This is a genomic window from Desulfonatronum parangueonense, assembly GCF_054656975.1.
This window is the reverse complement of record NZ_BAAHXH010000003.1, coordinates 4,577,710-4,635,380: the sequence shown is the minus strand read 5'-3', so window position 1 is coordinate 4,635,380 and position 57,671 is coordinate 4,577,710. Positions and strand designations below refer to the sequence as shown.

General features: G+C 56.4%; 54 protein-coding genes and 1 pseudogene (2 of these 55 only partly in view). 37 read left to right on the top strand and 18 right to left on the bottom strand.

Features of this window, described 5'->3' with window-relative positions; all coding sequences use genetic code 11:
- From ACYQ15_RS20820 to ACYQ15_RS20780, 9 genes are all read right to left on the bottom strand, one after another.
- Nucleotides 1-306, bottom strand: partial view of an NADH-quinone oxidoreductase subunit D gene (locus tag ACYQ15_RS20820; RefSeq protein ID WP_459939389.1) — the beginning only. The gene continues 867 nt to the left of window position 1, outside the view; the window shows 306 of its 1,173 coding nt (coding positions 1-306); it begins with the start codon at nt 304-306; the stop codon falls past the left edge of the window.
- Nucleotides 307-395: 89 nt separating this feature from the next.
- Nucleotides 396-980: an NADH-quinone oxidoreductase subunit C gene (locus ACYQ15_RS20815; protein ID WP_459939388.1), complete on the bottom strand. Its 585-nt coding sequence runs from the start codon at nt 978-980 to the stop codon at nt 396-398.
- Nucleotides 981-1,538, bottom strand: coding sequence for an NADH-quinone oxidoreductase subunit B (locus ACYQ15_RS20810; RefSeq protein WP_459939387.1), 558 nt, complete (start codon nt 1,536-1,538; stop codon nt 981-983). It abuts the gene before it with no gap.
- Nucleotides 1,514-1,894, bottom strand: a complete 381-nt coding sequence (locus ACYQ15_RS20805) for an NADH-quinone oxidoreductase subunit A (protein WP_459939386.1) — start codon at nt 1,892-1,894, stop codon at nt 1,514-1,516. Before ACYQ15_RS20805 ends, ACYQ15_RS20810 begins: the two co-directional genes overlap by 25 nt.
- A gap of 123 nt (nt 1,895-2,017) precedes the next feature.
- Nucleotides 2,018-2,377 carry a hypothetical protein gene (locus ACYQ15_RS20800; RefSeq protein WP_459939385.1) on the bottom strand — a complete coding sequence of 120 codons (360 nt, stop codon included), beginning with the start codon at nt 2,375-2,377 and terminating at the stop codon, nt 2,018-2,020.
- A 377-nt stretch (nt 2,378-2,754) separates the two neighbouring features.
- Nucleotides 2,755-3,603 (bottom strand): phosphatase PAP2 family protein, encoded by an 849-nt coding sequence (locus tag ACYQ15_RS20795; protein WP_459939384.1) that lies wholly within the window; start codon nt 3,601-3,603, stop codon nt 2,755-2,757.
- Nucleotides 3,604-3,744: 141 nt separating this feature from the next.
- On the bottom strand, nt 3,745-4,920 hold the full coding sequence (locus tag ACYQ15_RS20790) for an LptF/LptG family permease (protein ID WP_459939383.1): 1,176 nt from the start codon (nt 4,918-4,920) through the stop codon (nt 3,745-3,747).
- 9 nt (nt 4,921-4,929) lie between these two features.
- On the bottom strand, nt 4,930-6,126 hold the full coding sequence (locus ACYQ15_RS20785) for an LptF/LptG family permease (RefSeq protein ID WP_459939382.1): 1,197 nt from the start codon (nt 6,124-6,126) through the stop codon (nt 4,930-4,932).
- Complete coding sequence (locus tag ACYQ15_RS20780; RefSeq protein WP_459939381.1) at nt 6,123-6,317, bottom strand: hypothetical protein; 195 nt, start codon at nt 6,315-6,317, stop codon at nt 6,123-6,125. The genes ACYQ15_RS20785 and ACYQ15_RS20780 overlap by 4 nt, the downstream gene beginning before the upstream one ends.
- Nucleotides 6,318-6,586: 269 nt before the next feature.
- Between ACYQ15_RS20780 and ACYQ15_RS20775 the strand changes: the two genes are divergently transcribed.
- The 4 genes from ACYQ15_RS20775 to ACYQ15_RS20760 all read left to right on the top strand — a co-directional run bounded on the left by ACYQ15_RS20775 (nt 6,587) and on the right by ACYQ15_RS20760 (nt 9,726).
- The gene (locus ACYQ15_RS20775; RefSeq protein WP_459939380.1) at nt 6,587-7,339 is read left to right on the top strand and encodes an ABC transporter substrate-binding protein; all 753 of its coding nucleotides are present in this window, start codon (nt 6,587-6,589) and stop codon (nt 7,337-7,339) included.
- 175 nt (nt 7,340-7,514) lie between these two features.
- Nucleotides 7,515-8,225 carry an amino acid ABC transporter permease gene (locus tag ACYQ15_RS20770; RefSeq protein WP_459939379.1) on the top strand — a complete coding sequence of 237 codons (711 nt, stop codon included), beginning with the start codon at nt 7,515-7,517 and terminating at the stop codon, nt 8,223-8,225.
- Nucleotides 8,225-9,034, top strand: coding sequence for an amino acid ABC transporter ATP-binding protein (locus ACYQ15_RS20765; protein ID WP_459939378.1), 810 nt, complete (start codon nt 8,225-8,227; stop codon nt 9,032-9,034). Before ACYQ15_RS20770 ends, ACYQ15_RS20765 begins: the two co-directional genes overlap by 1 nt.
- Nucleotides 9,034-9,726 (top strand): amino acid ABC transporter permease, encoded by a 693-nt coding sequence (locus tag ACYQ15_RS20760; protein WP_459939377.1) that lies wholly within the window; start codon nt 9,034-9,036, stop codon nt 9,724-9,726. The genes ACYQ15_RS20765 and ACYQ15_RS20760 overlap by 1 nt, the downstream gene beginning before the upstream one ends.
- A 127-nt stretch (nt 9,727-9,853) precedes the next feature.
- On the opposite strand, the gene ACYQ15_RS20755 is transcribed toward ACYQ15_RS20760, so the two are convergent.
- Nucleotides 9,854-10,102, bottom strand: a complete 249-nt coding sequence (locus ACYQ15_RS20755) for a hypothetical protein (protein ID WP_459939376.1) — start codon at nt 10,100-10,102, stop codon at nt 9,854-9,856.
- Between the two features lie 302 nt (nt 10,103-10,404).
- Here ACYQ15_RS20755 and ACYQ15_RS20750 point away from each other — a divergent pair, with 302 nt between their 5' ends.
- Nucleotides 10,405-10,980, top strand: coding sequence for a hypothetical protein (locus ACYQ15_RS20750; protein ID WP_459939375.1), 576 nt, complete (start codon nt 10,405-10,407; stop codon nt 10,978-10,980).
- A gap of 248 nt (nt 10,981-11,228) precedes the next feature.
- Here ACYQ15_RS20750 and ACYQ15_RS20745 read toward each other — a convergent pair whose 3' ends face one another.
- Entirely contained in the window at nt 11,229-11,474 is a 246-nt protein-coding gene (locus ACYQ15_RS20745; RefSeq protein ID WP_459939374.1) for a hypothetical protein, read from the bottom strand.
- Between the two features lie 113 nt (nt 11,475-11,587).
- Between ACYQ15_RS20745 and ACYQ15_RS20740 the strand changes: the two genes are divergently transcribed.
- The 25 genes and pseudogenes from ACYQ15_RS20740 (at nt 11,588) to ACYQ15_RS20620 (ending at nt 39,483) form a co-directional block, all read left to right on the top strand.
- Nucleotides 11,588-12,853 (top strand): hypothetical protein, encoded by a 1,266-nt coding sequence (locus ACYQ15_RS20740; RefSeq protein ID WP_459939373.1) that lies wholly within the window; start codon nt 11,588-11,590, stop codon nt 12,851-12,853.
- A gap of 430 nt (nt 12,854-13,283) precedes the next feature.
- Nucleotides 13,284-13,784, top strand: a complete 501-nt coding sequence (locus ACYQ15_RS20735; RefSeq protein ID WP_459939372.1) for an O-acetyl-ADP-ribose deacetylase — start codon at nt 13,284-13,286, stop codon at nt 13,782-13,784.
- Between the two features lie 41 nt (nt 13,785-13,825).
- A complete protein-coding gene (locus ACYQ15_RS20730; RefSeq protein WP_459939371.1) occupies nt 13,826-14,044 on the top strand; it encodes a Trm112 family protein in 219 nt (72 codons plus the stop codon).
- Between the two features lie 59 nt (nt 14,045-14,103).
- A complete protein-coding gene (locus ACYQ15_RS20725; RefSeq protein WP_459939370.1) occupies nt 14,104-14,787 on the top strand; it encodes a metallophosphoesterase family protein in 684 nt (227 codons plus the stop codon).
- Nucleotides 14,788-14,792: 5 nt separating this feature from the next.
- Nucleotides 14,793-15,566, top strand: a complete 774-nt coding sequence (locus tag ACYQ15_RS20720) for an exodeoxyribonuclease III (RefSeq protein WP_459939369.1) — start codon at nt 14,793-14,795, stop codon at nt 15,564-15,566.
- Nucleotides 15,563-19,813: a response regulator gene (locus ACYQ15_RS20715; protein ID WP_459939368.1), complete on the top strand. Its 4,251-nt coding sequence runs from the start codon at nt 15,563-15,565 to the stop codon at nt 19,811-19,813. Before ACYQ15_RS20720 ends, ACYQ15_RS20715 begins: the two co-directional genes overlap by 4 nt.
- Nucleotides 19,814-19,934: 121 nt before the next feature.
- Nucleotides 19,935-20,192: a PxxKW family cysteine-rich protein gene (locus ACYQ15_RS20710; protein ID WP_459939367.1), complete on the top strand. Its 258-nt coding sequence runs from the start codon at nt 19,935-19,937 to the stop codon at nt 20,190-20,192.
- Between the two features lie 13 nt (nt 20,193-20,205).
- Nucleotides 20,206-21,441 (top strand): M20 family metallo-hydrolase, encoded by a 1,236-nt coding sequence (locus ACYQ15_RS20705; protein ID WP_459939366.1) that lies wholly within the window; start codon nt 20,206-20,208, stop codon nt 21,439-21,441.
- A gap of 178 nt (nt 21,442-21,619) precedes the next feature.
- The gene (mnmG, locus tag ACYQ15_RS20700) at nt 21,620-23,578 is read left to right on the top strand and encodes a tRNA uridine-5-carboxymethylaminomethyl(34) synthesis enzyme MnmG (protein ID WP_459939365.1); all 1,959 of its coding nucleotides are present in this window, start codon (nt 21,620-21,622) and stop codon (nt 23,576-23,578) included.
- 11 nt (nt 23,579-23,589) lie between these two features.
- Complete coding sequence (locus ACYQ15_RS20695; protein ID WP_459939364.1) at nt 23,590-24,354, top strand: MlaE family ABC transporter permease; 765 nt, start codon at nt 23,590-23,592, stop codon at nt 24,352-24,354.
- A gap of 29 nt (nt 24,355-24,383) precedes the next feature.
- Nucleotides 24,384-24,905 (top strand): P-loop NTPase family protein, encoded by a 522-nt coding sequence (locus ACYQ15_RS20690; protein ID WP_459939363.1) that lies wholly within the window; start codon nt 24,384-24,386, stop codon nt 24,903-24,905.
- Nucleotides 24,902-25,885 carry an MlaD family protein gene (locus tag ACYQ15_RS20685; RefSeq protein WP_459939362.1) on the top strand — a complete coding sequence of 328 codons (984 nt, stop codon included), beginning with the start codon at nt 24,902-24,904 and terminating at the stop codon, nt 25,883-25,885. Before ACYQ15_RS20690 ends, ACYQ15_RS20685 begins: the two co-directional genes overlap by 4 nt.
- A gap of 80 nt (nt 25,886-25,965) precedes the next feature.
- A complete protein-coding gene (locus ACYQ15_RS20680; protein WP_459939361.1) occupies nt 25,966-26,694 on the top strand; it encodes a hypothetical protein in 729 nt (242 codons plus the stop codon).
- A gap of 8 nt (nt 26,695-26,702) precedes the next feature.
- Nucleotides 26,703-27,740 carry a PilZ domain-containing protein gene (locus ACYQ15_RS20675; protein ID WP_459939360.1) on the top strand — a complete coding sequence of 346 codons (1,038 nt, stop codon included), beginning with the start codon at nt 26,703-26,705 and terminating at the stop codon, nt 27,738-27,740.
- 103 nt (nt 27,741-27,843) lie between these two features.
- On the top strand, nt 27,844-28,653 hold the full coding sequence (locus ACYQ15_RS20670; protein ID WP_459939359.1) for a hemolysin family protein: 810 nt from the start codon (nt 27,844-27,846) through the stop codon (nt 28,651-28,653).
- Entirely contained in the window at nt 28,650-30,161 is a 1,512-nt protein-coding gene (gene lnt / locus ACYQ15_RS20665; protein ID WP_459939358.1) for an apolipoprotein N-acyltransferase, read from the top strand. The genes ACYQ15_RS20670 and lnt overlap by 4 nt, the downstream gene beginning before the upstream one ends.
- A 527-nt stretch (nt 30,162-30,688) precedes the next feature.
- A protein-coding gene (gene prfB / locus ACYQ15_RS20660) for a peptide chain release factor 2 (RefSeq protein ID WP_459939630.1) occupies nt 30,689-31,805 on the top strand; the annotation gives its coding sequence in 2 pieces (ribosomal slippage) (nt 30,689-30,763 and nt 30,765-31,805; 1,116 coding nt in all).
- A 10-nt stretch (nt 31,806-31,815) separates the two neighbouring features.
- Nucleotides 31,816-32,658, top strand: coding sequence for a GGDEF domain-containing protein (locus tag ACYQ15_RS20655; RefSeq protein ID WP_459939357.1), 843 nt, complete (start codon nt 31,816-31,818; stop codon nt 32,656-32,658).
- 26 nt (nt 32,659-32,684) lie between these two features.
- Nucleotides 32,685-33,509: an AAA family ATPase gene (locus ACYQ15_RS20650; RefSeq protein ID WP_459939356.1), complete on the top strand. Its 825-nt coding sequence runs from the start codon at nt 32,685-32,687 to the stop codon at nt 33,507-33,509.
- Nucleotides 33,510-33,647: 138 nt separating this feature from the next.
- A pseudogene (locus tag ACYQ15_RS20645) lies at nt 33,648-33,962 on the top strand (HU family DNA-binding protein); the annotation flags it as partial.
- 215 nt (nt 33,963-34,177) lie between these two features.
- On the top strand, nt 34,178-35,056 hold the full coding sequence (gene dapF / locus ACYQ15_RS20640; RefSeq protein WP_459939354.1) for a diaminopimelate epimerase: 879 nt from the start codon (nt 34,178-34,180) through the stop codon (nt 35,054-35,056).
- Between the two features lie 64 nt (nt 35,057-35,120).
- On the top strand, nt 35,121-36,011 hold the full coding sequence (gene dapA, locus ACYQ15_RS20635; protein ID WP_459939353.1) for a 4-hydroxy-tetrahydrodipicolinate synthase: 891 nt from the start codon (nt 35,121-35,123) through the stop codon (nt 36,009-36,011).
- 118 nt (nt 36,012-36,129) lie between these two features.
- On the top strand, nt 36,130-37,035 hold the full coding sequence (locus ACYQ15_RS20630; RefSeq protein WP_459939352.1) for a DMT family transporter: 906 nt from the start codon (nt 36,130-36,132) through the stop codon (nt 37,033-37,035).
- Nucleotides 37,036-37,096: 61 nt separating this feature from the next.
- Nucleotides 37,097-38,410: an MFS transporter gene (locus tag ACYQ15_RS20625; RefSeq protein WP_459939351.1), complete on the top strand. Its 1,314-nt coding sequence runs from the start codon at nt 37,097-37,099 to the stop codon at nt 38,408-38,410.
- Between the two features lie 74 nt (nt 38,411-38,484).
- On the top strand, nt 38,485-39,483 hold the full coding sequence (locus ACYQ15_RS20620) for a glycosyltransferase (protein ID WP_459939350.1): 999 nt from the start codon (nt 38,485-38,487) through the stop codon (nt 39,481-39,483).
- A gap of 373 nt (nt 39,484-39,856) precedes the next feature.
- On the opposite strand, the gene ACYQ15_RS20615 is transcribed toward ACYQ15_RS20620, so the two are convergent.
- The 4 genes from ACYQ15_RS20615 to ACYQ15_RS20600 form a co-directional block, all read right to left on the bottom strand.
- Nucleotides 39,857-41,329, bottom strand: a complete 1,473-nt coding sequence (locus tag ACYQ15_RS20615) for a DnaA ATPase domain-containing protein (RefSeq protein ID WP_459939349.1) — start codon at nt 41,327-41,329, stop codon at nt 39,857-39,859.
- A 480-nt stretch (nt 41,330-41,809) separates the two neighbouring features.
- Nucleotides 41,810-42,235, bottom strand: coding sequence for an amphi-Trp domain-containing protein (locus ACYQ15_RS20610; protein WP_459939348.1), 426 nt, complete (start codon nt 42,233-42,235; stop codon nt 41,810-41,812).
- 20 nt (nt 42,236-42,255) lie between these two features.
- Nucleotides 42,256-43,449: a GAK system CofD-like protein gene (locus ACYQ15_RS20605; RefSeq protein ID WP_459939347.1), complete on the bottom strand. Its 1,194-nt coding sequence runs from the start codon at nt 43,447-43,449 to the stop codon at nt 42,256-42,258.
- Nucleotides 43,450-44,391: 942 nt separating this feature from the next.
- Nucleotides 44,392-44,559 (bottom strand): hypothetical protein, encoded by a 168-nt coding sequence (locus ACYQ15_RS20600; RefSeq protein WP_459939346.1) that lies wholly within the window; start codon nt 44,557-44,559, stop codon nt 44,392-44,394.
- A 662-nt stretch (nt 44,560-45,221) separates the two neighbouring features.
- Between ACYQ15_RS20600 and ACYQ15_RS20595 the strand changes: the two genes are divergently transcribed.
- From ACYQ15_RS20595 to ACYQ15_RS20585, 3 genes are all read left to right on the top strand, one after another.
- Nucleotides 45,222-46,439, top strand: a complete 1,218-nt coding sequence (locus tag ACYQ15_RS20595; RefSeq protein ID WP_459939345.1) for a quaternary amine ABC transporter ATP-binding protein — start codon at nt 45,222-45,224, stop codon at nt 46,437-46,439.
- A complete protein-coding gene (locus ACYQ15_RS20590) occupies nt 46,432-47,262 on the top strand; it encodes an ABC transporter permease (protein ID WP_459939344.1) in 831 nt (276 codons plus the stop codon). Before ACYQ15_RS20595 ends, ACYQ15_RS20590 begins: the two co-directional genes overlap by 8 nt.
- Before the next feature lie 75 nt (nt 47,263-47,337).
- The gene (locus tag ACYQ15_RS20585; protein ID WP_459939343.1) at nt 47,338-48,195 is read left to right on the top strand and encodes a glycine betaine ABC transporter substrate-binding protein; all 858 of its coding nucleotides are present in this window, start codon (nt 47,338-47,340) and stop codon (nt 48,193-48,195) included.
- Nucleotides 48,196-48,304: 109 nt separating this feature from the next.
- On the opposite strand, the gene ACYQ15_RS20580 is transcribed toward ACYQ15_RS20585, so the two are convergent.
- The 3 genes from ACYQ15_RS20580 to ACYQ15_RS20570 form a co-directional block, all read right to left on the bottom strand.
- Nucleotides 48,305-49,888 (bottom strand): response regulator, encoded by a 1,584-nt coding sequence (locus tag ACYQ15_RS20580; RefSeq protein WP_459939342.1) that lies wholly within the window; start codon nt 49,886-49,888, stop codon nt 48,305-48,307.
- Nucleotides 49,888-50,343 (bottom strand): response regulator, encoded by a 456-nt coding sequence (locus ACYQ15_RS20575; protein WP_459939341.1) that lies wholly within the window; start codon nt 50,341-50,343, stop codon nt 49,888-49,890. The genes ACYQ15_RS20580 and ACYQ15_RS20575 overlap by 1 nt, the downstream gene beginning before the upstream one ends.
- A 328-nt stretch (nt 50,344-50,671) precedes the next feature.
- Nucleotides 50,672-52,852 (bottom strand): PAS domain-containing protein, encoded by a 2,181-nt coding sequence (locus tag ACYQ15_RS20570; RefSeq protein WP_459939340.1) that lies wholly within the window; start codon nt 52,850-52,852, stop codon nt 50,672-50,674.
- A gap of 236 nt (nt 52,853-53,088) precedes the next feature.
- Here ACYQ15_RS20570 and ACYQ15_RS20565 point away from each other — a divergent pair, with 236 nt between their 5' ends.
- The 4 genes from ACYQ15_RS20565 to ACYQ15_RS20550 form a co-directional block, all read left to right on the top strand.
- Complete coding sequence (locus tag ACYQ15_RS20565) at nt 53,089-53,967, top strand: DMT family transporter (RefSeq protein WP_459939339.1); 879 nt, start codon at nt 53,089-53,091, stop codon at nt 53,965-53,967.
- 185 nt (nt 53,968-54,152) lie between these two features.
- On the top strand, nt 54,153-54,803 hold the full coding sequence (nth, locus tag ACYQ15_RS20560) for an endonuclease III (RefSeq protein ID WP_459939338.1): 651 nt from the start codon (nt 54,153-54,155) through the stop codon (nt 54,801-54,803).
- A gap of 787 nt (nt 54,804-55,590) precedes the next feature.
- A complete protein-coding gene (tgt, locus tag ACYQ15_RS20555) occupies nt 55,591-56,712 on the top strand; it encodes a tRNA guanosine(34) transglycosylase Tgt (RefSeq protein WP_459939337.1) in 1,122 nt (373 codons plus the stop codon).
- Nucleotides 56,696-57,671, top strand: the 5' portion of a protein-coding gene (locus ACYQ15_RS20550; RefSeq protein ID WP_459939336.1) for a TraB/GumN family protein. It continues 752 nt past the right edge of the window; only the first 976 of its 1,728 coding nucleotides appear in the window; its start codon is at nt 56,696-56,698; its stop codon lies beyond the right edge, outside the window. Before tgt ends, ACYQ15_RS20550 begins: the two co-directional genes overlap by 17 nt.

Genomic DNA, 57,671 nt, shown 5'->3' with positions numbered 1-57,671 from the left:
GGCCCAGGCCCAGTTCCAGGCCAAGGCGTGCAGATAGTCCACCCGTCCCATGTTGGGCATGTACTGATAATAGGTATGCTCCTCGCCCATTTTCTCGTGCATCCTGTGCAGATAGCCCAGAACGGGTTCCGTGCGCAGAATGTATTCGCCGTCGAGTTCGAAAATGACGCGCAGGACACCGTGGGTGGCTGGATGCTGCGGCCCCATGTTCAGGATCATGGAGTCTTCTGAACCACCCTTTTCAAAGTGGTTCGTGTAAAAGTCTCCTCCAAGATGGTACCGGCCCGCGGGAGTGGTACTGGTCATGGCGTGCCTTCTGTTGCTGTACGGTTAATTTCGCGCCGCGGAACAAGAGCGAAGCCGTTTCAAGCCAGGAACATCTCAAGTCGGCCTGTTTATTCCGGTTGCCCCTGCTCAGTGGTTTGTTTCGGCTTTGCCTTTGCTCGAGCCTTCGGCGCCGCATCAGCGTCCGGCTCAGAAGTATCGGCGAACAAAGAAAAACCCGAAGATTCCTGCAGGACGTCTCCGGGTTCGATCAAATCCATGACTTTTTTCAGGGACTTTGTTTCCTTGCGCAGAGGGTGCAAATCCTCGTCTTCCGCGGCTAGGAGCAAGGGAGTCAGGTTGTCATGGCCTGTAAACGTCACGCCGTAAAAATCCCGGCATTCCCGTTCATGCCATGCTGCACCGTCATAAATAGCTGAGATGGAAGGAATCGCAGCCGCGTCCTTTTCCACAAGTACACGCAGAGCAATCCGCCCTGGAGTTTCAAAATGGTCAAAATGATAGACGCCGAAAAATCCTTCGGAAACCTCGACCATGGAAATGTCTTCCAGAAAATATTCCCGCTCAAGGAGCCGGACCGCTGCCTGCTGCAAATCTTCCGGCGCCAGATATGCCGCAAGCATCAGACCGGTTTTTTCCGGAAAAGATCGTTCCAGACGGAGCACGGGAATGTCATGCAATACTTCGGCGTCCATTTACTCTCTCCCTGGCATGCCTTCCGTGGCCTTGCTCACGGGCATGGCTTCCGGCCACCAGCGCTTTCCGGTGATTTTTTCCTGGATTTTGAAAAGTCCCTCCAGCAAAGCCTCGGGGCGAGGCGGACATCCCGGAACATAGATGTCCACGGGGATGATCCGATCCACGCCCTCAACAACATTGTATTGTCCCTTGAAATTGAACGGACCGCCGGAAATGGAACAGTTGCCCAGAGCCATGACCCATTTCGGACTTGGCATCTGCTCGTAGAGGCGCACCACGGCGGGCGCCATCTTTTTCGTCACTGTCCCGGCCACAATCATCAAGTCCGACTGCCTCGGTGAAGGCCGGAATACTTCCGCGCCGTAACGGGCAATATCGAAACGCGCCATGCCCACGGCCATCATTTCGATGGCGCAGCATGCCAGGCCGAAGGTCATGGGCCACAGGGACATGGACCGGCAAAGGTCCACGATCTTCTCTACCGGGGCCAAATGGATCGGCGGCCGATCCTCCGCCAGGTCGGCATATTTTAAACCGAAATCCGTCTCGGCCATGAGAACACCCCTTTGCGCCAGAAATAGATGACGGAAATTCCGAGAATGAACAGGAAGATCAAGAGCTTGATCAGCGGCAGGAAGCCTTCGCTATGCGGATAGTAGATCGCCACCGGAAAGAGATAGAGGATGTCGACTTCAAAGGCCAAAAAAATCAAGGCATAAAAGTAGTAGTTGATGCCGAACCTGGTCCATGCGGTGCCTTGAGGTGGGATGCCGCATTCATACGGCATGACGATGTCGCCGCCCTTGAATCGGGGAGCAATCAGGCGGGATGCCAACAGGGGCGCCGCGGCAAACAGAACGCCGGCCAGCAGGAAAATGATCAAGGCCAAGTGAAACCAGCTGAACACCATACGTTACTCCTTGAATAACTTATTCGTGGTCTGTTTTCTTGATCTGCGCACTGCAATTATCTTGCCTGCTTGCCCAGCCAGGGCCTGTGTTTGGCGGCCTATCCGGGATTTGAGGAATTGTAACTATTCAGCACTATCAGGGGTAGGACTAAAGTGTTCCGGATTGGTTCGATTTTCGGCACCGCCTCTCTGTCTGAGCCGGGATTCGTTCATCGAACCATTGTCGAACGCCCGAAGCGCCGGATGAGGATTATGCGAGCAATGGTTTGATGTTACGAAGTCGACGAAGGAGTTGCGATGCCGAAAAATCGAGACAATCCGGAACACAGCTTGAATAGTTACGAGGAGTTTATAACGGATAAACTGATTCCGGTTCAGCCAGAAGGAAAGGCTGAACTTGGCAGCCTCTCGCAATAAAAAAACGTAAATACCTAAATGAACTCCTTGCATTATGAAAATTTGCTGAGCAGTTGCAAACTGCATGATTTTTCAAAAAATCTATCGATAAGAAACACTTACATTATTTTTACGCACAGCGTATATCCTGATGCCAAGCGTGTCAAGAGGTTCTTGATTTATTCACCAGGCAATTTTGGTTCTCCGCCAATCACCTGAGATACTTGGGCTGGTTTACCCTGTTTTGGTTGGATCGACTGTCTGACCGTGAAGTCTTTTGCCGCTGCATGTCGCCGCGCACATGAACAATGAACTGTCAGAATACATTGGGTATGATCGTAGGGACGATCCGGTTCAGTCAGACAGCCGAGAGATCATGATTATGGCAGGCCCGGACCAGTTCCGGCGGCTATGGACAAGTCGTGAAGAAAGATTGCGGGAATACCGGGAGTGAAGAGCCGGAATCAGCGCCTCGCCAGTGAAGAGGCTTTCTCGAAACATGCCCAGGCGAAGCACGCCGCAGGAACGGCCGCCGCTACCCAAAGCCACGCCCCGTAAAAGATCATCTGATTTATGGCGATCAAAACAATGAACAGACCCAGCAAGAACAGGGAGACGCAAATCATGACCCGCAATTCCCATAACCAGGGAGAGGCTGGGGATCCATTGCGCCGATGAAGTGAGAAAAGACAGGTGGAGAAAAAAGCACAGATCCACAGGCAGACGATCATGGCCCACAAAATGTCCCCCGGATAGTGGGAACCGCTGAAAACCCTGCCTGCTCCGAGGCTCGCGCCCCATGCGAAAGCCAGGACGAAAACCGGCCAGGCAAGGGAACGATATGCTGAATGCAGCAATATGAAAAAGGCGGGCAGCAAGAACATCGCCGTGGTGGTATGGCCGGAGGTAAAGCTGCCTTTGCTCAGTGCTTCCGACAGGTTGTAATGACCAAGCAGCCACATGGGCGAGAAAATGTGCTCCCCATGAAGCACATCCATGGGCCGAACCCGCGCGAAAAACGCCTTCAGCCCCCGGTTGACGATCAGGAAACAGAGCATGCAGCAAAGATAATAGCCGGCCCAGAGCCTGATATGGGCCCAGCCTTGATTAAAACGAGACGTCAGCGAAAGAACATATATTATTAAAGCAATAATAACGGTTAGATACGTCAGATCCTGGGCACCCGGCGCCCTCCCCTGGAACAAGGATCGATAGGCGACATCCGTCCACCAGGTTATCCAGGAAGAATCCCGAGCTAACTCCACGGCCCAGGCCACCGCATTCAAATCGCCATGATAAAGCGGAACGCTCAACAGGATGCCTGCAAGCAGACTGATGCCAAACCAGGGACTCAACCGTGACCGAGAAATATACGTCCAGAATTTCCGGATAAAGGAGGCGATCTCGGATTGCATTTTCATTGGCAGAGAAAAGATCGACCAGGAGGACGAGAACTATGTTTTACGGAAGGCGGAATAATCATCGGGCAAAAAGTGCCAGATCAGCGTTGCACCGGCCACTAGACCAAAGAAAAAGTTCCCCAGCCAGGCTCCGAAAAAAGGAGACATGAAGCCTCTCTCTCCCAGCGACACACCAAGGACAAAAAGGACATAGTACAGGAAAACTATACCCAGCCCCAGCGCGATGTTCAGGTACACGCTGTCGAACAGGGTGTACAAAGCCAGCCCGATAAAGGTCATTACCAGCAGGGAAAAGGCATAGGCCCACTTCATGTGCCAGACCGTCCGCAACCGCTCGACGTTGGAGCCGGTTCCTTCCAGGTAGGAGATGATCCGCCCCAGTTCGAAAAGGGAAAGCGACGAGGCTTCAAAACGGGTCTGCAAGATACTGAAGGCATCCAGATCCTGATTGATGTCCAGAAAGAGCGACGGCTCCTGGTAGACTTCAAAGGATATGGTTTCGTAGATCCGAACGGTTTGCAGTTCCCACTGCCTGCCCTGGACCTGGAAGTTTTCAGCGGAAATGATGCGCTTCAACGTATTTCCCTCGCCGTAGACATAAACCGTGATACCCCTTCCCAGCCCCTGATCCGGATATGCGCTGTCCACATTGACAACGTAGGGACCGTTCAAAAACCAGATATCCCGCAATTCCACCACTCCCACGGCCTGTTTCTGAACCTGCTCCAGCCAGATCCGGTCCATGGTCCTTTGGCCGGCCACTCCCAACCCCTGGGACAGAAACAGTTGCAAGATACACCAGACCAGACCGTAAACGGCATAGAACCGGACCAAGGCTCCGTAGGAAACCCCGCCTGACTGAAGGGCCAGCAATTCCCTGTGACGCACCAGAAGGCCGATCTGGACGATGAGTGAAACAAGATAGGCCGCCGGCAAAATCTGGGACAGGATCAACGGCAGTTTGGCCAGAAAGAAGGTCGCCATCACTCCCATTCCGACCCCGGCCTGGACAAATACATCCAGGTTGTCCACGAGATCCTGAAGGAGGTAGATGCAGGAGCCGACGCCCAGACACAGCCCGGACAGAAACAGGTTCTGCACCAGCAGATACCGCTGCAGCGTGTTCAAACGATACCGCAACAGCCGCCGCAGATACTCAGCCAGAGACGACGTCACGGGCAGGGGAAGATTGATGGGTTTGGTCGACATTCAAAAAAATCAGTGGCTCTTTTTCAAAAACTTGAACTGCAGGTGGGCGATCCATTCCCCGATTCGCAGCCCGCGCTCCCGGGCCGCGAACCAGATCCCGAGGCCGGCCATGGTCCCGAAAAGGATCATCTGCCCCCAAAGCGGCAGATACGCCGGCACTATTCCGAGTTCGCCAATCACGATGCCCAGGGAAAACATTCCGTAAAAAATAAAGAAGACGCCCATCATCAGGATCAAGGCATACTGGCGCTTCAACCCCTCAAAGGCCTGGGCCAACGGAATGGCCAGCAGGCCCAGAATGAGGCATGCGACGGGAACAACCCACCGCTTCTGGATTTCCACCGCCACCCGGTTGGCGAACTCCTCGCCCCTGATCTCCGCCAGATTCGGCATTGTCGACCACCGCCGCAATTCGTTCCAGGACATTTCCTTGGGACGGGGTTCGCGCTGGGAAATGCCCATGAGAAGCTGATCCAGGTCCAGACGGACCAGATATGTCTGAAAGCTCAGCTCAGTGATCGCGTCGCGTTGCAAGCGATAGATCCGGCCGTTTTCCAAGGCGAAAAGAATGCGCCCTTCCTGGGGTTCGGTGACCACATAGCCCACGGGCGCGACGATCACCGCGGTAATGTCCGGTCTGGTCTGGTCTTCGACAAAAACCTGATGCAACTGCTGGTTGCTGTCCACGTTCCTGGCGAAGATGGTCAACCCGGGGAAATCTTTATGAAAAATACCGGGCTGCAGCACCATCTGGGTTTTTGAATGGGCCAGGTCAAGTGCGAGTTTCCGAAAATTGTCGAATCCCCAGGAAATCCCTCCCAAACTGATGACCAAGGCCAAAATGAACGCAATCGAGGAAAAGATAACCGGTGCGGGCAGGATCTGGTACAGGCTCACGCCGCCGGCTTTGAGGGCTATCAGCTCCCGGTCGTTGCTCATCCGCAGGAAAACAAGAAAGATGCTCAACAGGCAGGCCACCGGGATGAGCATGAACAGGAAGAACGGACTCAAAAAAACAAACAACTGGATGATGTCCAGAGTGGAGACCTGCTGATGCAGGAAAAGTTCCCGCAACTGCAGCAGCCTTCCGACAAGAAGCAGGGAAATCAGGGCTGACCACGTCAATCCAAAGAGAAAGCAGATCTCCAGAAAAACGCGGCGCTGGAGCAGTGTCCATTGGGTGGGCAGGAGATTGGAAAGCTTCAATTCGAATCGCTCTCCAGGGATTCGTTGTCGATGAACAAACGCCGAAGGAATTGCCAGTCCTGGGGCCCCAAATTAAACCGCATTGCCGCTTCATCCAGGAGCGTGGTCATGGGTTTGGACGAATGCCGATGTTCCGTGTCGATCCAGGATACGGCCTGTCTGACCGGTTCGGTCATTTTTATATCGTTCATGAAATATATCCTTCTGCTGTATCGCAGTTTGCACCAGTTTGTCCGTGACGGACATCCAGCAAAAGTACGAACGTACATCAAGGCTTTCCCATTGACAACGAATACTCTCAAGGCCGGCAATTCCCGCTCAGCGAATGTTTATCTTGCCTGGACAGTCTCTCTTTGCTATGCGCCATTTTCCATTTCAATTTATCCCGTGCATCACGCACCATGGAGGTGCGGGCCTGGGCACGGGCCACACAACACACCCTTTCAAGGAGAAATGATTTATGGGCAAGGGAAAACGTTTCGGAGTTTTGGCGGCACTGATCCTGTGCATGGTCCTTGCCGGGCCAGCCTGGGCGCAAAAAACGCTGACCAACGGCATCGACTTTGGCTTTCCGCCCTTCGGATTCGTGGACACACAGGGCAACCCGGCTGGATTTGACGTGGATTCCGTGAACTGGATTGCCGAGCAAATGGGTTTTTCCGTCCGCCACCAGCCCATGGATTGGGATGGCATCATTCCGGCCCTGAACGCCAACAAGATTGATTTCATCGCATCGGGCATGAGCATCACGGAAGATCGCAAGAAGGTCGTCAACTTCACCATTCCTTATTATCAGGTCACCCAAGTCCTGGTGGTCCGCGAAGGTGAAGAAACCTCCTTTGACGACATGTTCACCACCGGCAAAAAAATCGGCGTCCAGCGCGGCACCAACACCCATACCTTGCTCATCGACATGCAGAAGGAATCAGGGAAGAACTTTGAAATCGTCGCCTATGATTCCACGGATCTTTCCATGCAGGATCTGCCTCTGGGGCGGATTCATGGTTCGGCCATGGACAGCTCCATTGCCCGTGAAGTCATGAAGGGTCGGCCTTTCAAGGTCGCCGGCACCTTCGACGTGGAACCCGATTATTATGGCTATGCCGTACGCAAGACCGACACTGAACTGCTGAACACCTTGAACGAAGGCCTGAAAAAACTCATGGCCGACCCGTACTGGAGTGAATTGAAGAAAAAATGGGATCTTGAATAGACAGGTCTGAAAGCGTACCAATCAGTTCCGGACGCTTTTTTATGTCATTCCCGAAATGGCCGGGGCTTTCATGGAAGTCCCGGCCCGTCCCATGGTACCCTTCTCCGGCAACCCGAAACGCAACTCAACGTACTTCCCTAAAATTACTGAACGTAATCCCTGAAGTCTCGGTCCCATGGAATTATCCAAACATTTTCCCGTGATCTGGGAATCCTTGCCCTTCATCCTCGGCGGGATCACCTGGACGTTGAGCCTTGTCTTCGGAGCCATGCTGCTTGGACTGTGCCTGGGCGTTCCCCTGGCCGTCGGTCACGTTTACGGCGGCAAGCTGGTCCGGCGTCTTGTCGGCGTCTATGTCTGGCTGTTTCGCGGGATTCCCATCCTGGTCCAGCTCTACCTGTTTTATTTCGGCATTATGTCCTATCTCAGCCAGATCCCCATGCTGGCGAATCTCCACCTGGACAGTGCCTTCCTGTCCGCCCTGCTCGTCCTCAGCCTGACCAGCGCGGCCTATCAATCGCAAATTTTTCGCGGCGCCATCCAGGGGTTGCACGCCGGCCAACTCAAGGCGGCCCGGGCCCTGGGCATGACCGACGCCCAGGCCATCCGCTCCGTCATTCTTCCCCAGGCACTGCGGCTGTCCATCCCCGGCTGGTCCAATGAATACTCCATCCTGCTCAAGGATTCGGCGCTGGCCTTTGCCATCGGCGTCATGGAAATCATGTCCCGGACGCGATCCGTGGCCGCCCTGACCCATGAGCCCCTGCCCTTCGCCCTGGTTGCGGGCGTCCTGTTCTATCTGCTCACCCTTCTGGGGGTGCGGGCCTTGAAAGTGCTGGAAAACAAGGTGCGCATTCCGGGATATGCCCGCCAAGGATCGATATAATGTCCGAAAATCAACCTATTCTGCGCGTGGAAAACATCCGCAAGACTTTTGGCGATCAGCTCGTCCTGGACGACGTTTCCCTCACGGTGAACCGGGGCGAGGTAAAAATCCTGATCGGCCCGTCCGGATCGGGCAAGAGCACCCTCCTGCAGTGCCTGAACTTTCTGAACACTCCGGATCAGGGTCGCATCTGGCTCGAAGGCAGGGAATTCAAGGCCGCAGGACGACGCGACCTTTGCGCGTTTCGCCAGCAGGTCGGCATGATATTCCAGGACTTCAACCTCTTCGACCACCTGAACGCCTTGGAAAACGTGCGGATCGCCCTGGTCAAGGTCAAGGGCATGTCCAAGGCCCAGGCCAACCACCGGGCCATGGAGGAACTGGCCCGGGTCGGCCTTGCGGACAAGGCGGACCTCTATCCGGCCCAGCTTTCCGGGGGACAGAAGCAGCGCGTATCCATGGCTCGCGCCCTGGCCATGGACCCCAAGGTGCTTCTCCTGGACGAGCCGACCAGCGCGCTGGATCCGGAACTCATCGGCGAGGTCCTGGCCGTGATCCGCTTCCTGGCTTCCGCCGGAATGACCATGATCATGGCCACCCATCAGATCGCGTTCTCCGCGACCATGGCGCATGAATTCCTGTTCATGGAAAAGGGGCGCATTGTGGAACGCGGCAGCCCGAAACATCTGCTGGCATCCGACGCCACATCCCGAACCAAGGACTTCTGCGCCAAGATCAATGAACTTTCCGGTGATTTGGCCGCAACGGAAAGAAGCTGCACCTGTCAAAGCAGCAACCAGGGCGCGTGATGAGCGATTACTGGCATTTTTTCCTGAACGATGTGGCTCCGGCCCTGAATCAGGGTCTCTGGGTCAGCGTCTCCGTGATCGTCCCCTCGGCGCTGCTGGGGCTGGCTTTGGGCGTGTTGGTCGGCTCACTGCGGGTCTACGCCCCGACCCCCGTGCGACTGCTCAACGAGGCCTACGTGTCGATTTTTCGGGGAACGCCGCTGGTGGTGCAATTGTTCTTCTGGTACTTCGCCCTGCCGCATCTTCAGATCGGGGACATGCGCATCGTGCTTTCCCCCATGTCCGCCGCGATCCTGGGCTTCACCCTCTGCAGCGGGGCTTATCACTCCGAATATATCCGCGGCGCCCTGCTTTCCATCCGCCACGGCCAGATCAAGGCCGCGCAGGCCCTGGGCATGACCAAGACGCAGCTCGTAATCTGGGTCGTCCTGCCGCAGGCCCTTCGCCGCGCCTTGCCCGGATGCGGCAACGAGATCATCTATCTCATCAAGTATTCTTCGCTGGCCTCCATCATCACTCTCAACGAACTCACCGGCATCGGCCGGACCATTGCCAAGCAGACCTGGCGGAACATCGAGGTTTTCGTCGCCCTTGGACTGTACTATCTGTTGCTGGTCACCCTGGCCACCCTGCTTTTGCAGTATGTGGAAAGGAGAATGTCGTTGCCGGGATTTGAACAGTCCAGGGGATAACGACTACTCGGCACTTTCATGATCCGCCATGAAATGTTCATGTATTCAACGCGCGCAAGCGGACGGCTCTTCGTTCATGTCGACTTGATTCCGGCCAAAAGGCCTGGACCGGAGAGGCGGACTACCCCTACTCGGCCTCCGGGCTGTAGGTGCGGATCGACTGTACGTCCCCCCAGGAATAGTAGCTGTTGAGGGTCATCGCGCCCTCTTTTTCCGTAATCCGGATGAACTCCGTACCCAGAAACAGGACGACTCCTTCGTAGATCCGCCCTTCGTTGATCTGAATTTTCAGTCCCTTGCGCAGCTTGCGGGACAACGTACCGTGCAGTGGCATCGAAGCGTATTCAAAGACTTTTTCCAGGGTTTCCTTCTGCATGATCACTCCCCATGGGATACTGGTTGCGGTGGATGGTCTCGCCATAGTTTTCAACTGGTTTTCAAGAGAAGGCCGTCCGGTTACGCGCGTTTTCCCGAACATTGCCAAGGAGCGTCATGTGTTCACATTCCGCCTGTTCCGGCAATGCTCCAGGAACCCATGACAAAACCAAAATACATGCCAGCCCTGCACCGCAAGAAAATCAAGTTGTTACATGAGCGAACATATCCTTTCGCCATTATTGTTGTGCAAAAACGTTTACAGATACAAAAATGTCGCAATCAATCATAAAGGGAGATTTCATGTCAGAGGATCCACTCCGTCGCCTGCCGAGACTCTATGCGGACATGGAGGACCAATACGCCGATATTGCCAAGCAAATCGGCCTGACCTGCGCCGATTGTCCGGATAACTGCTGCACAAGTTATTTTCAGCACCACACCCATGTGGAGTGGGCCTATCTTTGGCTGGGACTGGCGGCTTTGCCGAAGGAACAGTTGCGGATAATCCGCTCGCGAGCTGAAGAGTACGTGAATCAATCCCGACGAATGTTGGCCGAACAGCGCGTACCGGACGTAATGTGTCCACTCAATGAAAACGGCCGCTGCATTCTGTACGCACACCGGCTGATGATCTGCCGGCTGCACGGCGTTCCGAACGTCTTCACCCTGCCCAATGGGATCACAAAGGAATTCTCCGGATGTTTCCGGGCTCAGGAACTGGACGCAACGCAGCCGGATCGACCGAAATTGGACCGATCAGATCTTTACCGTCGCCTGGTGGAATTGGAGGTGGATTTTGTCCGGAGCATGCCTAAAAAGCCTGCCCGGGTGCGGATGACCCTGGCCGAGATGATTCACCAGGGGCCGCCGATTTAAAGAAAGATTCTGAGTCACTATTCAGCAGTACCAGAGAAAAGATCTGGATACCGGCCTGCGCCGGTATGACTAAAGAGGAAAAGGCTTGCTCAAATTCGTCATTCCGGCGAACGCCGGAATCCAGTGCTGGAGAATTGTGATGCGCTGAATCGTTACGATTCTGAAGAGGAGTGTTGAGACGGGGACGCATCGAGCGTCCCGCGCGACTCCGGGGCCGAAGTGACCCTCAGGAGCCGCGCGGGTGCCCGTCAAGACTCAAGACTCGCCCCGGAAACGGCTTGCACCACATCGCCCTTGGCATTGTAGACCGGGGTTGTTTCCATGGCCACAAGTTTGGAAAGAATACCCGGGTCTTGCAAAACTTGACGTTGCAGTCTGGCCTTGCGAATATTCTTCATTGCATCGGCCTGGGAATTGCCCTCCCTGAGGCTGGCTTCGGTTTGTTGAACCTTTTGGGTTTCCATGACCACTGAGCTCACTGCCGGCATTTCCATTTGCGCCTCCTTGCTTCATAGTTACCTTATCAAGACCTGTTTCTTATCCTAATCGACAGTTTCGCAAATTTCTTTAGGCCAAAACTGAAAATTCATTCGACCGAGGAGGTTTCATGAGAATATCCATCGAGGAACGTCCCATTCGTACCCTGCAGGACTTTTACGATCTGATGGATCAGACGGCGCATGTTCGCCGCAAGGCGGTTCAGGACGTTCTGGCCGAAAAAGAGGCTGCGGAAAAAGACATCGCTTCCTTGCGCATCGCCCTGGAGTGTTTGAAGAACATCCCCGGTTCAGGGGCGGAAAAGCCCTTCGAGCGTCGTCTGCGTATGGACGCCGCAATGGATGATCAGGAAGTCGTTGTGGATCTGGATTACGAGATCTCAGAACTGGCGCGGGATATCGGCTATCTCGAGCTGGGCGAGGCGGCCTTGAAATTCATTCTTGAAGGGCAAACGCCGGGCCTGCTGCGCCAGGCAGAGGAACTGGCCAAGAAGTTGAGTCTCGGGCTTTTCGGCGGAGGCCTTGCCAAGAGGCTTTCCGCTCCGCCGGTGCGCTGTTTCATCACGGACCGCGACGGCACGGTGAACAACTATTGCGGCCGATATCGATCGTCCATTCAGTCCGCCTACAATGCTGTCTTTCTGACCTGTTTCGCCCGCAACCGCACCCAGTATCCCATTATCGTCACTTCCGGTCCCCTGTCCGGTCCCGGACTGACGGATGTCAGCGTGATGCCCCCCAGGACATACGTCATGGCCGCGTCCAAAGGGCGGGAATACATTGATCTGAATAATGACTACGCCAGTTTCCCAGCGCCTGAAGAGCAGTCGGAACTGCTCCGTAATCTGCACGGACAGTTGGAAGCCCTGCTCAAAAAATCCGAATACCGCAAATTCGAATTGATCGGCTCCGGACTGCAGGTCAAATTCGGGCAGCTTACCGTGGCCCGCCAGGACATCTCCAAGTCCGTTCCCGACGATGAATCCCGGGAGTTTCTGGAAACCATCAAAGCCCTGGTCAAGGATCACGATCCGGACGACCGCTTGCTGCGCATCGAGGACACCGGCCTGGACATCGAGATCATTCTGACCATCGGCTCCGGCGAACAACGCAAGGATTTCGACAAGGGCGACGGCGTCGACTACCTGGACCAGGCCCTGGGCCTGAACATGACAGAAGGGCCGCATCTGGTCTGCGGCGACACCTTTTCCGACCTGCCCATGCTCCGGGTGACTATGGAAAAATGCCGTGAGACCGAGGCTGTATTCGTGACCCGGAACAAGGATCTGCACAAGGCTGTGCTGGAAGTTTGCCCCAAGGCCCACATCGTGGCCGAGCCCGATGTTCTGGTGCTGGCCCTGCGCATGCTTTCCTGAAATTCGGAGCAATACAACGACATTTTGTAACTGCTCATAAACTTGTGGCAATCAACGGGTTGAATCCTGGGAGCGCCGCACCCCAGTGCGGCAGCGGTGTGAGAAACTCAGGACAAAGTTCCGACTGGAGCATGGTCCCAGTAGCTGGGTCACGACACTCCACGCCGATGGGAATCCTTGCACAGGAAAGATCATCGCCCAACCTTTTTGAGCAGTTACGACATTTTGATGCACCAATTGATACCGCTGATGGTTTAACCACGGGGACCACGGGTACATATTCCGTTAAACCAAAACTCTTTTCCCTGTGTTCCCCGTGTGCCCCGTGGTAAAAAAAAACTTGTCAGACGACGGAAATGGAAGTGTCGCTGTTGCGGTAGCTACTTGAATCCGTAAAGCCTTGCCCCCGGAGCCGCACTGGAGCCATGCCATGATCGAGATCATCCGAGCCGATATCACCACTCTGGACGTGGACGCCATTGTCAATGCCGCCAATAATTCCCTGCTGGGCGGTGGCGGCGTGGACGGGGCCATCCACAGGGCCGCCGGGCCGGAACTGCTGGAAGCCTGCCGGGCCATCGGCGGCTGCCCGACTGGGGAAGCCCGAATCACTCCCGCCTTTCGTCTGCCGGCCCGCTACGTGATCCATACCGTCGGCCCGATCTGGCGCGGCGGCCAAAACCGGGAAGAGGAACTGCTGGCCTCGTGCTATGCAAGCAGCTTCCGCCTGGCAATGGAGCACAAGCTGCGCTCCATTGCCTTTCCTTCCATCAGCACCGGCGTCTATGGTTATCCAAAGGATGCCGCCGCGGCTCTTGCCCTGAAAGTCATGGATGAGTACGAGGCATCACTGGGCCGCGTCATCGCCTGCTGCTACAGCCAGGCCGACGCGGACCGCTACATCGCCTTGCGCAGCCACGGCGCCTCATAACCATCGAAACCGAGTCAGCATGCATCTCAAGGAGTTCAATTATGGCCCTGAACAAGGAATTGCTCCAAATCCTTGCCTGCCCCAAATGCAAATCCGAACTTGTCCTCACCCCTGCCGAAGACGGACTGATCTGCAACCCATGCCAGGCGGTCTATCCCATTAAAGACGAAATCCCAATCATGCTCATCGAGGAAGCCATCCCCTTGGCGGACTGGGAAAGCGGCGTACGCGAGCGGGGCAAATCCCAGCAAAAAAGCTGATCCAATCCTGGCTGCCGCTCCGGAATCACCTGACGATCATCAGCCCCATGGAGAAGACCATGAAAACTTGTCCTTTTTGGATCGGATTCGGCGATATCCATGAACAACTCGACAACATCCGCCTGATCCCGGAACTGGCTGACGCCGCGGGAGTCATAGTCAGCGGCGACCTGACCAACCGGGGCCGCTCCGAAGCGGCGCACCGGATTCTGGATCAGATCCTGGAGATCAACCCAAAAGTCTACGCCCAAATCGGCAACATGGACTATCCCGAGGTGGAGCACGTGCTGGAAACCCAGGGCATGAACATCCATGCCCGGGGGCTGGACCTTGGGGACGGCGTCGGCTTGATGGGCGTGGGATATTCCACCCCCACTCCCTTCGGCACCCCGGCGGAGGTGTCCGACGAGCAATTGGCCCAGTGGCTGGAACAGGCCCATGCCCCGGTCAAAGACCTGCCCCACCTGCTGCTTGTGGCGCACACGCCACCCTTCGACACCGCGGCGGACAAGGTCAACGGTACGATTTCAGTGGGCAGCCACGCGGTCCGGACCTTCATCGAAAGGATTCGGCCCGAAGTCTGCCTGACCGGGCACATTCACGAGTCCCGGGCCGAAACCAGGCTTGGCAAAACCACGGTGATCAACCCCGGTCCCCTGTCCGGGGGCGGATATGCCCTGATCCGGCTCACGGACCAGGGTCTTCAGGCCCAGCTGCTCAACGTCGGCCAGTCCCGCTCCTGATCCCCATGATCCTCTACTCATGGAACGTCAACGGCTTCCGTGCCGTGGTTAACAAGGGATACTGGGAATGGTTCCGGCAAGTGGACGCCGACGTGGTCGGACTGCAGGAAGTCAAGATCCAGCCGGACCAGCTGGCCGAAGAGAATCACAAGGCTCCGGATTATCATGACTACTGGAATTGCTGCCGGCTCAGGAAGGGATATTCCGGAGTGGCCTGCTATTCCAGAATTCGGCCTGTCAGCGTTGCTTTTGATCTGCCTGTCGAGGCGTTTCAGGATGAGGGCCGAATCATTCAACTCGAATTCCCCGATTTCTACTACTTCAACGTCTACTTTCCCAACGGTCAGATGAGCCAGGTCCGACTGGACTACAAGCTGGGATTCTACGACGCCTTCCTGACCCACGCCGAGAATCTGCGCCGGACCAAACCCATTGTGGTTTGCGGCGATTTCAACACGGCGCACAAGGAAATCGACCTGAAGAACCCCCAGGCCAATGCCGGCACCTCCGGATTCCTGCCCATCGAGCGGGCGTGGATGGATAGGTTCGTCGAGTCCGGATATGTGGATACATTCCGAATGTTCAACGACCAGCCGGGACAATACACCTGGTGGACCTACCGCTTCGGCGCCCGGGGCCGCAATGCGGGCTGGCGCATCGACTATTTCTTCGTCTCCCAGGAGCTTGTTCCCGCTGTCCGCCGAGCCTGGATCGAACCCGAAGTCATGGGTTCGGATCATTGCCCGGTGGGGCTGGAGCTGGATATGAAAAACACATGATTACTTCGCTTTCAAAAAAAGGCGGCGATGGCGGCCCAAGCCGCCAACAGCGAAGCATTCTGCTTGTGGATGACGATCCGGCCTTTCTTCTGGTGCACAAAAAAATCCTCGCTTCAGCCGGATATCGCGTGTTCCCGTGCGCCACCGGGAACCAGGGTCTGGAGATCATCCGCCGTGAACGCCCGGACCTTGCTGTCCTCGATATCGAGCTGCCGGACATTACCGGTCTGGACCTCTGCAAGGCCATCAAGGCCGACCCGGGCACCGCGAATATCCGCATCCTTTTTCTCTCCGGCAAAAAAACACGCCCGGAGGATCGTGTTGCCGGGCTCAAGGCCGGGGCTGACGGATATCTGCTCAAGCCCGTGGACAAGGAGGAGCTGCTCGCCCAGACCGAGTCCATCCTGCGCATCAGGCAGACCGAAGACGTACTGCGGGCCAGCGAGGCGCGTTACAAGACCATTGTTTCGTCCATGAGCGACATGATCTTCATCGTTGACAGAGAGGATCGTCTTGTCGGCTTTTATGGCCGCTCCCGGGATGTCCTGACATCTCCCGCGAATTTTCTCGGTAAAACCATCTCTGAGGTGATGCCGCCCTATATCGCGACGCTGTACCGATCTTGCGCGGAACAGGTTCGACAAACCGGAAACAACCTTCGCTACGAGTATTCTCTGCCGGTCCAGAAGGGAGTGCAATGGTTCGTTGCATCCCTGGATCTCCATGAAGACGGACAGACCATCGTCGCCAATGTTCGCAACATTACCGAAAGAAAAATGGCCGAGGAGTACGGTCGGCAGGAATCCGCCGTGAACCTGGCTTTGGCCGAAATCGCCAAGTACCTGACGCTTCCGGGCACTTCCGTGGCCGACATCGCCATGGAGGTCCAGCAGCATGCCCTGCGTTTGACCGGCAGCGAACACGGCATCGTTGCCTCCATCGACGAGAAAACCAGGGACATGGTCAGCCACACCCTGACAAGCATGATGAATGAGGCCGACTGTCAAATCAGGGACAAGCGCATCGTGTTTCCAAGGGAGAAGCATGGATACCCGTGTTTATGGGGCCACGCGCTGAACACCATGACTCCGTTCTTCAGCAATGACCCTTCCTCCCATCCCGCGTCCACCGGATTGCCTCAGGGCCATATTCCCGTAAGACGCTTCATCTCCGTGCCGGCCATCTATGAAGGCCGGCTTTACGGTCAGGTCGCGCTGGCCAACTCCCAGCGGGATTACACTGAAAACGACCTGAAAATACTGTCCTCCATGGCGCACCTGTTCGCCATCGCCGTGAACCGTAAACGTTCCGAGGACGCGCTCCACGCCAGTGAAAAAAGGTACCGGATGATCGTGGAGACGGCCAACGAGGGCATACGCCTGCTGGATGCCGAGGGAAAAATCACCTTTGTGAACAAAAAGCTCTCGGAAATGCTCGGCTACAGTCCGGATGAGCTGCTTGGAAGGCCGGTCATAGAGACCATCCATCCTGATGAATGGAAGGATTTCCATCATCAGTTCAATCTGCGCAGGATCGGTTCCAGCGCGGAGTACGAGCGCCGCCATGTCCACAAGGACGGCAGGACAATCTGGACCAGGATCTCAGCGACGCCGGTTTTCGATGTGCAGGGGGAGTGCACGGGATCCTTCGCCATGATCTCGGACATCACCGGGATGAAGCTGGCTGAAGCAGAGTTGATCCAGGCCCGGGAAAAGGCCGAGGCCGCGAGTCGGGCCAAGAGCGAGTTCCTGGCCAACATGAGCCATGAAATCCGCACCCCCATGAACGGCGTGATCGGCATGACCGGTCTGCTCCTGGACACGGATCTGACCCAGGAGCAGCGCCGCTATGCCGAAACCATCCAGTCCAGCGGCGAGGCCTTGCTGAATCTGATCAACGACATTCTGGATTTCTCCAAGATCGAGGCTGGCCGAATGAGCATGGAAATACTCGATTTCGACCTGCAAAACCTGGTGGACGACGTTGCCGCCAACATGGCTCTGCGTGCTCACGAGAAAGGCCTTGAATTCATCTCCACCGTTGACCTGGACGTTCCGACGCTTCTCCGCGGCGACCCCAGCCGGCTGCGTCAAATCTTGGGCAACCTGATCGGAAATGCCGTGAAGTTCACTGAAAGCGGAGAAATTGAGGTCAGAGTGCAACGGGTTGAAAAAGGAAATGCTGGGATGCTGGAATGCTGGAATGCTGGGATTGATCAGGAGAAAGGGAATGCTGGGATGCTGGAATGCTGGAATGCTGGAATTGCGGACAGTCCGCACAATCCTGCTAATCCTGTTGAACAGTCTGGTGCGCCAAAGTCGATCAACCCTGGAGCGCACTCTTCTGAACATGCTGCGCATTCCCGCACTCCGGCAAGCCAGCATCCCAGCATCCCAGCATCCCAGCATCTCAACATCCCAGAATCCCAGCATCTCAACATTCCAGCATCCCAGCATCTCAACATTCCAGCATCCCAGCATCCCAGCATCTCAACATCCCAGAATCCCAGCATTCCAGCATCTCAACATTCCAACATCCCAGCATCCCAGCATCCCAGCATTCCAGCATCTCAACATCCCAGCATTCCAGCATCCCCACACCCCCGCATACCCGAAATCATTCTCCGCTTCACCATCCGGGACACGGGGATCGGCATCCCCGAAGACAAAATCGGCCTGCTTTTCGACAAGTTCTCCCAGGTTGACGCATCCGTGACCCGCAAGTTCGGGGGCACCGGCCTGGGTTTGGCCATTTCCAGGCAGCTGACGGAAATGATGAACGGCGAGATGGGCGTGCACAGCACTCCGGGCCAGGGCTCGCTATTCTGGTTCACGGCCCGCTTCGCCCTGCAGGAAACCATGGACAGCCCTGCTCCGAAGGCAGCCATGAGTCTGGCGGGCCTGCATGTCCTGGTGGTGGACGACAATCATACCAATCTGGAAATCCTCCAGAAGCAGTTTAGCGCCTGGAACATGCGGCCCCTGGGAGTTGCCGGCGGAGAGGAGGCCTTGCTGGCCGCGGCCGAAGCCCATGAACGTGGCGATCCTTTCGAAATGGCCGTTGTGGACTTCCAGATGCCGGGCATGGACGGCGGAGACCTGGGCAGACGGCTCAAGGACGATCCGCGCTTCCAGGCCATTCCTCTGGTCATCCTCACTTCCCTGGGCCGGCCGGGAGATGCCCGGCTCTTCGCTGAGCTGGGATTTGCCGCCTACCTGAACAAGCCCATACGCCAGTCCGAGCTGTACGACACCCTGACCCTGGTCCTGGCCGACACACTGCAGCCCTCCCCCTCCCGTCCCATCATCACCCGTCACCTGGCCCGGGAGACCCAGCGCCTTGCCGTGTATCCGCGCTTCACCGGGCGGGTCCTGGTCGCCGAAGACAATCCGGTAAACCAGCAGGTTGCCCTGGGCATGCTCAAGAAGTTCGGTCTGCGCGCCGACGCCGTGGCCAACGGGCGTGAGGTTCTTCACGTTCTGCGCACGGTACCCTACGACCTGGTGCTCATGGACGTGATGATGCCGGAGATGGATGGGCTGGAAGCGACGAGAAGGATCAGGATTCAGGAGTCAGGTGTCGGAATTCAGGAGTCGGAAGTCAAAGAACAGGGTCCCGATCCTCAGCTCCCGGAACTTATCTCCGAGCCTTCTCCTTCCCCTCAGGTTTCAGGTTTCATCCATCACCCCTCTCCTCATACCTCTCGGCGTTTGCCGATCATCGCCATGACCGCCGGAGCCATGCAGCAGGACCGGGAACGCTGTTTTGAGGCCGGGATGGACGATTATGTGGCCAAGCCGGTGAATCCGGAGAATTTGGTCCAGGTGCTGGAAAAATGGTTGGGAAACAAGGAAATCGATGAATCTGGATCTGAAAGCCGGGTGGCGACAACCGTGGAACAAACAGAAGCAGGCGAAGCCCAGTCCTTGTTTGACCGCCCCGCCCTCCTGGCCCGGTGCATGAACGACGAAGATCTGGTCCGTGATGTGCTGAAAGTGTTTCTGGACAACATGCCCCAGCGCTTCCAGGAACTTCGGGCGGCGCTGAAGGCAGCCGATCCTTCCGCCGCACGCCTCCTGACGCACACCATCAAGGGCGCTTCCGGCAACGTCGGCGCGGAAGCCATGCATACCTTGGCCGAAAAAATGGAAGACGCGGCCAGGGCCGGTAATCTGGAGGCAGTTCGGGAACTGATGGGAGACCTGGAGGAACGGTTTGAACGAATGAAGGAAGCGGTCAGCTTCTAGCTGATTACCGCCGCCGGCGGGGAGAACAAATCTGTCCTGGCAATCGTCTTTCAGTCCTTGACAGAACAACACTGATATCCATAATAGGCTCCTTTTCCCATTTCATCTTCAGGAGTTTCTCATGCAAGTCGAAAAGACAAAGAAAAACGGCGCTGCCAACGCCTTTGCCTTTCAGCCGGTCGTGGAAAAATGCGAAGGCTGCGAACGAATCAAGGAAGACGACGGCCTTCGTCACTGCACCAGCTATGCTGATCCTGCGGCCAAATGGTCCCTGGGCGTCTGCAACTTTGCAACCCATGTCAAAGCCAGCGTGGACAAGCAGGGCAAGATCAAGGTCAACCCCTTGAAGGCTTCCAAGCGGGCGGCCCGCGGACGTTAGTTCCGGAACAGGCATGCTGGATTTCTTGGATGCGCATATCCTCGCACAGCGCGAGCGGGTGATCGCCCTTCAGCGTGATCTCGTGGCCATCCCGGCCCTGGGTCCGACCAACGGGGGCCAGGGCGAAAAGGAGAAAGCCGAATATCTGCTTCGGCTTCTTCATTCCATGGGCATTGATCAAATTGAGGAAATCCCGGCGCCGGACAACGCCGTGGACTGCGGATTCCGGCCCAACGTGGCCGCCGTTGTTCCGGGCCGGGATGCTTCCCGTACCTTCTGGGTCATTTCCCACACCGACATCGTGCCTCCCGGCGACCTGGAATTATGGACCTCTCCGCCCTACGAACTGCGGGTTGACGGGGACCTGATCCATGGCCGCGGCGTGGAAGACAACCACCAGGGCATGGTGTCCTCGCTCCTGGTGGCCGAAGCGCTGGGCGCCGCCGGCAAGCCGCCGCCCATCAACTTCGGCATGCTCTTCGTGGCGGATGAGGAAACGGCCAGCAGCAAGGGGCTGGACTACATCCTGAACCATCGCCGTGACTTGTTCGGCCCCAGGGATCTGATCCTGATTCCGGACTTCGGCTCGGCCAGCGGTGAACTTGTGGAAGTGGCCGAAAAAAGCCTCTTCTGGGTCAAATTTTCCGTCTACGGCAAACAGTGCCACGCCTCTACGCCCCAAAAAGGCGTCAACACCCTGGTCGGCGCATCGGATCTGATCATGCGCCTGCGTTCCCTGTACACGCGGTTCGGCGCCTGGGACCCGCTCTTCGTTCCCCCCGGATCCACCTTCGAGGCCACCAAGAAGGAAGCCAACGTCCCCAACATCAACACCATTCCCGGGCTGGACGTCTTCTATCTCGATTGTCGGGTGCTGGTGCGGTACAGTCTGGACGAAATCAAAGCCGCCCTGGATGAAATCTGCGCCGAGGTCGTCCAGGATCACGGCGTGCGCGTGGAATGGGACGTGGTCCAGGAAGTCCGCGCCGCTCCGGCGACACCCGTGGAAAGTCCCATTGTCCGGCGCATGCTCGCGGCCATTCGTGCCGTGCACGGCAACAATCCGACGCCCATGGGCATCGGCGGCGGCACCGTGGCCTCCTTTCTGCGCCGCCTGGACATTCCCACCGTTGTCTGGTCCACCCTTCTGGGAACGGCCCATCAGCCCAACGAACATTCCTCCATCAAGAACACCCTGGCCGACGCCCGGGTCATGGCTCGGGTTTTGTGCATGGAGGACGAGCAATAAGCACGAGATGACGGGCAACAGGCCCGTCCCATGCCGCCACGCATTGACGCAAATCAGCAGCTTGCCGTTGCGCATTCGATTTTCAACCGTACCTGCCGCCCGCCCTGCCCTCCAAGCTCAACCGCAATCCTGATTCACCCAAAGCCCTGACCACCGCAAGCGCTGGTCCTTTCAATCCATGAACCATCTTTTTTCCACTGGAACCCCGTCCAGAGTCAAACCTCTGGAACCGGAACGGTTCGACGTCATTGTCGTCGGAGCGGGTCATGCCGGTTGCGAAGCGGCCATGGCCGCGGCCAGGCTGGGCCTGGCCACCCTGCTGCTGACCATCAATGTCGACCGCATCGGACACCTGTCCTGCAACCCGGCCATCGGCGGACTGGCCAAAGGGCACATGGTCAAGGAAATCGACGCCCTGGGCGGCTGCATGGGCGTCTGGGCGGATCAGGCCGGGATTCAGTTCCGGACCCTGAACACCCGCAAGGGACCGGCGGTTCGGGCCACGCGAGCGCAGATCGACCGGGAGATGTACATGCGCGTGGTCCAGCGCGACATCTTTGCCCAGTCCAACTTGTGGGTGCGAGAGGAACTGGTGGACGGGATTCTGGACATGAACGGACGCATTGCCGGAGTGCGCACTAGGCTCGGTGAAATCCTGCCCTCCAGGGCCGTCCTGCTGACCACGGGCACATTTTTGCGCGGCCTGATCCATATCGGCCTGGATCACTTCAGCGGCGGCCGGCTCGGCGATCCTCCGGCAGCCTCGCTTTCCGCGGACCTGAAACGCATCGGCCTGGAACTGGGTCGCCTGAAGACCGGCACGGTTCCGCGCCTGCGTCGAGACAGCATTGACTACCAGGTCATGAGTCCTCAACCCGGCGACGATCCGCCCCGTCCGTTCAGCTTTCATTCGCCGGGCATCCGTCTGCCCCAGGTTCCCTGCCACCTGACCTACACCAATGCAGCGACCCATGACGCCATCCGTTCCGGCCTGGACCGCTCTCCTCTGTACACCGGGATTATCCAGGGCACGGGCGCCCGCTATTGCCCCTCCATTGAGGACAAGATCGCCCGGTTTCCAGACAAGGAGCGCCACCAGGTCTTCGTGGAGCCGGAAGGCGTGAACCACCCCGAAGTCTATCCCAACGGCCTGCCCACGAGCCTTCCTCTCGAGATCCAGCTTAAAATGCTGCGCACGATTTCGGGTCTGGAACAGGCGCAGATCGTTCGGCCGGGATATGCCATTGAATATGATTTCGCCTTTCCGGAACAGCTCCTGCCGACCCTGGAAACCAAGGTCATGCCCGGTCTCTTTCTCGCCGGCCAGATCAATGGCACTTCCGGGTACGAGGAAGCCGCGGCCCAGGGGCTCTGGGCCGCGCTGAACATCGTCGCGTCCCTGCGGGATAGCGCCCCCTTCCTGCCGGGACGCCACCAGGCCTACATAGCCGTCCTGGTGGACGACCTGGTCACCAAGGGTACCCGCGAACCCTACCGAATGTTCACCTCCCGGGCCGAACACCGTCTGCTCCTGCGTGAAGGCAATGCCGATCAGCGCCTCACGCCCCTGGGTCGCGCCCTAGGTCTTGTTCAGGATGATCAATGGCACATTTTCAGCCGGAAGCAGGAAACCCTCCGTTCACTATTGGAGGGGCTGCGCAACAAGTCCATCCGGCCCGACTCCGCCACCAGAGCGTTTTGCGAAGCACATCAGACCGCCGTTCCCGGCAAGGCTCTGACTCTGGAGGAGATGCTTCGCCGCCCGGAACTGCAACTGCGGGATCTGGCTGTTTTTTGGCCGGAACTGGGCCTGGTCGCGGAAGAAATCGCCGAGGAGGCCGAGAACCGCGTCAAGTATGCCGGCTACCTTGCCAGGCAGGAGGAAATGGCCGGCAAGGACCTGGCCCTGGAACGCATCCATTTGCCCGACGGTCTGGATTTCGAACAAGTGGCTGGACTTTCTCGGGAAGTTCGTGAAAAATTGAATCGTGTCAAGCCGATGAACCTTGGCCAGGCGGGACGCATCTCCGGAGTGACGCCCGCTGCCGTAAGCTGTCTGCGCATTCATCTCCGGAAACTGGAGAAAACGTCTTCTCTATCAACTCCAAAACCGACTCCCGTCACAGATCGATCCTGAATCTGAATCTGGTGCAAACACTGGGTCGCTGGGCAATTGATCGTTCCCAGAGCTACACCCGGATGTTTCACATCTTCGTCCAGGCCGCCTCCGCCGCGTTCCGGTTGGCGTTTCTCAATTCCGCGGTTTTCTTCGTTCTGATCCGGCAGGTCTATTTCACCGCCGTGCAACCGTTGACGCTCATTTTCATCACCGCCTTGATCATCGGCTCGGTCACCGTACACATTCTGCTCGGCATCCTGATCAGCCTTGGCGCCTACGAGCAGATCGGCGAGTATCTGATCCTGGCCATGCTCCATGAAATCGCGCCGATCACCTGCACGCTGATCATCGTGCTGCGCTCCGGAACCGCCACCCTGACTGAAGTGGCCCTGATGAAAATCAACAAGGAGATCAATACGCTGCATTCCCTGCGCATTCCCGTGGCCGAATACGTCTACCTGCCGCGTCTGCTGGCGTTCCTGATCGCCGGACCATGCCTGAGCCTGTGTTTTTGCGTCATCGCGCTGTTTGGCGGATTCTTCACCTTGGGGTTCATGCACGACATCAACTTCGCCAATTATCTCACCCGTCTCTTGATAGCCGTGGAGGTAGGCGACGTGGCGATTCTTCTCGGCAAATCGGTGATCATGACCGGCCTGGTCTGTCTCGTGGCACTGCAACGCGGAATGAGCGTGGAGCGTTCATTCACGGAAGTGCCCATCCGGCTGATCCAGGGCATGATCCAGATCATTACCTTGATCATTACCGTGGAAGTCATATTTAACGTATTCTAAGTCGCAGCAGGACATCGCTCCCAACGCCCATGGAAACACAACCGGTTTTCATTTCCACCCTGACCGAGAAAAGAAAACATCTTTTGCTGGTATCCGACGACGAGAGCAATTTTTCCCGCTTGTCGGCCATGATCATTCAGTCGTCACAACCCATCGGGCTTCTTGGAGATGAGTACCCGTTGCTGCTCAACCTCACGGCTTTGGAAAACATCGCCCTGGGATGCATGTACCGCAACCAGATGTCTTTGGATGACTGCCATGCCAAAATTCAGCCCCTGGCGGACAGGTTGAAGCTGACGGGAAGCCTGAACCAGCGCTCGCAGTTTTTGAGCCGAGCGCAACTCTTGAAGGTTCAGCTGCTGCGTTGCATTGCCAATGAGTCCACTTTCGTGTTTTTGTCCTCGGCCAGCCGGTCGGATTGCGACATTCTGGACAGGGCAGCGGCAAACCTGGATATTGACGTTTTTCTCTGGGTCGCCATCTTGTCAAACAATCTTGATGCCTATAATTCTCTGGAGTACGGCGTCATTGACCTGAATACACTGCAATGAGCCTGAATCAACGAACCCTTGAAATCAAGGTGGGTTTTTTCCTGCTGGTCGTTCTCGTAAGCGCCGTTCTCCTGGTTGCCTATATTGGAGTCAGGAAGGATTTGTTCGCCGAACGGATCAGCTATACGGTGATCAGCCGAACCGGAGAACGCATCGAACCGGGCATGCCCGTCAGGCTCTACGGCTTCAATATCGGTCAGGTCACGGATCTGTCGCTGGATCACCAAGGCCGGGTCCTGATCGATATCCGCGTCTTGAGGCGTTACCAGCGCTGGTTCACCGAAGATTCCCGAATCATTCTTGAACAGGAAGGAATTATCGGCAGCAGTTTTCTGCAACTGCAGCCCGGGGACGAAGACGCTCCGATCCTTGAGGAAGGAGCCGTCATCCCTCTGGACGAGATCGGCGGAATCAACGAATTGATTCAGGAAATGCAACCGGTCATCGAGGCCTTGCGGGCCATCGTCATCAATATCTGGGATTTGACGGACTACCTTGTGGACGATGAAGGACCTGTCCGGGGAATCCTGGCCAACGTCGAAACCATGACGGAGCGCCTGCTCGCTGAACATGGCCTGATCTATTACCTGACTGAAGATCCGCAGCCCGTCGACCATATCGATTCAATTCTGGCCCGCTCGGATGCCGCGATGCAAAACGTGAATCAGCTCCTGGAAAGCGTGACGCACCGGGTGGACGACTTGACGCCGATCCAGGAGGAAATTGCCGAAGTGATCCGCGAGGTGAACGCCCTAATCGTGGAATTCCAGGGTATCCGGGAAGATCTGACACCGATTCTGCGCAACGTCACCGAAATCACCGAGGACGTCAAAGACGTTTCCCATGACCTGATCAGCCTGCGCCGCCAAGGCGAGTACACCTTGCGCCTTGGAACCGATCTGCTGCAGCGGCTTCGAGAGACATGGCCCCTTTCGCGAAGGGAAGCGCCCGATCCGGATATGACGTATCCTTGGCCCTGACGGCGTCTGGAGACAACTTGTCATGACAGCAGCGCCTTCCTGAACATGAGTTCACAAGCATTTGTTCACGAGCACGACCAATGCACCATTTCATCCTTGCCCGCACCCCGCTCACCATTGTGTTGCTTATCCTGGCCATGTCGCTTTCAGCCTGCGGCCCGTCAGGTCCGCGCTCCGTGTATCCGCCGCCGGACATCCTGCGCATGGCTGACGACCAGCGCCACGAGTTCATCCAGCTTTTCCTGCAGGGCCGCTGGTGCGAGGCTCAAAGCATGTTCGAGCGCAGCCGGGAAAGTTATCTCATGCAGGACGATTTTTGCGCCGCGGCCCAGAACGATTTGATTGCCTGGAAGCTCAAACAGTACGTGAACATTTCCGCCGGCGAACATCTGCATGCGGCCCGGGAACTGGTGCATACCGGGCTGGAATGTCCGGAACTGCACATTCCCGGAGACTGGCTTGAACCACAGCCGCCGGCCTTTTCAGCCAGAGATGAAAACTACAGGCAATTGCTGGTCCAACGAAACTTTTCCGCCATCGCAAATCAGTTGCGCAACGAATCGGACCCCCTGTACGCCTCGGTTTATGGCCGCAAGGCCGCCCTGACCGCCTTGGTGGACTCAAACATGGAGCAGGCCCGCTCCCTGATCATGCAGACCCGGGACCTGGACGCGAGGCAAGGTTGGATCGTTTTCTTGATCGAGGATTGGAAAATCATTCACTCTCTGAATCTTCCGCAACAGAACCAGCAGGAAATCCTGCACCGCATTGAGCGGTTGCAGAATCTCATCCAGCCATGCAGTTTTTAAGGGCGTCCATGTCCTTGCTGCCCCTGCCCCTGGGGCAATCCGGCTTCTACTTCCAGAATTGGGAGTACAGCTTTTCTCAGGCCCAAAAACCGCTGGCCATGACCACGATCCTGGTCATGCTTCTGGTCATTGCGTATGCGTCCATTCTTCTTTATCGCCGCTTTTATCTACCCCATGAACCGACGTCTTTTGCCGTGCAGGAACTCCCAACGGTCACCAAGATCATTTTCCAGTCCGTGGAGGAACGCTCAAAATACGACGTCAACTTCCAAACCGAGAATTCCAGGCGGGTCCAGTTTTCCTGCTCGCCGTTAAAATTCGAGCCGGGTCGGGGACTCACCCTGGAGCTTTCCGGGTTCCTCCAGCCTCAATCCACGTGGATCGGGCGCCCGGTATCCTGTTATTTCAAGGTCTCTACGGACCAAAAAGAGCCGAAATGGTCTTTTTTCCACTTTTCCTCCACCATAATGGATCTTTTGCAAGACAAATCCAGGCCGTGCATCATTCTCGAAACCCCGCAACGCCTTGAGCGCAAGCAGCGGCGGGCACACCTGCGCCTGGACCCGCCCCGCGAGGACATTCCCGAAGTCCGCATCTGGCCGGAGACCCTTTCCAACCTGGACCATCATGATGATGCGCCTCCATTGCTTCATTATCTGCACAGTGAAACGGACAATGCGTTCTGGGTCCGCAACATCTCCGCAGGCGGCCTGTTGCTGGAGATTCGGCAGCCGGTGGACGACGAAGTCGCCGAGGCCATGGAGAAGGGAAAGCGGCTCTTCATCAGCTTGTTTCTGCGGGACCTGCAGCAACCTCACAACAATGAGTACCGGCTACTCGCGCAGATCCGCAAATCGTTCATGGAACCGGGAAGCGCGGGCAGTGGAAAGCTTCTCGTGGGCTTGCTGTTTGTCGCCCACAAACCGCGGGGACAACCGAAAGCTGAAGACCGCTGGCTTTCCCTGAACGACAAAGGCGTCGAAGAGATCGAGGATTGGGTTTTCAAGCGCCATCTCCAGATCTATCAACAAAAAGGACTGACCTGACACGAACATCGGCTTAGCACCCTTAACACAACAATAAACGCAGTTATAATCCACTATAGCGGGAGGAAGCTTGGAAGAGGGCATTGAAGGAAAATTCTGGAATATGTTCAAACGGATCTTTCGCAAAGGCGATTCGTCCAATATTGAAGCCATTATTCTGGCGGCCAAGGAAGAAGGCGAAATCCGGAAGGAGGAGGCGGCCATCGTCCTGAAGGTCTTGCGCCTGGGTCGCAAACAGGTCCACGAAATCATGATCCCACGCACGGATATCGATTGCGCGGAGATCGAAGACAACATCGAGGACGTGGCCGAGATGATCATTGCCCATGGCCACACCAGAATCCCGGTTTACAAGGACAACAAGGACAACATCATCGGCATCGTGCACGCCAAGGACTTGCTCCAATTCATTCTGCACCCCAACTCCTCTCCCCGGGGCACCTTGGAGAGCGTGATGCGGGAGCCCTTGTTCATCCCGGAAACGAAAAACGTCATGGAAATGCTTCTGGAGTTTCAATCTCGGAAAAACCATCTGGCCATCGCCCTGGACGAGTACGGCGGAACATCCGGAATGCTCACCTTCGAGGACGTGCTGGAGGAAATTGTCGGCGACATCGAGGACGAGTACGATGCTCCGAGACCGGACGACATCCAGGTCCAGGATGACGGCAGCTACCTCGTTTCCGGTCGAACAGAACTGGTGGAACTGCGGGAACATCTCGTGGTGCATCTGGAAAGCGAGCAGGTGGACACCATCGGGGGCTATCTTTCCCAGCTGGCGGGCCGTGTCCCCCGCAAGGACGACGCCTTTGAAATCCAGGGCTATCAATTCAAAATCAAGGACGCGGATCAGAAAAAGGTGCGCTGGATCGAAGTTCGCCTCCTGCCCGAAAACTCCGCAAGTGAAGAATGATGATCACCCCTGTCTTGCTCTCTCTGCTGGGGGCTTGGTTCGGCCATGCCAACCCCGTATCCCATATACCCGGCGTGGTCTTCCTTTTCCCGGCGGTTTTGTTCTGGCTTGGACTGCGGGAACCAACTCCCCGTGCAGCTTTTCGGAGCGGCTGGATCTGCGGAAGCATCGCCTTTGCCGCCTGCCTGTACTGGATTTTCATTCCCGTCCATGTCTACGGCGGGCTGCACTGGATACTGGCCCTGCCCTGCCCTCTGCTCCTGGGCATGTACCTGGGCCTCTACTCGGGTCTTTTTTCCGCGCTGATCCGCTGGATGCACCCGGTACTCCCTCCTGTCGCCTTGGCCCTGGGCGGCGGAGTGCTCTGGGGCGCCCTGGAAATGGCGCAGGGAACCCTGTTCACCGGCTTTTCCTGGCTGACCCTGCCTGCGGCCATGGCGCCCTGGCCCGTGACAATTCAGTCTCTGGCTCTGGTTGGCGAATACTGGCTGTCCGCCATTTTCGTCACCTGCACGGCCTGGCTGATGCTGTCTTTCAGGAGCAGATACTGCCTGATTCTCGGCCTTTCCTCGGTTCTGTTGCTGATCCTGTACGGTGTGACGGCAGTGAAGTCGCCCCTGCCCGATGGTGAACGCATTCGGGTCGCCCTGATCCAGGGCAATATCGACCAAAGCCTGAAATGGGACCCGGAGTTCCAGGAGGCCACGATCCAGAAGTACCTGCAGCTCACGCGAAAGGAAATGTCGTCGCAGCCGGATCTGGTAGTCTGGCCTGAGACGGCGATTCCGTTCTATTTGCAGGAGGAAAACGCCCTGTCCCGGCAGGTCCGCGACTTTGTCAGAACCAACAGGTTCACATTGCTCACCGGCGCTCCGCGCTACCAGATCGATCTGCTGACCGGAGAAATCCGCTATGCCAACTCCGCCTTCCTGCTCAACCCAGCCGGGGAAACCGTCGGCGTTTACGACAAGGAACATCTTGTGCCCTTTGGTGAGTACGTTCCTTTGAGCAGGCTCTTTCCCTTCATCAGCCGCCTGGCCCATGGGGATGGAGAATTCATCCCCGGCGACGATCCCCGACCTCTGCGCCTGGAAAAACTTGCCCTGGGTATGCTCATTTGCTACGAAGCCATATTTCCCGGGTTGAGCCAGGAACGGATTCGCGCCGGCGCGAACCTTCTGGTAAACATCAGCAACGATGCCTGGTTCGGCCACTCCTCAGCTCCTCGTCAGCACTTGCATCAGGCTGTTCTCAGGGCCGTGGAGCAGGGGCGCTACCTTGTTCGATCCACCAATACGGGCATTACCGCGATTGTCGATCCCCGCGGTCGCCGACTCGAGGCAGGCACTCTCTTCCAACAGCTGACGCTGTCATATCCGGATATTCGTCTTATCGATGAAACCACCTTGTTTCATCGTCATTATTCGTTCTTTCAATGGACGCTTCCGGGAGCGGCACTGCTGATCGTGATCATTACGTCGTGGGCAGGCCTGCGTCGTCATTCTTAAAAAACATAGTTGCAAATTACCACATAATTACTACGTACTTTAAGTGCTGCTAGGCGCCAAACGCTGATTGTCAGCAAACAACTGTCCCCGTTGCCTCGTTTTTTCGGATTTTCATGAGCAGACGCGTACGGAAATGATCTGAACACGGGATAACAAGGGCAGAAGACAAAGGCAGCGCCGGACAGACAGAAGATCTCAGTGCAAATAATTTTGTACTCGGCTCAGTAAACAATATGTTGCATGTCGCACCGAAATGTTCAACGAAGTGAATTCGTAACTGTTCAGCATGCTACTGCCCTGCGGACTTTGACATCGCAGTCGGCGTGGGTATCGGTACCGGGATCGCAGGCGGAGCCATGCGTAGGTCTTTCTCAACATTTTTCGAAACCGATTCCGACCCCGACACCGACCCCGATGTCGGAGGCAGCTCGCACACCATGTACTGAATAGTTACGTGAATTCAAAATTTTCCGGAGAAGAATTATATGAGCACGGCTGAAGCCCAACGCGCCAACAACAGCAGAAAAATTCTGCAACTTTCTGAATTGAGGACCGAGAGCGCCGTCCTTGAAAACCAGTTCAACAGTTTCTGGAGGAGTCTTTGACCACGATTCCTACGAAGCCCGGCTCGTGGAGATCGACAAGGCCATCTCCCACCCTGAGGCCTGGAATGATCCGGGCAGCATGACCCCCCTGCTCCAGGAAAAGAGCCGCCTCAGCGTTTCTCTCGAGGAGTGGAAAGCCCTGGACAAGGCGAAGCAGGACCTGCGGGACTGGCTGACCATGGCCGAGGACGAGCCTGAAAAGGAAGTCCTGGAAGAAGTCCAGCGTCACATCGGCATCCTTGCCGAAAGGCTGCAGCAGGCCGAACTGCACACCCTGCTCAGCGCGCCGGAAGACCAGCATCCGGCCATTCTGGAGATCCACCCCGGCGCGGGCGGCACGGAAGCCCAGGACTGGGCGGAAATGCTGCTGCGCATGTACAAGAGATGGTCTGAACGCCATCAATTCCGGATCCAGATTCTGGATTACCTGCCGGGTGATGAGGCCGGAGTGAAGAGCGTGGTGCTCCAAATTGAGGGCTCCCATGTTTATGGGCTCCTGAAAAGCGAAAAAGGCATCCACCGTCTGATCCGGATCTCTCCCTTCGATTCCTCAGGCCGACGGCATACCTCCTTTGCTTCCGTGGACGTGTATCCGGACGTGGGCCAGGAAATCGAGATCGAAATCAACGATGAGGATCTGCGCATTGATGTATTCCGGGCCAGCGGACCCGGCGGACAGCACGTGAACAAGACCAGCTCGGCGATCCGGATCACGCACCTGCCCACGAACATCGTCACCCAGTGCCAGAATGAAAAGTCCCAGCACCGGAACAAGGATGCGGCCATGAAAATGCTCAAGGCCCGGCTCTACGAACTGGAACTGCGCAAACGCGAGGACGAGAAGCAGGCCCAGTACGCCACGAAGGACTCCATAGCCTGGGGCAGTCAGATTCGAACATATACCATGCAGCCGTATCGCCTGGTCAAGGATCACCGCACCAACTTCGAAATGGGCAATGTCGAGGCCGTACTGGATGGGGACATCGACGGTTTTATCCGCAATCACCTTCTCGAAACACATATGCAACGAATCGGTTGATCGCGCTCTCATGGATACTTTTCACGAAGTGCTGGCGGAACTGGAAATTCTGCGTGCGGAAATTTCCCGCCTCAAACCGGATGCCATGTCCAATGAAAACGGACCGGGGGCTGTTCTGTTTCGCATCTTGGATGGTTTTTCCCGGCCCCAGCAGGCGGAACTGGAATCGCGGCTGAATCCCCTGCCGTGGATGATCCTGCCCGTGGACGGCGAACTTTATCCCGCCCTGACCCGAATCCAGCAGAAAATCAACGATCTCAGCCACGCGGCAGGTCATGACAATCTGACCGGACTGGCCTTGCGCGGCGTCTTTGAGCAGACCCTGCACAGCGAGATGGAGCGGACCCGACGGTCCGGACTGTCCCTGAGCCTGGCCATCCTGGATATTGACGACTTCAAGAAGATCAACGACATCTGCGGACACATCCATGGGGATCTGGTGCTACGTTCCGTGGCCGCGATACTGCGCGACAACATCCGGCAGTCCGACCTGGGCGTCAGACTTGGTGGCGAGGAATTTGCATTGCTTATGCCGGATACCACCCAGACCAGCGCCGCGCTGCTGCTTGCCCGGGTCATGGACGCCGTGCGCAATCTGCGTTTTGATTGCCCGAATCCGGCCAAGAATCCGCAGGTGACCGTTTCCGTGGGACTGGCCTGCTACAAAGGCTTCAAGGAATTGCAGCCCCAGGAACTGTTGGAAATGGCGGACAAGGCATTGTATGCCGCAAAACAGTCCGGAAAGAACCGCCTGGTAAAATCGCCATTCCGGGACATTTCACCGGAGCTGTCCGCGCATACCCTGGTCGATTCGGATGAAAAAAACTACCTGTTTCGGGCGCTTTCGTCCTGATCCATCACGGTGACAACAACCTTATTATGAACACCAACACCAACGCCAACATCAACATCAATAAAACTCTGAGCATTGCCGTTTTCAGCGGCAAGGGGGGAGTTGGCAAATCCAGTTTAAGCGCCAACATGGGCTACTGCCTCAGCCAGCTGGGACACAAATGTCTGTTGCTGGATTGCGACCTAGGTCTGGCAAACCTGGATGTGCTGCTGGGTATATCCAGCGACATCACCATTCAGGATCTGCTCTCCAGCGACATCTCCGCAACGAGCATCGTGCAATCCATTGCACCGAACCTGGACCTGCTGCCCTCCGCCTCCGGTGTTCCCGAACTGGTCGAAATGGATGAAGACCAGCGCGGCCTGTTGCTGGAAAAACTGCAGCCGATCATCTCCGCATATTCGTTCGTGATTCTGGATCTGGCCGCCGGCCTGAACCCCACCCTGCTCTCCATGGCCCAGGCCGCGGCCAAACGGATCGTCGTCCTGACTCCGGAGCCCACGTCGCTCACAGATGCCTATGCCGTGATCAAGGTATTGTCCGCCAAGACGGGGTTGCATGACTTTTTGATTCTGGCCAATCAGGTCCAGGACCGGGAAGAGGCGCAAACCACGTTTCATCGCCTGGATGCGGCTGTACGCAAATTTCTCAGTTTTCACCTGAACTATCTGGGCATGGTGCGTAATGATCCCAACATGGGGATCGCCGTGAGCAGGCAGCAGGCCCTGGTTGAACTGGCGCCCAATTGCATTGCCGCCCAGGATATCCGGGTTCTGGCCGAACGCATCCAGAGTCTGCGGACGGCCCTCATGCCGGATTTGGCCAATAATCCGGTATTGAGAAATTTCTGACCGTTCACCACGAAAATATTGCCCGTGCGTGCATGCGCCGTTTACGTGCATTGCTGAATTTTATTTTCAGCCTTCCAACCTATAGAATTCTATCACGAATCAGTGTAAGGACATCAGAAGGTTTCGCATGCTGTCCATTTTCATCGCCGATACTTTGGGGGAAAGCACATGAATAAGAGCGAATTGATCAAAACTCTTTCTGAAAAAAATGACATTCCGATGGAAGAAGCCACCATTGTGGTTAATACGTTTTTTCAGTCCATCAAGGAATCGATGATCCAGGGTGATCGGGTGGAAATCAGGGGGTTCGGCAGCTTCAAGGTCAAGGATTACCAAGGCTACAAGGGACGCAACCCGAAAACCGGACAGTCCGTGGAAGTCAAACCGAAGCGCCTCCCGTTCTTCCGGCCGGGCAAGGAGCTGAAGGATCACCTGAACGAAGATGTCTCCTGAATCTTCGCAGACATGATCCAGCATTCAGCTTGAGGCCCCCAGCCGCCTCACCCGCCGACACCATCGGCACGACGTTTCGGACATCAGGGACGAGACGTTTTGAACGTCAGCCCCGAATCCGTCATTTGAACACGTAACGTGTTTTCCCATGAACATGCCTGCCGGGCATGACGGTAATATCCCTTATCAAGACTTGTGTCAGCCGCAAAAAATCCATGAACCAACATACCTTCAAGAGCGATCTTTTCGGCCCCTGGGTGCAGTGCTTCAAAATGCAGGGCAGCGGCAATGATTTCGTGCTCCTGGACAACCGCGAGCTGCGTCTTGCCCCCGCGGAAATGGCCGGCTGGGCCAAGGCCGTGTGCCGCAAGGCCTTCGGCATGGGCTCGGACGGCTTGATCTTCCTGGACAAGAGTCATGATCGGGCCGATGTGGACTATTTCTGGCATTTCTTCAACGCCGACGGCTCCCGGGCCGAAATGTGCGGCAATGGATCTCGTTGCGCCGCACGGCTGGCCTATGAACTCGGCCTTGCCGACAGGGAGCATGTTCTGGGTACGGATGCCGGTCCCATCACGGCCGAAGTGCTGCCGGAACAGGACCTGGTCAAGGTCCAGCTCACTCCGGCCCGGGACCTGCTGCTCGACATCGCCCTCCCCCTTGACGGACAAATCATTGACGTGCACTACGTCAACACAGGGGTTCCCCATCTGGTGGTATTCGTGCCGGACGTACAGTCCGTCAACATTGCGGAACTCGGTCCTCGGTTCCGCTATCATCCCCGATTCGCTCCCAGCGGAACCAATGTCAATTTCGTCCAGGTGATCAATTCCGACAACCTCTTGTTGCGCACCTACGAGCGCGGCGTGGAGGGAGAAACCTTCGCCTGCGGAACCGGAGCCGCCGCATCCGCCCTGGTATCCCAAGCCCTGGCCCGCACAGGCGCCCACGTTCAGGTCAGAACTTCGGGTCAAGATCTGCTCGGGATCACCATCGACAATGACACCCTGTTTCTGACCGGCAAGGCCATGCTCGTCTTTGTGGCCACTCTGAACCTGCGTGCATTGGGCCTCGTCCCGCCGACCCAATCTTAAACAAGGCCCCTGCTCTTTGCGAATTTCCCACAGCCAGCTCCAACGAGCAGCATAAGGAGGAACAATGTCTTTTACTGGTGCATTTACAGCCCTGGTAACCCCGTTCAAGAACGGCGTGATCGATGAAGAAGCCTACCGAAGCCTGATCGAATGGCAGATCGAACAGGGCATCAACGGACTCGTTCCCTGCGGGACCACCGGAGAATCGGCAACCCTGTCCCATGCCGAGCATGCTCAGGTCGTCAAAATCTGCGTTGATCAGGCCAAGGGACGGGTTCCGGTGCTGGCCGGCTCCGGCTCCAACAGCACCAGGGAGGCCGTCGAACTGACCAAGGTGGCCAAGCAGGCCAAGGCCGACGGCGCCCTGCTGATCACGCCCTACTACAACAAGCCCACCCAGGAAGGGCTGGTGGTCCATTTCAAGACCATTGCCAAGGAAGTTTCGATTCCACTGATCCTCTACAACGTGCCGGGAAGAACCTGCGTCAACCTGCTTCCCGAAACCCTGGCCAGGCTTTTCCGGGAAGTGCCGGAAGTGAAGGGCGTAAAGGAGGCCACCGGGAACATGGCCCAGGTTTCCGAGGTTCTGGAATATTGCGGCGCGGACTTCATCGTGCTTTCCGGCGATGATTTCACGGTCCTGCCCACCCTGGCTCTGGGAGGCAAGGGCGTCATCTCCGTGGTCTCGAACATCGTGCCGGACAAGATGAGCGCCATGTGCCGGGAATTTCACGACGACAACCTGGGCAAAGCCCAGGATCTGCATTACGAGATGGCCCCTCTGTTCCGGGCCATGTTCCTGGAGACCAACCCCGGACCGGCCAAGACCGCCCTGGCGCTCATGGGCCGGATCAAGCCCGAGCTGCGTCTGCCCATGGTCCGCCTCCAGCCCAACAGCGAAGCCCGGCTCAAGGACATCCTCGGCCAGGCCGGACTGATCACCATGAAAAAATAGCGATCGGAAGCTCTTTCCAGCACCACAGGGACGGGACCAACCCCGTCCCTTTTTTTGTTGGCCAGGACCCGGAGATTGCGGAAAGGCATTCTCACAATAGCGACACGTTTATTCCATCATGCAAACCTATCTCAAACTCCTCTGCACCTCCATGTTCTGGGGCGGCACCTTTGTCGCCGGTCGGCTGGTCTCCCGCGAGCTGCCGCCCTTTTCCGCGGCCTTTTTGCGCTTTGCCATCGCCTCGGTTTGCCTGGTGATTCTGGTGCGGATCTACGAGGGCGGCCTGCCCCGCCCTCGGGCTGCGCAGATCCTGCCCATCATCGTGCTGGGACTGAGCGGAATCTTTGCCTACAATGTCTTGTTCTTCATCGGCCTGCAATCCGTGGAAGCCGGACGCGCCGCGGTGATCGTGGCCACCAATCCGATTTTCGTGGCCCTGCTGGCGGCCCTGCTGTTCAAGGAACCGCTGGGCTCCGGGAGACTGATCGGCATCGGTCTGTCCATTTCCGGCGCCGTGCTGGCCATCACCGGCGGGCATCCCCTGGCCCTGTTCAGCCAGGTCCTGTCCTGGGGCGACCTCGCCATTTTCGGGTGCGTGGCCAGTTGGGTCACCTACCTGCTGGTGGGCAAGGTGATGATGCAGAACCTTTCCCCCCATGCCGCCGTGACCTGCTCATGCCTGGTGGGCACGGCCATGCTCCTGCCCTTCAGCCTGGCGGAAGGATTGATCGGGCACCTTCTCCAGATTTCCTGGACACTCTGGGCGGCCTTGCTCTATCTAGGGATGTTCGGGACCGTGCTGGGCTTTACCTGGTTCTATCAGGCCGTAAAGGAAATCGGCCCCTCCAGGGCCGCGGTGTTCATCAACTTCGTGCCTATCTGGGCCATTGTTTCCGGTTTCCTGATCCTCGGCGAATCCTTGAACCTCACCCTGATCCTGGGCGCCGCCATGGTTGGCGGGGGCGTCTATTTGACCAACCGGACGATAAAAACCCCCGGCGCTGAAATACCCCCCAAGACCTGACGCCGTCGACGCCGCCTTCGGTTCAGGAACCAACCCAATTTCATCAGGCCGCGAACCCCATATGCATACCCCTTCCACCTCTGCGCAGTCTTACCCCCCCCTCAAGCTCTCCTGGCTGATCTGGGCCCTGGGCGCGAGCCTCTACTTCATGAGCTTTTATCAGCGGGTGGCGCCGGCCGTAATGACCGACCTGTTGATGAGCGACTTCCAGATCGGCGCCGCGGCCCTGGGAAATTTTTCGGCCTTTTACTTCTACAGCTACGTGGCCATGCAGGTGCCCACCGGAATCTTGGCCGACCACTGGGGGCCGCGTCGACTGCTGACCGCGGGCGCCCTGCTGGCCGCCCTGGGCACCATTTTCTTTGCCATGGCCGACACCGTGATCCTGGCGAACATCGGCCGGCTGCTCATCGGCGGATCCTTGGCCGTGGCCTGGGTAACCCTGATGAAGCTGGCCATGCACTGGTTTCCGTTGCGCATGTTCGCGTTTGTCACCGGCATCGGACTGCTGGTCGGGGTGATCGGCGCAGTCACCGCCGGGGCCCCCCTGCGCTTGATGGTGGATGTGATGGGCTGGCGCGGAGTGATGTGGGCTCTGGGCCTAGCCATCCTCGCAGTGGGCGTCGCCATCTGGATCATTGTCCGGGACGATCCCGCGGATCGTGGCTATGCATCCTACAACCCGCTGCCAAAGTCCGGATCGAAATTTTCCCTGGCCGGCCTGCTCCAGGGCCTTGGCCGGATCTTCCGCTATCGCAACACGATCTTGTTGTCCGTGGCCCAGGGCGGCATGGTGGGCACGGTTCTGGCCTTCAGCGGCCTATGGGGCGTTCCGTACCTGGAAGTCCGCTATGGCCTGTCCCCGTTGGCCGCGGCAATCCTGACCTCAGCCGTGATGATCGCCTGGGCCCTCTCCGGCCCGATTTTCGGCTACGTTTCGGACAGGCTGTGCGTCCGAAAACAACCCTATGTGGCCGCATCCATGACCGCCCTGGCCGCATGGTCCGCGGCCCTGCTCATTCCCGGCCTGCCTCTGGCCCTGTTCACGGTGATCGTCCTGATCGCGGGCTGCGCCTGCGGCGTGGTCATCGTGGGCTTCGCCTACGCCAAGGAATCCGTGCCCGCCGGCTTGGCCGGCACGGTGACCGGAGTCTGCAACATGGGCACCATGTCCGGCCCAATGATCCTCCAACCCCTAATCGGCTGGCTCCTGGATCGCCGGTGGAGCGGCGCAATGGTGGACGGTGTCCGGATCTACGAACCCCAGGACTACCAATTCGCTTTTCTGCCCATGATCGGCTGGCTCTGCATCACCGTAATCCTGGCCTGGCTGACCCGCGAAACCTCCTGCAGACCTCCGCGGGACGATCAGTAGACTCAGTTCCTGCCCATGACAGAATCCCGGCACATGCGGGCTGACAAAATAATGATGGTGCTGGAGGCCACAAAATGACCACCTACGTCTTTCTCCCCCCCATGGCCAAAATCAGCGGCGGGCTGGCCGTGCTGATGCAGGTGGCCGAACATCTGCATCATTGCGGATTCCCGGTCCGAATCGTGCCCAGGGAATCGAACCGGCCCTCGCTTCCGAGCTGGCTTTCGACTCCGGTACTGGAGTGGAATCGCCTCAAATTGCGTGAAGAGGACATCTGGCTGGTTCCCGAGGGTTGGGTCAATGCCCTGACTCCGGGGTTGCGGGCCTCAGCCAGATGCGTGGTGTACGTCCAGAACTGGGCGTACCTGTTTTCCAGCCTGCCGGAAGGGGTGTCCTGGCGGGACTTGCCGGTCTCGTTTCTGGCCGTATCGCGTCCCGTGGCCTGGTTCATCGAGCAGACCCTGGGCAGCATGTATCCGGTTTTGCGACCGGGCATCGACCGCTCGATCTTTCACGCTCCGCCCCGCAAACCCGACGGTCCCCTGCGGGTGGCCTACATGCCCCGCAAGAACAAGGCCCAGGTCGAGATGATCCGGGCGATCATCAACGCGAGGAATCCCGGCCTGTCGCATCCTGACAAGCTGATCTGGGAGGAAATACATGGGCAGGATGCGCCTGGAGTGGCCCGCATTCTGAGACGCGCGCATGTTTTTTTGGCCACGGGCTATCCCGAAGGCTGCCCGCTGCCGCCTCTGGAGGCCATGGCCTGCGGCTGTCTTCCGGTGGGATTCGCCGGCTTCGGGGGCTGGGAGTACATGAGCCAGATCGAGGGGGAGGGATGGCGCCCGTGGTGGCCCCTTCCGTCGAATCCCTGGTCGGGCAACGGATTCTGGGTTCCGGACGGCGACGCGCTGGCCGCGGCTCTGGCATTGGAACAAGCCGTCCGGCTCTGGACCGACACCGCCGTCGCCGGGGAACGGGAACAGGCTCTGCGGGCAGGACAACAGACAGCCCAGGCGTTCGACCTGGATGCTCAGCGCGCTCAGGTGATCAATATCTGGCGAAAATCGTAATGTAACTACTCAGCTCATTCTCATCCGAGTAAACCGACTGGATACCCGCCTTCGCGGGTATAACTGATCCGGAGACGGCATAATACAAGTCATTCTCGCGAAGGGCGGGAATCCAGATCATGCTTGTCACAAGTTTGTGCAAACCTAACCTCGTAACTGCTTAATAAGGCAGGGCAACCAACCACCGCGGATCCGTGCTGCCTGGATACCGGCCTGCGCCGGTATGACGGAGTGGAGTACCTCGAAAGCGAGTTCTCTCGGTCGTCACCCCGGCGCAGGCCGGGGTCCAGGTGTTTTTTCTATGGTTCACTGCCCGGAGTTATTGAGTAGTTACCTAACCTCTTCCTGTTCTGAACCTGAATTGTTACCGAAATCAATGGATAAGAACCTGGGAGGAAGGAGCGCCCGGTGACGCTTGGGTTTCCAGGGTTTGGACCAGGCGGTCCATCTGCCTGCCCACCTGGCTTTGCAGGGACATTTCGCGCTCCACGGTGGTGATGCCCTTGATCACGGTGGAATGTTTACGGTTGAATGCCTCGCCGATGTCCTTCAGGGACATGTCCGTATGTTTGCGGGCCAGAAAGAAAATGGTGTTCCGGGCGAGAACATTCTCTTTTTTTCGGCTTTTGGTGCGCAGGGCTTCGTGGGACAGGTTGAAGGAGCGGCAGACGAAGGCGATGATGCTTTCCAGATCCGGTTTGGCCGCGGAAGGAGCATAGTTGCGGAGAATCTCCAGGGCAAGGCCGTGGGAAATCCGCTGATTCATCAGCCTGGCCTTGATCACCAGGTTCTGCAGACAATTCTCCAGGAGCCGGATGTCATTGGGAATGGAGTTGGCAAACAGTTCGTTGACGTCCTGGGGAATCTGAACCTGAAACACCTTGGCCTTGGCCTCCAGGATGCGCATCCGGGTTGCGAAATCCGGTTTTTCAATGACCGCCATGAATCCGTCACAGAACTGGGAAGCCAGCTGCCCATCCAGCTTGGGCAATTCCCGTGGGAGGAAGGAACTCGTAAAAATGACCTGTTTGCCCAGGGAACGCATGGACTTGATGGTTGCGAGCAACTCTTCCTGGGTCTTTTCCTTGCCTTGCAGGAAATGGACGTCTTCCAACAGCAAGACGTCCACCCCTTCCCGGAAGCCGGCTTTGAATGTCTCCATCTCCCGGCGCTTTAATGCCATGACCATCCGACAGGCAAAGTCCTCGGCACTGAGATACGCCAGCCGAACCTTGTTCCTGTTCCTGCCGCCATTTTCAGCCAACTCCCGACCGATGGCCTGCAGGAGATGGGTTTTTCCAAGACCGGGAGCAGAGCAGATGTAGAATTGGTCCGTGACCAGCTGCTGCCGGCAGATGCTGCGGGCAGCGCTGAAGGCCAGTTCATTGCTCGGACCGACAACGAAATCCTGGAAGGAAAAACGCCAGCTGGTTGCATTCGTCGATCCTGCCTTGCATCCTCCGACTCCTCCGGACACGCTTGCCCTGGCGTCGCCCTTGTTCTCCGCGTTCGCCGAGATATGCACTACAGGCAGCTCCGGGGTCAGGGACATGGGAAGGGAGTGCTGCTGCATGCGTTGTGGAGCCGAGCATTCCGCACGCCGTTCCCCATTGGAAGCGCTGATGATCCGCACGCTGACATCACGATTGGAAACGTGACGCACGGCATGTTCAATGGCCTCGAGATAACGGTTCTTGACCCACGAGGCCACGAAGCCGTTGGAGGCAATCAGGGTGAGACCGTTGTCGTCCAGTGAGGACTGCAAAGGGATCAACCAGGCCCTGACATGGGCCGGATTTATTGATTTTTGAAGAATTTCAAGAGATTTTTTCCAGATGACGCTCATGGACGTGAGTCTTAAGCCAATTGAAGATCATGAGGCAAGGCGCGAATCATCCTTTTTTTTGCGCCCGCAAGAATATTTCAGCTCCATATAACATGCTAAAAATATGAACTTTTATAACTTGACTTTTCTAAGCTGTTAGATCTCCGACATTAATTCGAAACCTGGGGAAAACCATGTATCCGCAAGGGAATTCCAAAGTATCCAGAAATTCCGACCTCGCCACTTGGTTTACTATAAGTGAAAATACTCAACTTTTCACTTTTTTACTCTCAATTTTGAAAATGCTGTTAGATTGCGTCCTGTCCCTGCCGGGAAAAAGCATCGTATTCCGGTCAGAGAATCCGCCTTGACTCCGACCCCGATTGCCGGAGGTCATTCACATAACCTGTGCTGAGCAGTTACCAATCAGTCAATGAAAAAAGCGGCCCGGGCGTTGCCCGAGCCGCCATGCAGCTTCATTCGGTCCGGCACTGTCAATCGTTATGCCGGAGCACTGTCCTGTTTCTTGTCCGTAGCCATGCCCACTCCGGAAATGCCCGTCTCCTCGTCGGACTGCGCATCCGAAGTGCCGGCCTGGGCCTCAATGGCGGGCGCACTCACCGCCGGTAAGGGATCCTTCCCTGATTTCGACTTTTCCTCACCGGTTGCGGAACGATTCATCTCCGGATTGTCCTCTTGACCTTCCTCGCGATGCCATTTGAACTCGAGTTCAAACTTTTCCTTGTCTTTTTTCGAGGAGGCCTTGACCTCCACCTCCATGGTCCGGCTCGGGCAAAGTGTCACGAACTGATCGTCCTGACGCACGCAAATCTGACCTTTTTTCAAGCTGGCGATCAGGTCCTCGAGATAGGTCACGACCTGACTCCGTTCCATGACGCCTTCGAACTTGACTTCATCTTTTGACATGATTCATCTCCTCTAAAAGTTTAGATCAGCGATAACAACACCTTCAGCAGACGTTTTCCCTCCAGCTTATTCTCCCGCTCATCGTCGACAAACGGCATGGTCAGCACCTCGATGCCGAGTTTTCGTACGGCCGCGACATCCACCGGCTGAACGTACCTCTCTGCATCGGAATCCAGCAACACGACGTTGACCAGCTTGTTCACGGGCGGCTCCCCATTGCTGGAGGCACGCAAATACCGGAGCAACGTAGCCACATTGTCGGCCAAGGTCATTCCGAACTGTTCGGGATCGGTTCCGGTATTTGGAATATACACCTTCGGGCAATCGTTCTCGGAAACGGCCTGCCCCACGCCATCCGGCAACACGTTCGCAATGACGCTGGAATAAAAACTGCCCATGGGAAAACAGATCAATTCGGCCTGCAGGATCAGGTCGCGAACATGATTTCGTATTTTTGCCCGCGCAGGCTCGTTGGATGACGGATTTCGGTTGATCCAGATCCGCTTGACCCTCGAGGATATCGGCGGCACCTCCTTGCCCGTGAGCAGATGCTGTCCAATGATGTGCGTTCCGTTTTCCAGTTCCACGGCCAGGTGCAGATCCTCGTCCAAAACCGGAAGCACCTCGCCCAGGACTTCAGCCAACTTACTGAAAAGGAAAATTACCGGATCAATGTTCCGCTGACCAGCAAGGTAGCCCGCGGCAAGAATCAAGTTTCCGATACTGGCTCCGCGCAGATCGAAATCCTGGGGCATGTGCTCCATGAAGGCGCCCAGATGATCTTGCACGATACTTCTCATGGGATCCGGAATTGGCTGCATCAACAGATGCTCACCGGAAGCCAGGTTGTGCAACTGTTGCCGCAACAGATCAGGCTCGTCGAAAAGGGACATCCGGTGCGCAAAAAGGCGGCATACTTCGGGATTGCCCTTCACGCTCTGGTCCGTAAGCGCCATCAACCGACTGCGCAGATCGCCCACGGCCGGCATCCGGAAAGCCCTGCGCAGCTTTGCCGAACTGCCTCCGGAATCAAAGGGCGTTACCAGATGGATCGAATTGTGGGTGTACTGCACGAGATCCCGGCTCAAGGGGTTGAGCGCGGTCCCTCCACTGAAAAACAGGATCCGTGGCCCGACTTCCGGCGCTTTGAGGCTCCGGGCCACGCGCAATTCATCAGGAATGTCCGCTGTGCGAGTGACTCGAATGTTCCTCAAGCGGAACCTCCATTGAAAATATGATCCGTGGACCACGGCAATTCAAAAGCCGACGCATGGTTTCACCCAACATTGAACAACCCGGAAGTAAAAGAGCGGGGTAACTATTCAGCAATTCTGATGCAAAGTTTGTTCTAATTTCATGTTGATTCTTTATCACCACGAAAGGCACGAAGAGCACGAAGGAAGAAAAGGAGTGGCGCACCGTGCATTCGCAATATTCTTACCGAAATCCATCCGCCGTAATCTTCGTGTCATTAACCTTCGTGTCCTTCGTGCTCTTGGTGGTTGATCATCTTGAACATGGATTAGCTGAGTAGTTACAGAGCGAGAGAATTGTCCAGGTCACCTGAGTTAAAAACGGACTGGATACCGCCTTCGCGGGCATGACTGACTCGGAGTCGGCATTGAAAATAGCGAGTCATTCCCTTGAAGGCGGGAATCCTGGTCATGCTTGCCATGATACGCCAAGAAACTCATTCGGCAACGCCAAAGATTGTCAATACAAGAACCAGGCCATGATTGCCATGGTTCTCCTGTCGCGCATGTCTGTCTGGCGCAGCTCATCCTTTGAGTCCCTGTCGACATTGACAGGCCAAAGAGCATGAATCCTTGGATACACTCACTCAACTGAAGATCAGAATTCGCTGAGTGTTCACGCTTGTCATTCTGCGTAACAGGCGTTTCACGGGTTTCAAAAAAAATTGTAACTACTCAGCAGTATTAATGCTGTTGCCGGATTTGGCTCGGAATCGGGGTCGGTATCGGGATCGGTATCGAAGCGAAGCCATGTGGAAGGGCATTCCATTGTTTTCGATACCGATTCCGACCCCGACCCCGATTCCGATTACCGGAGAAAGAACGCTTGCTGAATAGTTACAAAAAGTTGCACCCTGTTGACAAACACAACAGCAAAAGATGCCGCTGGACGTCGATATAATTTCAATGAAGCATATTCTTGATCATGTCTCTGGGGACAACATATCCATGGGTGTCCAACAGCAGCAACTTCTTTGCATGAATCCGGGAAAAACGGACCGCTTCCGCGACCACGCCGGTTTCTTCGGAAGCCAGTTGAAGGTAATCCTCGAACCTGGGATTTGTCATCATGTCCCAAAAACAAAGTAACTACTCAGCTGAGGTCCGGGTTGCTTTGATTTTGCGCTGAAAGCCCCTTGAAAAGCAATCCGCTTCTACGCCGCAATAAGCACCATACTTCATGAGAACGTTGTGCTGCGTGGGAACAGGTATTTGCATGGGCCGGATACGATAAGGCCATTCTGGGAATCCTTCAGGAACAGGGTAACGAAATTGGATTTTGACATTATTTACAATAATATTTGAAAAAAATCAAAATTTAAAACCACATTTCCACCAAAATTGACGGCTTTTAGATAGAAATTTCCCACGATAAAGCCTGTTCGCCCCTTGAAAGAAAAAAAATGCACCACTTATATTTCTTTCAGTACCGAAGTAATAAAACATTATTTATTTAATGCTAAATTTTGTCCAATTATATATGGTCAGATTTAATGATTGGATTCGATATGAAAATATTATATTAAACTAATGTACCTTATAAATAAGGCATTCCTAATTCATTTGTACCAAAATGAATTTGTTTGATTGCAACTCTGCATTGAATGACTTGATCCTCATTATTCCCAAATTCCATGTTGACTCAGCCGGCAAGTCCGTGTAGATAAAGGAATGAACATGTCCTTTCTTTAGTTTTCTTTAAGATCATATTATACTCGTAGAGGATGGAGTTGATGCCTGAAAATCTCAAAGAGCCGAAAATCAGAATAGAGCATCTGACGAAAATTTTCGGTTCGCAATCCAAGGAAGCCCTGAAAATGCTCCAGCATGGAGCAGGCAAGGACGAAATTTTGGATAAAACCGGGTGCGGCGTCGGAGTGGCGGATGCCAGCTTTAACGTAGCCCCGGGGGAAATTGTCGTGGTCATGGGCCTGTCCGGCAGCGGCAAATCGACCCTGGTTCGCTGTATCAATCGGTTGATCGAACCCACTGCCGGAAAGATCTTCATTGATGATGAAGACATTACCGCCCTGCCTTTGGACAAGCTTCGCCAGGTCCGGTTGACCAAGCTGGGCATGGTTTTTCAGAATTTTGCCCTTTTTCCGCATCGAACAGTCTGTCAGAACGCGGAATACGGGCTTGAAATCCAGGGCCTTGATCCCGTCAAACGCCGGGAAAAGGCCATGATCGCCCTCGAGCAGGTCGGCCTGAAAGGCTGGGAGGATTATTACCCCGTGAACCTCTCCGGCGGCATGCAACAGCGGGTTGGATTGGCCCGAGCCTTGGCCCTGGACCCGGACATCCTGCTCATGGACGAGGCGTTCAGCGCCTTGGACCCCCTCATCCGCGGCGACATGCAGGACGAACTGATCAATCTGCAAAGCGCGATGCACAAAACCATCGTGTTCATCAGTCACGACCTGGACGAAGCACTCAAGCTGGGAGACCGGATCGTGCTGATGAAGGACGGCGCCATTGTTCAGATCGGGACCGCCGAGCAAATCTTGACCAACCCGGCCAATGACTACGTGGCCCGGTTCGTGGAAAACGTGGACATCACCAAGGTCTTGACCGCGGAAAGCGTGATGATCAAACCCAAGGCCGTGGTCTTCCTTTCGGCCCATGGTCCGAAATCCGCCCTGCGTTTCATGCAGAAACAGGGGCTCTCCCAGATCTTCGTTCATGACTCGGAACAGAAGGTCATCGGCTACGTTACCGCGGATACGGCTTCCGAGGCCTCAGCGCGCGGCGAGACCGAACTGCACCGCATCATGCAAACCGATTTTGTCAGCGTGCTCCCCGAAACACCGGCAGCGGAACTGATTCCGATCATGGCCGAGCTGCCCTACCCGTTGCCGGTAGTCACTGCCGACCGCAAACTTCGAGGCGTGATTATCCGCGGATCGCTGCTGGCTGCCTTGGCCGAACGAGGGAGGACCAACAATGCCTAAAATACCTATTGGCGCGACCATTGAAGCATTCATCGACTTCCTGGTCACCAACTTCGCTTTTCTGACCATTGCCTTTACCCAGGTCATGGAAAACGTGATCCGGATCCTTGAAAACGGCCTCATGTTCCTTCCTCCCTGGCTGTTCATCCTGGCCGCCACGGGGTTGACCTTCTGGCTGACCAGGAAACGGGGCATTGCCCTCTTCACGTTGCTGGGCCTGGCGCTCATCTGGAACATGGGGCTCTGGGTTCCCACGATCAGCACCATCACCCTCGTCCTCATCGCCACCCTCACCGCGCTGACCATCGCTATTCCCATTGGCATTCTGGCAGCCCTGCACAACGGCATCAACCGGGTCGTTCAGCCGGTGCTGGACGTGATGCAGACCATGCCCGCCTTTGTCTACCTGATCCCGGCCATCCCGTTTTTCGGTCTGGGCAAGGTGGCCGCGATCTTCGCCACTGTGATCTTCTCCATGCCCCCGGCCATTCGCCTGACCTGCCTGGGCATCAAGCAGGTTCCCCGAGAACTGGTGGAATGCGCCGACGCCTTCGGCTCCACGAAATGGCAGAAGCTGTTCAAGCTGCAACTGCCCCTGGCCACGCCGACCATCATGGCCGGAGTGAACCAGACCGTCATGCTCGGTTTGTCCATGGTGGTCATCGCGGCCATGATCGGCGCTCGGGGTCTGGGTGGCGAGGTCTGGCGGGCCATCCAGCGCCTGCAGATGGGCAACGGGTTCGAGGCCGGCCTGGGCATCGTCATCGTGGCCATCATCCTGGACCGAGTCCTGCAGCACTTCGGGACCCAAGACAAACGCTGATCCGGTTCAACACCTGTCAACCCAAGGATGTCCGACATCCTGCAAACCTCATCGTACCCTCAAGGAGGTAGAAGCATGAATCAAGGAAAAATGTTGCAACTGCTCGTGGCCATCGTGGCCTGTCTCGTCCTGACGGCAGGCAGCGTTTCAGCCCAGGACAAGTCCGTGCGCATCGCTTATGTGGAATGGGACTGCGCTGCGGCCAGCACCCATGTGGTCCAGGCAGGCCTGGAAGAAATGGGGTATGACGTGGAAATTTTGCCCGTTGCCGCCGCGGCCATGTGGCAGGCCGTGGGCACCGGCAATGTGGACGGCATGGTCACGGCCTGGCTGCCCGTCACCCACGCCGACTATTACGAGCGGGTCAAGAACAATGTCGAAGACCTGGGTCCCATTGTCGGCGGCGCCAAACTGGGCTGGGTCGTCCCCTCTTTTGTAACCATTGATTCCATTGCCGAGATGAACGACCACGCGGACCGGTTCAACCGCCGGATTATCGGCATTGATCCCGGCGCGGGGCTGATGCGTCTTTCCGAGGAAGCGGTCGAAGAATATGGTCTGACCAGATTCACATTGGTTGAGGGCAGTGACGCCACCATGACGGCCGCCTTGAGCAATGCCGTGGACCGCAATGAATGGGTCGTGGTCACCGGCTGGTCCCCGCACTGGAAGTTCGGCGTCTGGGATCTGAAGTACCTGGAGGATCCCAAGGAAATCCTGGGCGGAGAGGAGCGCATCCATACCATCGTGCGCCAGGGTCTCCAGGAAGACAAGCCGGAAGTCTACAACTTCCTGAAGAACTTTGCCTGGGAAAGCCCCAACCAGTTGCAGATGGTCATGGCCTGGAACCAGGAACCCGGCGCCGATCGTCTGGAAAATGCCAGGCGCTTTCTTCAGGAGAATCAAGAACAGTTTGAAAGCTGGAAGCAGTAGGCTCCAGGAACTTTCTCCCGTTGAACACGACAAAGGCCGCCTGAAAAGGCGGCCTTTGTCGTGTTGTGGCGCGAAACCTTTTGGTTTAACCGTCGCCTTGCGCGAAAAGTCATCCCGCCGGGTTGTCACCCACTCCGCAATACTGGCGGACGATTCGATCCAAATCCTGAAACCGCACCGGCTTGGCCAGATAGTCGTTCATACCGGCCTTGATGAACCGTTCCCGGTCGCCAGGCATGGCTTTGGCCGAAAGAGCGATGATGGGGATATGCTGCTTTTCGCCGAAAACGCTGGAGGAGCGGATGGTTTTCGTGGCTTCCATCCCATCCATGAGCGGCATCTGAACGTCCATGAGGATGCAGTCGAAGTGCTCACCGGCCAACATTTCCAGAACCTTGCGGCCGTTCTCGGCCAACGAGACGCGATACCCCGCGTTTTCCAACAGCAACTTGATCGGCATTTGATTGATGGGATCATCCTCTGCGTAAAGAATGTTCAATCCCTTTGAACTTCGTTGCGTTTTCCATGTCTGGGCTGCTTTGGGGTTTACAACGCCGGGAATAACGAACGGCAGGAGGACATGAAACGTTGTTCCCTCGCCAGGAAGACTCTCCACCGCAAGCTTCCCGTTCATCAATTCCACCAACCGCTTGACAATGGCCAGTCCCAGTCCCGCGCCCTGGTATTTGCGGGTGCTGGTGCTGTCGCTTTGCATAAACGGTTTGAACATCTCACCAAGCTGATCCTCGGGCATCCCGATTCCGGTGTCTGATACCGAAATCAACAGGCGCAACTGATTCTCCTTGTTCAACCCAACAGGCGACATTTCCACGACCACCCGACCTTGCTCGGTGAATTTCAGCGCATTTCCCACCAGGTTGAAAAGTATCTGCCGGACCCGGACTTCATCGCCAATCAGGATGCCTGGGATGGATGGATCGTAGCTGCTTTCCAGATCAATGCCCTTTTTCTCCGCGGTGGCTGAAAAAAGATCCATGACCGAGTCCCCCAGGTCCCGCAGGTTCATCTTGTCTTGACGGATCTCCAGCAATCCGGATTCAAGGCTGCTGATATCCAGGATATCGGACAACAAGGTGGTCAATCTGTCCGCGGATGTCAGCGCCATGTCCACGAAACGTTTCTGGTCCGGTGTGAGGGGCGTGGACTGCATGAGCTGCATCAGCCCCATGATCCCGCTCAGTGGAGTGCGGATCTCATGGCTCATGTTCGCCAGAAAGGTGTCCTTTGCCTCATTGGCGGCCTCCGCCGCCTGCTTGGCGGCGACAAGGGCCTCATATGCGGCTTTCTTCTCCCGGCGATTTACGGCTTCCTTGAGTTCTCGTCTGACCGCCGGCACCAGCCTGGCCAGCTTGTCCTTCATGATGAAATCATGGACACCTGCCTTCATGGCCTCAACCGCCGTTTCCTCGCCGATGCTTCCGGATACGAGAATGAATGGAATGTCCAGGCCGCTGCGTTTCAGGACCTCAAGAGCCTGAAACGAGTTAAACTCCGGCATGACATGGTCGGAAATGATCAGATCCCAGGATTCCGCCGTCAGGGCCTGCTCCATGGCCTGAGCGGTGTCGACTCTGGCGGACGATGGACTGAATCCGGCATTCTTCAAAGCCCTGACCACCAGCATTGCATCGTCCTCGGAGTCTTCAACGATCAATACACGCAAAATGGACATTATGCGCAGCCCTCCCTTTGGACTGGCGGAGATTCATTCAGGACAAGCCAGTAGAGACCAAGTTGGCGAACGGCTTCCATGAACTGCTGAAAATCCACCGGCTTGCGGATATAGCTGTTGGCGCCCAGACTGTATGTTTCCAGGCGGTCCTTTTCCTCCGTGGAGGAGGTCAGCATGACGACAGGCAGCAATCTCGTGGATTCGTTGGCACGTATATGCCGGAGCACTTCGATGCCGTCCATGCGTGGCATCTTGATGTCCAGAAGGATCACCTGCGGTTGGTTGCCAAGGTCCCTTCCGGCATGCGTACCACGGCCGAAAAGATAATCCAGGGCCTCCACCCCGTCCTCCGCGACCACGAGTTCATTCAGGATGTTGTTCTTCTGCAACGCCCTCCGGGTGAGCAGAATGTCGTCAGGATTGTCCTCCACCAAGAGAATGATTTTACTGGACACAGTATCTCCTTATCAAGACATGTTGCCGTCTCGCCGGCGCAAAGCAGAAAGGGTGAATATCAAAAATTGTGGGTAACTATTCAGCACATACGGGACATGACGATTCTCCAGCACTGGATTCCGGCGTTCGCCGGAATGACATAGCACTTCATGTCGTTTAAGTCAGTCATACCGGCAAAAGCCGGTATCCAGTCCGAATATTCTTGGATGAGCTGGGTAGTTACAATTGTGGCAACTATTCAGCTGCGTTCCGGAACACCCAGTCCTATCCTGAAGATGCTGAGAATTACTTGCGGGAATGACCTTTTTTCCAATGTCGTGTTCAGAGTCAGTCATCCTCGAGCAGGCGGCTGTCCTGTTCGTTTTTGCCCGGATAAGCTGAATCGTTGCCATTGTCGCCGATGTGGATTGGGAGAGGAAGCGTGAACCGGAATGTGGCGCCCTGATTCGGCTCGGCTTCGGCCCAGATTTTGCCGTTGTGTCGCCGGATGATCCGGGCAGTGGTGGCCAGACCGATTCCTGTGCCCGGAAAGCGTTCAAGGGAATGAAGCCGCTGGAAAGCGGTAAACAGCTTCTCGGCATAAGCCATGTCAAACCCGGCTCCATTGTCCTTGAGAAAAAAAACAGCTTCGCCGTTGACCATTTGCCGGCCGAACTCGATTCTGGCCAGGGAACAATAGCGAGTGAACTTCCAGGCATTGTCCAGAAGGTTTTCCATGGCTATGCGCATCAGGGCTGGATCGGCATGGACAAGCAGGTCGTCCTGAATGACCGTTTCCACATTCCGTTCGGATTCCGTCACGGCAAGTGCATCAAGAATTTCTCGAGCCATCAGGCTGAGATCCACGTTGACCATGGCCAGTTCGGCTCTGGAAACACGGGACAGCTTCAAAAGGTCGTCGATCAGCAGCCCCATGCGCCGGCCGGCCTTGATCACGCGGTCCAGATAATCCCTGCCCGTCTCATCAAGCCGGTCATGATAATCCTCCACCAGGGCCTGGCTGAATCCGACGATGCTGCGCAACGGCGCCCGCAGGTCATGGGATACGGAGTAGCTGAAGGCTTCCAGCTCCCTGTTGATCTCCTCGAGCTGGGTGGTCCGCTCCCGGACTCTTTGCTCCAGTTGCAGATTCAGCTCTCTCAGCTCTGTTTCCACCTGTTTCAAATGGGTGATCACTTCCGTGTAAAGCACGATCCCGCCGATGGAGCCATCCGAATCAAACCACGGACGGCACTGCCACCGGGTATGTTCCAGGTGGCCATCAGACCGTAAAAACGAGTCATTGTCATTTTGCAAAACTTCGCCATGCAAAGCTCTGCGATGAACATCTTTCCATTTTTCGGGTATTTCCGGAACAATATCGTAATGGTGCCGGCCGACCACATCCTCCTTGATTCCGTAATCGTCCAGATACCGCTGACTGACGTAAATGTATCTCAAATCCCGGTCATGTACGGCAATCGCGCTGGGATCGTGGTGGATGACATAATGCATCAGGTCATGCCTGAATTTCAGTTTTTTCTGCGCCAGCACCCGCTCCGTCACATCCATGGAAATGATCCCGACAAGCTCTATGTCGTCATCGCTCAGGGCTACGGGAAACAGGCAGGTTTCGTAATACGTCCTGCCCGCATCGGGACCGACCTGGTCCATAACCATGAGGGAGCCGTTGGTTTCGATCACCTTGGCAATGCGCTGCATGAAGGTCGTGGCAACGTCTGGAGAGTAGAATCGGTCAAAGCCCTTTCCGACGATCATTGCCGGCTCTGTGCCGATGGTATTCGCAAGCTTTCGTGAAACCAGAACAAAATGACCTTGTTTGTCGACCAGGGATATCAGGTTCGGACTGTTTTCCAGAATGGCATTGACCAGGGACAGATTCCTGCGCAACTCCTGCTCGTTTTTTTTTCTGTCCGTGACGTCCCGGGCAAAAACCACGGCTCCGTCCTGCTCCTGGAAACGCAAGGGGAGAGCATTCACCTCCACAGTCAGTTCGCGTCCGTCACGACTGAGGTGAACCTGTTCGTGCGCTGGAAAGGCGGTTTTTCTTTCGTTGACCAGAAGGATTCCTTCCCGTACTTCCTGATAATGTCTGGGATGGACGACTTCAAGAACCGAAGCGTCGAGCAGTGCCTCGGCGGACTCGACGCCATAGAGCAGCTGGGCCTCCTTGTTCAGGTAGGCAAATCTGCCCTTTGTCTGAATGAATATGGGAAAAGGGGCGTTCTCCACCAGATCGTTGAAACGTCTTTCATGAAGAATCAGTTCATGAGATTTCTGCTCCAGAAGCTGAACCTGCTTTCGCAGCACGAAGTACAACAGGACAGCGGTGACAACAACAAACATCCACCCTTTATAGGTCTGGAAAAACCTTATTTTGTCCGGATCAGTAATGAACATGGCCAGCAGGGCGTCAGAGAAAAAAATCCAGACGCTCGCAAACAGGGCATACACGACTGCCGTCCGGGATGAGATGTGCTGATTGAGTTGACGGCTGATTTCCGGCATGGCTCTTTACTACTTGATCAATTTGTCAAGCGGGGAGGATTGGAGGAAATTTCGCCGGAAAGTGTTCTGAACGAGAAAGGAACAGCCTGGAGGATGATACGGTAGCATGATCCGAACGTATTCCATGCCGGCTTTCAGTGCAAGCATCCCATTTGCCCCCAAAACTCTCCCATTGTGCATCGAAAAGAATATCGCTAAACGATTTCCTTTTTCACCCTGCAATCCGCTTCAATTCCATGGATACCCAACGCACGGCATATGCATACGGTCTGGCCACGGTCCTGCTTTGGTCCACCGTGGCCTCGGCCTTCAAGATTTCCCTGCGCCATGTGGACCACGTTCAACTGCTCTGCGTTTCCACTCTTGTTTCCACCCTGACGCTGTTCGCTGTTCTGGCTGCCCAGGGCAAATTGGGTTTTCTGCGCAATATTTCCCAAACCGATCTGCGGCGCTCAGCCCTCCTGGGGCTGCTCAATCCGTTTCTGTACTACCTGATTCTGTTCAAGGCCTACGATCTCCTCCCCGCCCAGGAAGCCCAGCCCCTGAATTATACATGGGCCATCACCCTGGCCCTGCTCTCCATCCCCCTGCTCGGCCAGCGCATTACCGGCCGGGATTTCCTGGCCATGGGGGTCAGCTACCTGGGCGTGCTGACCATCTGCACCCGCGGCGACATCCTGGGCCTGTCCTTTGCCGATCCCTTTGGCGCGGGCCTGGCCCTGGGCAGCACCGTGATCTGGGCTTTGTACTGGATCTTCAACACCCGGGACGACATGGACCCGGTTTTGCGACTGTTCTTGAACTTCGCATTCGGATGTCTCTATATCGTTCCGGTGACCTTTCTTGTTTCCGATCCCCTGGCCGTCAACCTGCCGGGGCTGTTGGGAGCTACCTATGTGGGCGTGTTCGAAATGGGGATCACGTTCATCTTCTGGCTCAAGGCCCTCAAACTCTCCCGGACCACGGCCCAGGTGGGCAACCTGATCTACTTTTCACCGTTTCTTTCGCTGATTTTCATCCGCGTTTTTGTCGGAGAGGAAATCCTGGCTTCGACCATCGCCGGCCTTGTCCTGATCATCCTGGGAAACGTGATCCAGAAACGATCCGGAACCTGATATGCGTAACTACTCAGCTTCAGAACGGAAGAGGTTAGTTTTTCAAAAAATTGTGGCAAGCATGACCTGGATTCCCGCCTTCGCGGGAATGACTTTGTTTTTCAATGCCGTCTCCGTGACATTCATACCCGCGAAGGCGGGTATCCAGTCCGCTTTTTACTCGGATGAGCTGAGTCATTACTGATATGCAGGACATTCTTCAACAACGCAGCACCAAGATCTATCACCGCCTCCATGCCCGCTATCACCTGCCGGCCACCATGCTCGAATGGCACAACCCCTGGGAACTGCTGGTGGCCACGGTTCTGGCGGCCCAGTGTACCGATGCCCGGGTGAACATCGTGACTCCGGAATTTTTCTCACGCTGGCCCGGGCCTGCTGAGTTGAGCGGAGCATCCGTCGCCGAAGTCGAGCAGGTCATCCGTTCCACGGGCTTTTTTCGCCAGAAAGCCAAGAACCTGATAGCGGCGGCAAGGATAATCATCAATGAACACGACGGACTGGTCCCGGAAACCATGGCGGACCTGCTCACCCTGCCCGGCGTGGCCCGCAAGACCGCGAACATCGTGCTGTCCAACGCGTTTCACAAACACGAAGGCATTGCCGTGGACACCCACGTCCGCCGCCTGTCCTTCCGCCTGGGGTTGACCGTCTCCACCAACCCCGTGATCATCGAGCGGAACATGATGCGGCTTTTTCCAAAAGAACAATGGGGCGAGATCAACCACCTTCTGGTCCTCTACGGCCGCGAAATCTGCCGGGCCCGCAAACCGCTGTGCTCAAGTTGTGTGTTGGGTGATCTTTGTCCGCGGAACGGCGTAACTGCCGTGGGGTAAAGGGGTAAGGGGTGATGGGTGATGGGTGATGAGCATTGTTTATCGAAATCGAAATCGCAATCGAAATCGAAATCGCAATCGAAATCGAATCATTACAGCTACTCACTCAATCTGGAAGGGATAGACTTCCAAAAACTTGTGCAAGCATGACCTGGATTCCCGCCTTCGCGGGAATGACTTGTTTTTTTAGGAACGTCTCCGAGCCAGCCATACACGCGATACTCTCGCAGCTGTCCTCGTACACAGGGGGTTAATAACTTTCCCCTTTACACGGAGGGGCTGGGGTATTTACTGCATTTTTAGTAACTACTCAGCATAAGTTTTTCCTCCGATAATCGGTATCGGGGTCGGTATCGGAATCGGTATCGAAAACATTGTATTGCCCTTACACATGGCTTCGCTTCGATACCGACCCCGATACCGGTGTCAAACTCGGCAACTGCACGAGTTTGCTGAATAGTTACGATTTTTATTGGATTGATCTTGATTTAGATTACGATCCCGATTTCGATTTCGATTGCGATTTCGATTGCGATTTCGATTGTGATTCGAGGAGGTGCACTGGTTTGGTTACCAATATGGTAACTACTCAGCACCGTTATGTAATCTACCTCCGGCAATCGGGGTCGGTATCGGTATCGGTTTCGAAAACGTTGAGGCTCCCTCCGCACGGCTTCGCCTCCGATCCCGATACCGATACCGATACCGACAGCGAGTCGAACTGGGCAACGGCAGCTTATGCTGAATACTTACCCAATATGCAACCTATAAATTTGTTGAGCTTATAATGACGAACACTGGTGATTTTCACATCCTGGCAACGGACGGAGCAGCCCGGTGCGCTGATCTGACCACGGCCCACGGGACCATCCGCACCCCGGTCTTCATGCCCGTGGGCACGGTGGGCTGCGTCAAGGCCTTGAGCCCGGATGACCTGACCAAGCTGAAAGCCCAGATCATCCTGGGCAACACCTACCATTTGTACATCCTGCCCGGCGACGAAATGATCGCCCGCCGGGGCGGACTGCACCCCTTTTCCGGCTGGAACGGTCCGATCCTCACGGACAGCGGCGGCTTTCAGGTTTTCAGCCTGCAGGGGCTGCGCAAGATCAGCGAGGACGGGGTGGAGTTCCGTTCCCACAGGGACGGTTCGAAGCACTTCTTCTCGCCGGAAAAGGTGGTTTCCATCCAGCGCAACCTGGGCTCGGACATCATGATGGTCCTGGACGAATGCGTGCCCTACGGCGCGGACAAGGATTATACGGCCCGGTCCCTGGGGCTGACCACCCGCTGGGCGGCCCGCTGCCGCGCCGCCTATCCTCAATACAGCGGCAACCAGCTGCTCTTCGGGATCGTTCAGGGCGGATTCTTTCCGGATCTGCGCAGCGAAAGCGCCCGGCAGATCTGTGATCTGCCCTTTGACGGCTATGCCATCGGCGGGCTGAGCGTGGGCGAGTCAAAACCCCTGATGCTCGATATTATGCGCCACACCGCTCCCCTGCTCCCCCCGGACAAGCCCCGGTACCTGATGGGCGTGGGCACGCCCATGGACATCCTGGACGGCATCGAGGCGGGTATCGACATGTTCGATTGCGTTCTGCCCACCCGCAACGCCCGCAACGGCACGTTGTACACCTCCCTGGGCAAGGTGAACATCAAGCGCGCCGAGTACAAGGAGGACGACGGACCATTGGACCCCAACTGCGACTGCTACGCCTGTACCCGGTTTTCCAGGGCCTACCTCCGCCATCTGTACACGGCCCGGGAGTTGTTGGCCTATCGCCTGAACACCATCCATAACCTGCATTATTTTTTGGCATTGACCCATGGCGCGGCACAGGCCATACTCCAAGGCAAATTCGCAACCTACAAGGCGGAGGTGCAAGCCGTTCATGCCCATGCCGAATGAATTGACCCCTGCACAATATGAAATACTACTGGACGAGGCCAGCGTTCCGGAACATTCCATCCATTACATGAAGGCCGTATCCGGCGGGCGGCCTTTTCTTCTGAACGACTACCTTTTTCTGCACGCCGAGGACTGGCTCCTGGCCGTGGGTTACCCGGTCCAGCGGCACAATGATTCTCAAAATGGGGCTGATGTATTTGACCAGGCCTTGCACGAGGCCCGCCGGGCAACCGGAGCAACAAGTTGCTGGGCCATCTGTCCGGCACTGCCGGAACGACTTGATCTGTATCGCACCAACCAGGACCAATATTACATCCTATCCGCCCACAGCCCGATTCCGCCACGACTCTCCCGCCTGGCCGACCAGGCCGCGGCCCGGCTAACCGTGGACCAGGGAACCGCATTCACCGCGGCCCATCGCCGCCTCTGGGCCGAGTTCACCGGCCGGGTCGCCCTGCCCCCCGCGGTGCGCGAACTCTATGCCCGCACCGAGAGCGTTCTGCCGCAATGTCCGGACCTGTTCCTGCTCAATGCCTGGGACGATCAAGGAAATCTCGCCGCCTGCCTGCTGCTGGACCTCGCGCCGAAGCAGTTCCTGAGCTACCTGCTGGGTGCGCATTCGCGCCAAAACTATACGCCCTACGCCTCGGACCTGCTGTTCCGGGAAATGATCCGCATTGCCCGGGATCGGAACAAGGAATACCTGCATCTGGGGCTGGGCGTGAATCCGGGCATTCGCCGATTCAAGAAAAAATGGGGCGCCGTGGCCAAGACTCCCTACGAGATGGCAGAATGGAGCGAAACACCGGATTTTCGCGATGACCTGAACGATTTGATGCGTACCGTCGTTCACATGCCCAACGTCCAGATCACCAGGGAACAGTACTGGGACAGCCTGCCTCCGCAGCGCCCCTACCGGTTGATCTGGGAACTGGAGAAGAACGGCAGGACGTCCTGGA

Excerpts from the sequence above, each read along its gene's own strand:
- ACYQ15_RS20625 (WP_459939351.1), top strand. The coding sequence starts at position 37,097 with ATGCATACCCCTTCCACCTCTGCGCAGTCTTACCCCCCCCTCAAGCTC.
- ACYQ15_RS20630 (WP_459939352.1), top strand. The coding sequence starts at position 36,130 with ATGCAAACCTATCTCAAACTCCTCTGCACCTCCATGTTCTGGGGCGGC.
- dapA (WP_459939353.1), top strand. The coding sequence starts at position 35,121 with ATGTCTTTTACTGGTGCATTTACAGCCCTGGTAACCCCGTTCAAGAAC.
- ACYQ15_RS20705 (WP_459939366.1), top strand. The coding sequence starts at position 20,206 with ATGCTGGATTTCTTGGATGCGCATATCCTCGCACAGCGCGAGCGGGTG.
- dapF (WP_459939354.1), top strand. The coding sequence starts at position 34,178 with ATGAACCAACATACCTTCAAGAGCGATCTTTTCGGCCCCTGGGTGCAG.
- ACYQ15_RS20745 (WP_459939374.1), bottom strand. The coding sequence starts at position 11,474 with ATGGAAATGCCGGCAGTGAGCTCAGTGGTCATGGAAACCCAAAAGGTT.
- ACYQ15_RS20615 (WP_459939349.1), bottom strand. The coding sequence starts at position 41,329 with ATGAGCGTCATCTGGAAAAAATCTCTTGAAATTCTTCAAAAATCAATA.
- ACYQ15_RS20765 (WP_459939378.1), top strand. The coding sequence starts at position 8,225 with ATGTCCGAAAATCAACCTATTCTGCGCGTGGAAAACATCCGCAAGACT.
- ACYQ15_RS20565 (WP_459939339.1), top strand. The coding sequence starts at position 53,089 with ATGGATACCCAACGCACGGCATATGCATACGGTCTGGCCACGGTCCTG.
- ACYQ15_RS20690 (WP_459939363.1), top strand. The coding sequence starts at position 24,384 with ATGGAAACACAACCGGTTTTCATTTCCACCCTGACCGAGAAAAGAAAA.
- ACYQ15_RS20675 (WP_459939360.1), top strand. The coding sequence starts at position 26,703 with ATGTCCTTGCTGCCCCTGCCCCTGGGGCAATCCGGCTTCTACTTCCAG.
- ACYQ15_RS20800 (WP_459939385.1), bottom strand. The coding sequence starts at position 2,377 with ATGCAGTTTGCAACTGCTCAGCAAATTTTCATAATGCAAGGAGTTCAT.
- ACYQ15_RS20740 (WP_459939373.1), top strand. The coding sequence starts at position 11,588 with ATGAGAATATCCATCGAGGAACGTCCCATTCGTACCCTGCAGGACTTT.
- ACYQ15_RS20815 (WP_459939388.1), bottom strand. The coding sequence starts at position 980 with ATGGACGCCGAAGTATTGCATGACATTCCCGTGCTCCGTCTGGAACGA.
- ACYQ15_RS20620 (WP_459939350.1), top strand. The coding sequence starts at position 38,485 with ATGACCACCTACGTCTTTCTCCCCCCCATGGCCAAAATCAGCGGCGGG.
- ACYQ15_RS20770 (WP_459939379.1), top strand. The coding sequence starts at position 7,515 with ATGGAATTATCCAAACATTTTCCCGTGATCTGGGAATCCTTGCCCTTC.
- ACYQ15_RS20670 (WP_459939359.1), top strand. The coding sequence starts at position 27,844 with ATGTTCAAACGGATCTTTCGCAAAGGCGATTCGTCCAATATTGAAGCC.
- ACYQ15_RS20680 (WP_459939361.1), top strand. The coding sequence starts at position 25,966 with ATGCACCATTTCATCCTTGCCCGCACCCCGCTCACCATTGTGTTGCTT.
- ACYQ15_RS20730 (WP_459939371.1), top strand. The coding sequence starts at position 13,826 with ATGGCCCTGAACAAGGAATTGCTCCAAATCCTTGCCTGCCCCAAATGC.
- ACYQ15_RS20725 (WP_459939370.1), top strand. The coding sequence starts at position 14,104 with ATGAAAACTTGTCCTTTTTGGATCGGATTCGGCGATATCCATGAACAA.
- ACYQ15_RS20570 (WP_459939340.1), bottom strand. The coding sequence starts at position 52,852 with ATGCCGGAAATCAGCCGTCAACTCAATCAGCACATCTCATCCCGGACG.
- ACYQ15_RS20735 (WP_459939372.1), top strand. The coding sequence starts at position 13,284 with ATGATCGAGATCATCCGAGCCGATATCACCACTCTGGACGTGGACGCC.
- ACYQ15_RS20585 (WP_459939343.1), top strand. The coding sequence starts at position 47,338 with ATGAATCAAGGAAAAATGTTGCAACTGCTCGTGGCCATCGTGGCCTGT.
- ACYQ15_RS20775 (WP_459939380.1), top strand. The coding sequence starts at position 6,587 with ATGGGCAAGGGAAAACGTTTCGGAGTTTTGGCGGCACTGATCCTGTGC.
- ACYQ15_RS20710 (WP_459939367.1), top strand. The coding sequence starts at position 19,935 with ATGCAAGTCGAAAAGACAAAGAAAAACGGCGCTGCCAACGCCTTTGCC.
- ACYQ15_RS20810 (WP_459939387.1), bottom strand. The coding sequence starts at position 1,538 with ATGGCCGAGACGGATTTCGGTTTAAAATATGCCGACCTGGCGGAGGAT.
- ACYQ15_RS20580 (WP_459939342.1), bottom strand. The coding sequence starts at position 49,888 with ATGTCCATTTTGCGTGTATTGATCGTTGAAGACTCCGAGGACGATGCA.
- ACYQ15_RS20780 (WP_459939381.1), bottom strand. The coding sequence starts at position 6,317 with ATGAACGATATAAAAATGACCGAACCGGTCAGACAGGCCGTATCCTGG.
- ACYQ15_RS20720 (WP_459939369.1), top strand. The coding sequence starts at position 14,793 with ATGATCCTCTACTCATGGAACGTCAACGGCTTCCGTGCCGTGGTTAAC.
- mnmG (WP_459939365.1), top strand. The coding sequence starts at position 21,620 with ATGAACCATCTTTTTTCCACTGGAACCCCGTCCAGAGTCAAACCTCTG.
- ACYQ15_RS20715 (WP_459939368.1), top strand. The coding sequence starts at position 15,563 with ATGATTACTTCGCTTTCAAAAAAAGGCGGCGATGGCGGCCCAAGCCGC.
- ACYQ15_RS20650 (WP_459939356.1), top strand. The coding sequence starts at position 32,685 with ATGAACACCAACACCAACGCCAACATCAACATCAATAAAACTCTGAGC.
- lnt (WP_459939358.1), top strand. The coding sequence starts at position 28,650 with ATGATGATCACCCCTGTCTTGCTCTCTCTGCTGGGGGCTTGGTTCGGC.
- ACYQ15_RS20655 (WP_459939357.1), top strand. The coding sequence starts at position 31,816 with ATGGATACTTTTCACGAAGTGCTGGCGGAACTGGAAATTCTGCGTGCG.
- ACYQ15_RS20790 (WP_459939383.1), bottom strand. The coding sequence starts at position 4,920 with ATGTCGACCAAACCCATCAATCTTCCCCTGCCCGTGACGTCGTCTCTG.
- tgt (WP_459939337.1), top strand. The coding sequence starts at position 55,591 with ATGACGAACACTGGTGATTTTCACATCCTGGCAACGGACGGAGCAGCC.
- ACYQ15_RS20750 (WP_459939375.1), top strand. The coding sequence starts at position 10,405 with ATGTCAGAGGATCCACTCCGTCGCCTGCCGAGACTCTATGCGGACATG.
- nth (WP_459939338.1), top strand. The coding sequence starts at position 54,153 with ATGCAGGACATTCTTCAACAACGCAGCACCAAGATCTATCACCGCCTC.
- ACYQ15_RS20595 (WP_459939345.1), top strand. The coding sequence starts at position 45,222 with ATGCCTGAAAATCTCAAAGAGCCGAAAATCAGAATAGAGCATCTGACG.
- ACYQ15_RS20600 (WP_459939346.1), bottom strand. The coding sequence starts at position 44,559 with ATGATGACAAATCCCAGGTTCGAGGATTACCTTCAACTGGCTTCCGAA.
- ACYQ15_RS20590 (WP_459939344.1), top strand. The coding sequence starts at position 46,432 with ATGCCTAAAATACCTATTGGCGCGACCATTGAAGCATTCATCGACTTC.
- ACYQ15_RS20685 (WP_459939362.1), top strand. The coding sequence starts at position 24,902 with ATGAGCCTGAATCAACGAACCCTTGAAATCAAGGTGGGTTTTTTCCTG.
- ACYQ15_RS20610 (WP_459939348.1), bottom strand. The coding sequence starts at position 42,235 with ATGTCAAAAGATGAAGTCAAGTTCGAAGGCGTCATGGAACGGAGTCAG.
- ACYQ15_RS20805 (WP_459939386.1), bottom strand. The coding sequence starts at position 1,894 with ATGGTGTTCAGCTGGTTTCACTTGGCCTTGATCATTTTCCTGCTGGCC.
- ACYQ15_RS20755 (WP_459939376.1), bottom strand. The coding sequence starts at position 10,102 with ATGCAGAAGGAAACCCTGGAAAAAGTCTTTGAATACGCTTCGATGCCA.
- ACYQ15_RS20760 (WP_459939377.1), top strand. The coding sequence starts at position 9,034 with ATGAGCGATTACTGGCATTTTTTCCTGAACGATGTGGCTCCGGCCCTG.